This is a genomic window from Roseateles puraquae (assembly GCF_002205845.1).
GTDB lineage: Bacteria > Pseudomonadota > Gammaproteobacteria > Burkholderiales > Burkholderiaceae_C > Pelomonas > Pelomonas puraquae.
In genome coordinates this window covers 57,672-112,422 of record NZ_NISI01000004.1, presented here as the reverse complement: position 1 = coordinate 112,422, position 54,751 = coordinate 57,672, and the positions used below count along the sequence as shown (strand labels likewise).

Here is a 54,751-nt window from a genome sequence, read left to right as displayed (position 1 = left end):
ACGCTGAGACCGCTCCAGTCGCGCCATTTGTCCGGGTAGCCGATCTTGGGCAGGAAGGTCTGCCACTTGGCGATCGCCTTGGCCTTGGTCTCGGGGCTCATCCAGTCGAGGTTCTCGATGCGCGCCTTCAAGGCATTGCGCACGTTGTCCACCAGTTGCTGCGCGCGCACCTTGGCCTCGGGGGTGAAGTACTGCTTCACGTAGAGCTGGCCCAGCGCCTGGCCCATGCTGCCGTTGACAGCGGCGAGGGCGCGCTTCCAGCGCACTTCCTGCTCGGGCGTGCCGTTGAGGGTCTTGCCGTAGAAGGCGAAGTGCTCATCCTGGAAAGCCTTGGCCAGCGCGGGTGACGCGCCGTCGATGGCATGGAAGGCGAAGTAGGCCTGCCACTGCGCCACCGGGGCCTCGGCCAGCAGTTGGTCGAAGGCCGCGAAGAACTTGGGCTGCGACAGCGAGAAGCCGCCGGCGCTCTTGATGCCGGCGTCCACCTTCATGACCTTGAAGTACTCGGCCCAGTCCCAGTGCGGCGTGAGCTGGTTGGCTTCTTCCACGGTGACGAAGTGGTACTGGTTCTCGGGCTTGCGCAGCTCCACCCGCAGCAGCGAGGCGGCGGCGAGCTGGGTCTCCAGCGCCATCACGAGGTTGGCGCGCGCCTGGGCCTGCTCGGCGGGCGCGCCCGTCAGTTCAAAGAGCTTGGCGATATGGGCCACGTACGCGGTGCGCAGCTTGGCGTATTCGTCCTTGCTGTAGTACTCCGGGCCGGGCAGGCCCAGGCCGCCCTGGTTGGCGAAGGCGATCTGGCGCTTGGCGTTCTTGTAATCGGCACTGACGCCGAAGTTGAAGGTGCGGCCCTCGGCGCGGGCATGGGCCTGGCGCAGCCAGGTGACCACGTCGGCGTGCGTGGCCAGGGCGTCGATGGCGGCGAGGTCCTTCTTGATGGGGTCAAAGCCGGCGCGTTCGATGGCGGCTTCGTCCATGGCGGCGCGGTAGATCCAACCAATCTTCTGCTCGATGGAGCCAGGTGCCGCCTGGTCGGCCGTCCGCGCCGCGTTCTCGACGATGTCGTGCTGCGCGTTCAGGCTCTTCTCGGCCAGGGCGTCGAAGCTGCCCCAGCGGCTCTTGTCCGCCGGGATGGGGTTGGCCTGGATCCAGCGGCCGTTGGCCCAGGCGTTGAAGTCGGTGCAGGCCGACTGGGCCGGGTCGACGTCGGGCACGAAATCAGGAACAGCCGCGGCGCGGGCGAGGCCAGCGCAGCACAGGGCAGCGGCCAGGGTGATGGCGCGAAGGGTCACGCGAGTACTCCGTACGAGGGCAGAAAAGCGAAGCGCGCACCATAGCCGTGGGGCATCGGTGCAGGCCATGCTGAAAGTCACCGCGCTGTGCAAACCTCGGTAAACCTGGGCCGCGCTGCGTGTTGCTGACCCGGCGGTGCCTGCGTCGCGTCTCGGGTTTGCCTGCTGTCACTTCGGTCAGCGAGGGCGGCTCGCGCGACACTGCTGGCTTTTCATGCTTTCGCGGTCCAACTCATGAAGCACCTGCCCCTCTCTCGTGCCCTGGCCCTCAGCCTGGCCCTGGCCCTCGGCGGCCATGCCGCCGCGCAGACCCCATCGCTGCCCACCGTCTGGAACCTCAGCCCGCTGTATGCCAGCGATGCCGACTGGGACACCGCGCGCAAGGGCCTGCTCGCCGACCTGCCCCGGCTCTCGGCCCTGAAGGGCAGCCTGGGCAAGAGTGCGAAGAGCCTGCTCGCCGGGCTCGACGCCATCAGCGCCGCCAACCTGCGCTACGACCGGCTGCGCGTGTACGCCAGCATGAAGCAGAGCACCGACAACCGCGATGCCGCCAACCAGGAGCGCAGCAACCTGGCGGCACAGCTGGGCGGCCAGTTCAGCAGCGCCATCGCCTGGCTTGAGCCTGAGATCCAAGGGCTGGGCGAGGCCAAGGTCAATGCCTTCCTGAAGGCCGAGCCCGGCCTGAAGAAACATGCCGAGCACCTGCGCAACAGCCTGCGCCAGGCCCGCCACACGTTGAGCGCCGAGACCGAAGCGGCCATCGCCGCGCTCGCGCCCGTGCGCAGTGCCACAGGGGACGCACGCACGCTGCTCTTCAATGCCGACACGCGTTGGCCCGAGCTGACCATCCAGGGCAAGACGGAGCGCGTGGATGACACCCGCTACGGCCTGCTGCGCCAGCACCCCGACCGCGCGGTGCGCAAGCAGGTGTTCGATGCCTTCTTCGGTGCCATCGGCCAGTACGAGAACACCTACGGCGTGACCCTGGGCAACGTGGTGCAGGACGACACCACCATGGCCCGCCTGCGCCGCTACCCGAGCGCGGTGGCCATGAGCCTTGGCGCGGAGGACATTCCCGAGGCCGTCTACCGCACGCTGGTGGCCGAAGTGCACCAGGGCCTGCCCACGCTGCACCGCTACTTCAAACTGCGGCAGAAGATGCTGGGCCTGCCGGACCTGCACTACTACGACATCTACCCGGCCCTGGTCACCCAGACCAAGACCTACAGCCTGGATGAGGCCGCCGCCCTGACGCTGGCGGCCACCCAGCCGCTCGGCGAGGACTACCAGAACCTGCTGAAGACCACGTTCAAGGCCAACACCATGCATGCGCTGCCGGCGCCCGGCAAGAGTGGCGGCGCCTACCAGGATGGCGTCTATGGTGCGCCGCCCTTTGTCTTCCTGAACCACCAGGGTGAGTTCGAGTCGGTCAGCACCTTCGCGCATGAATGGGGCCACGCCATGCACACCGCGATGGCCAACCGCGCCCAGCCTTACGAGACGGCCAACTACTCGCTCTTCATCGCCGAGATCGCCTCCACCGCCAATGAAGTGCTGCTCAGCCACTACATGCAGGGCCAGGCGCGCAGCAAGGAAGAGAAGCTCTACCAGCTCGGCTACGCGCTGGAGCGGCTGCGTGCCACGTTCTTCCGCCAGGCGATGTTCGGCGAGTTCGAGCTGAACACGCATGACGCTGCGGCCAAGGGCGAGGCCCTGAACGGCAAGCGCTTCACCGAGATGTACTGCAAGCTGCTGAAGGAATACCACGGCGACGCGGCAGGCGTCATGAAGATCGACCCGCTGTACTGCCAGGAGTGGGCCTTCATCCCGCACTTCTACCGGCCGTTCTACGTCTACCAGTACGCCACCTCCATCACCGCGGCGCTGCACTTCGCGGAGGACGTGCTGGCCGCCAAGCCGGGCGCCCGTGACAACTACCTCAAGCTGCTCGCCAGCGGCGGCTCGATGCCGCCCTACGAGGCGCTCAAGAAGGCCGGCCTCGACATGGCCAGTCCCGCGCCCTACCGCGCCGTCATCCAGCGCATGGACCGGCTGATGGACGAGATGGAGGCGCTGCTCGCGGCCAAGTGAGCTGCAGCCCGCAAAAGCCGCGTCGGGGTCAGATCAGCCCGGCGGCCTTCAGCTCGGGCTTCCAGCGCTTGGCCAGTTGCCGAAACCCGGCTGGCGTCGGATGCAGTTCGTTGGCCCAGTCCGTCGGCGCGAGCGTGCCGCGCTGGTCGACCAGGCGAACCACACCGGCCGGGTAGCGTGCCTGCAGGGCCTTCAACGCGGTCCAGTAGGTGTCGATGCAGTGGTTCACGACGCTCTGCTGCAGCGGCCGGGGCACCTGGCACATGTCCATCGGCACCCGCAGCCACTGGCCGAAGCCCAGGAAGCCCAGGCCGTTCGGGTTGGCATAGTCGTACCCATGCAGGAACACCGGCTTGCCGGGCAGGTGCTGCTGCACGAGGTCGATGGTGCTGGCGTGGGCCGTCGTGACGGTCTTGAACAGCGCGTCGGGTTCACCCGGCTTGAAGCAGGCGGCCGCGGTGGTGGCGTTGCTGCAGTTGGGCAGCAGCAGCGGCACAAAGTCCTCCGGCCCAGCGAGGTCGTTGCCGCCGCCTGAGACCAGCACGGCCTCCAGGGTCTTGCCATAGCCCTTGACGGTGTTGAGATCCCACTCGAGCTGCTGGCGGATGGCACCGCTCGTGTACTCGGTCGCTTCTGCGCCATTGGCACCACGCACCAGGATGATGTGATTGCGGCCCTGGTTCATGAGCTTGTGCAGCCCGACCAGCAGGTTGCTCTTGAGGTACCAGAACCATGAGTCCCCCACCGCCAGCACCGTGGGAAACACGGCTTCCTGGCTGAGTTCCTGTTCATTCCAGACGGGTCCATTGATCATGGCGAGGTCTCCTTTGACGTGGCGTGAGCGGGGCGGAGACTCATTCTGGGCAGGCGGCGCGGCGGCCGCTTCCTCAAGCTTGTGGGCTGCATGACTGCGCGGTGCGCGCCATCACAATGCCGCCATGCAACTCCGCCACTTGCGCTACCTGGCGCTGACCCGCCGCCATCCGTCGGCCATCCTGCTGCTGGTGCAGCTCGCTGGCCTGCTGCTGTATCCGCTGCTGGACGGCACGCAGGCCGGGCGCCTCACGCTCAGCGCCTTCGGCGTGGCGGTGCTGGTGGTCACCACCCGCATGGTGCGGCGTACACCCGGCCTGACCTGGGTGAGCGCCTGTCTGGCGCTGCCGGCCATCGTGATGCTGGTGCTGCAGGCGGTGTTCGACCTGCCGGCCCTGCTGCCGTGGTCGGCAGCCCTGGAGGCGCTGTTCTACTTCTACGCGGCCGGCAGCCTGGTCGCCTACATGATGGAAGACGCCCGCGCCACCACGGACGAGCTCTTCGCGGCGGGTGCCACCTTCACCCTGCTGGCCTGGGCCTTCACCTACGCCTTTGTCGTTGTCCAGGTCATCGAGCCCGGCAGCTTCATGGCAGCCCTCAACCCCGAGCAGCCGCGCAGCTGGACGGAGCTGATGTTCCTGAGCTTTGCGCTGCTGTCCAGCACCGGCATCGGCGATGTCATCCCGGTGCGCCCGCTGGCCCGCGGCCTGGCCAGCCTGGAAATGCTGGTGGGCGTGATGTACCTGGCCGTGGTGGTGTCGCGCCTGGTAGGACTGACGCTGCTGCGGCGCTGAGCTTGCCGTGAGATCAGGCCACGGTCAGCCGCACGCGTGCGGATTCGAGGGCCGCGGCGGCAGGCAGTAGTGCCCGGGCGATGGCGTGAGCCGCAGCACCTCGCCGGGCCACCGCCACGCACAGGGCTGGCAGGCCCCGCACGACGATGCCGACCGTGGGGTCGTGCAGTTCCAGACGCGCCAGCTGCTTGTCGACATGCAGCTTCTGGCCGGTCATGGCCTGCAGCCAGCGCGCCGGCACCGAGGCCCCTGGGCCCTGCAGGTGCAGCGTGCGCCCCGCAGTCGCACGCAGCTGCCCTCGCAGCGCCGGCAGGTCCCGCCAGCCGCCCAGGCTGGAGTGGGCAGGCGCTGGCTGCGGGGTCAGGGCGCGCAACTCTGCCCGGGCGGGCAGGTCTTGCGGCAGGCGCAGGTCCCAGACGAGGCCTGCACGCCGCAGCGCCAGCAGCATCCACCAGCCAGGGTCCCACTCGCCGGCCTGCAAACCCAGACGCGCGGAGCCCGGGAAGGCGTGGTGGTTGTTGTGCCAGCTCTCCCCCATGGTGAGTAGCGAGGTCCAGCGGATGTTGCGACCCTGGACGGCAGCACCCTCCACGACGTGGTGCATGCCTCCTGCGTTGTGGGCAAAGTGGCCGATCAGCCAGTGCCCGATCACGCCAGCGCAGATGCGTGCGCAGACGCCCCAGCAGACCCAGCCCCAACCCCCCAGCGCGAGCAGCAGTACGGCCGGCGGCAGCTGCTGCCACATCCAGGTCCGGTCCAGCCAGGCATAGAAGCGGTCCTCAGCCAGCCGAGGCTCGATCGAGAGTCGCGGCGGTCGCGTGAGATGCAGCTCGCAGTGCAGTTGCCACCAGGCGTCGCGCCAGAACGTGGTGCCATGGCGCAGATAGGGGTGGCAATCGGGCAGGCGCTGGGCGTAGTCCCGCAGCTCATGCTGGCGCAGCAGCGACAGCGGCCCGGCCAGCCCGACCTGCACGCCAAGGTAGACCAGCACGCGCGCCAGCCAGCGAGGGCAGCGATAGCTGCCGTGGATCAACAAGCGGTGACTTCCCAGCGAATGGCCGAGCAGCAGCACGGCACCGGTCGCCAGCAGAAACACGGTGATCGACGACAGGCTGAAGTAGAACCACGCCCCCGCCACCGCACCCGCCGCATGGCCCAGCAGCCACAGCGACTTGGCGGGTGAGTAGCGCACTTGGCCCGCCAGCAGGTCCTGCGGCGACGCGGCCTGCACTCGATGAAAGTCCAGTGACGGCACAGGGGTGGGCGGCATGGTCGGCGTCCTTCAGGAACGTGTGGCCTTGGGTGGGGTGGGCGTGACCTTGCGGGTGCGCGCCGAGGCCTGCGCCTTGGCCTCCCGCTTCAGGGGCCGGCCCACCGGGCAGACCTCCATGGCGTAACCCGTGAGGCTGGTCACCAGGTTGTCGGCATTCAGCGCGTACAGCACGAACTGGCCCTGGCGCCGACTCGTCACGAGCTCCGCGGTCTCAAGGATGGAGAGATGGCGCGAAATCGCAGGAGCGCTCATCTCGAACCGTTCGGCCAACGCTGAGGTGCTCAGCTCGCCGCCTGCCAGGTAGGCCAGGATCTGCCGGCGGGGTGAAGACGCCAGTGCTTCAAAGACGCGGTCAAGTTGCATGAAACCAAGCTATTAACTCATTTGTTAATAGCTTAGTGCGTTGCCGCGTCACTGGCAAGCGCGCCTTTTCAATGTGCCGGCGGCGGATCGATGCGGCCCAGCACGGCGAGTTTCCCGTCACCGAAGCGCAGGGCGACACCCTCGCCTGACGACGGGAAGACGCCCGTCAGACCCGTGATGTTGACCTGGTGCGTCACGACCACCAGCACGCCCGGCCCCCGCCAGCCCGACAGCCGCTGACGAGCCTCGGCCAGGCTCTCGGCCTCGCGGTCGGCCTGCTCGAAGAAGGACGCGAAAGCGGCCTGCGGCTGCACCTGGGCTGAGGGGAAGGCGAGCCGCGCCGTCTCCAGCGTGCGGCACCAGGGGGACGACCAGACGGCGCCCACGGGCAGCCGGCCCAGGCGCTGGCGCAGGGCATCGCCGATCTGCCGCGCCTGCTGGCGGCCCTCGTCGCTGAGGTTGCGCTGGGTGCTGCAGTCGCCGAGCTTGAAGCCGGGTGGGTCGCCGCCGCCGGGCGCCAGCGCGTGGCGGTACAGCACGATGTCGCCATCGCGCAGGTCCAGCGCCCAAGCGGATGACGCAGGCAGGGCGAGCAGGGCCAGAGCGCCCAGGGCGCCTCGAAGGCCCACGAGTGCAGCGAGCAGGCTTTTCATGCGCCGCATTTTGTGAGTTGGCCGGGCAGGGCGCTGGTCTCTGCGGGATTGGCCCTGCCGCGGGGTCAGACGCCGTCCAGCCTCACCTGCACGCCGTCGTCCAGATAGATCACGGTGACCTTGCTGAAGCCGGCCACGCTGACCGACGCGAAGCGGCCCTTGCGCTGCGAGCCCTTGATGACGGTGAGGGTGTCGCCCACCTTCGGCGTGACGCCGGCAAAGCTGAGCTTGAGGTCGCCGCCGGCGACCGTCAGCGCGCCGGCCAGCTTCAGCCGGCCACCGTCGTTGGCGTTGAGCACCAGGCTCAGGCTGCCTGCGGTTTGCGTGTAGCCGCCGCCCACGGCCAGCGTGCCAGGGCTGGCGACCTCGAGCGTGCCACCCTTGACGAACACATCGCCCGTGCCGAAGGCGGCGTTGCTGTCCGCAGCCAAGGTGCCGGCAGCGAGCACCGTGCCGCCGCTGTAGGTGTTGGCGCCGCTCAGGCGCAGCATGCCGCTGCCCAGCTTGGTCAGGCGACCCTTGCCACCAATGTCGTTGCGCCAGCTGTCCCGCGCACTGAAGCCGCCCTGGGCCGCGTCCATGGTCACGCTGACGTCACCGTTGAAGGCGGCGTAGCCATCGGCCGCGGCGAACAGGTTCAGGCGCCCCCAGCCTTCGCCGTCGTTGCCCAGCGGCAGGCCCGAGTCCAGCGCCGTGGTCTTGAGCACCACGCGCCGCTGGTCGGCGCTGAGGTAGGGCAGGCGGGTCTCCAGCAGCACCTCGGCACCCTTGGGCACCGTGGCAGGCTGGCCCGCGGCGCCGGTGGTGCCCAGGCCATAGGTCAGGCGTTGCAGGTAGGCCTTGCGCCAGGCGGCGGTGTCGGCAAAGCGGTCGTAGTCGGTCGCGGCGGTGTCCGTCGTCTTGGCGGTGTGGGCGTAGCTGTTGAGTGCGACCGCATCGGCCACGCCGGCCTGGCCGATGAGGTAGTTCTGCGCCTGCGCGAACGCCGCCGCCTTGACGGTCGGCGTGTAGTAGGCGGCGCTGTTCAGGCTGTAGGCCACGACGGCCGTGGCTTGCACGCGGCCGCCCATCACGTCCAGCGGCGAATGCATGCCGGCCAGGATGCGGTTCTCGCCCATCTCCATCGCGCGGGCCACCAGCTCCTGGTAGCGCTGCGGCACCAGGTAGGCCATGGCCAGGGTGTTGCGCCAGGCTTCGGCGGTGTGGCCGCTGGGGAAGCCGCCATCAGTGGTCGGCGTGCTGCTCTTGGCTGATTCCAGCGCAGGCACGACCTTGACGTCGCTGCTCCAGCGCCAGGGGCGGGCGTACTTGTAGAAGCGCTTGGCAGGCTCGGTGGAACCGTCGGCGATGTTGCCGATGAAATCCACGGCCAGGCCCAGCCGGGCGTTGCTGGCCGAGCCGACGCCAAGGTTGTTGCCCGCGTCGTTGACAGCCGGCGTCACCGGCTGGTTGGCGTCGACCGCGGCGATGGTGGTCGTCTGGCCGGTGCCGGCGCGCCACACGCTGGTCAGCGGGCCCATGCCGTCGCTGACGCTGTAGCCCTTCTGGCGCCGGTCATCGAGGTAGGCCGCCAGGGCCTGCGCAGGCGTGCGCGCCTGGGTGACGGTCTTGACGTAGTTGATGTTGGCGGCGTGGATGGCCGCGTTCTTCACCGTCCCGTCGGTGGCATCGCCCGGGATGCCCGTCCAGGGCGAGGCGGTGACGGCTGGGCAGCCGTTGGCGGCAGCCAGCGTCACGCCGGCATCCACCTTCAGGCTGCTGGGCGTCCACACGTCCAGAAAGCCTTGCAGCACGCGCACGCCGGCATTGGTTTCGAGCGTGACCTGGCAGGGGTTGTTGCGCTGGTTGCTGGCGCCGTTGTCCACATAGGCCAACGTAGTGGGCACGGGGGCGGTGTCGGCACTGCCGACGCCGGCCGGCTCGGTCGGCAAGGTGGTGATGCTGTCGTCATAGCCGTCGTTGCCGTTGCAGGCGGCCAGCGCCAGGGCGGCGGCGAGCATCAGCACAAGCAGGCGAGGGCGGGGGGCGTGTTGGCGAGAAGGGCGGGCAGAAAAGGCAGGCGCGAGCATGAAGGGGTACGGGAAAGGTCGGAGGTGAAGGCGCGGCAGTCTGTCGATCCGGCATGACGGCGTCGTGACGAAGCTGCGTGCGGAGCTGCGGTTAGCAAATCTTCAAACTCGACCGGCTGGGGCCCGGTGTGTTGGCGTCTTGCTGATGCGCACTTCGCCGCCGGCCAACCCGGCTCGCGCAGATGCGCAGGACGCCGGCCGGCGGTCCGGCGCACACTGGCGCCATGACGCACGCCACTGCCTCCACCCCCGTCGCCAGCCCCGCCGCCCTGGCTGGCCTCAAGGTCATCGAGCTGGGCCAGCTCATCGCCGGGCCGTTCGCCGCCAAGACCTTGGCCGACTTCGGTGCCGAGGTCATCAAGATCGAGCCCCCCGGCGGCGGGGACCCGCTGCGCAAGTGGCGGCTGCTGCTGGACGGCACCTCGGTGTGGTGGCAGGTGCAGTCGCGCAACAAGCGTTCACTGGCCCTGGATCTGCGCACGCCCGAGGGGCAGGACGTGGTGCGGCGGCTGGCCGCCGAGGCCGATGTGCTGATCGAGAACTTCCGCCCGGGCGCGATGGAGGCCTGGGGCCTGGGCCCCGAGGTGCTGCAGGCCGCCAACCCGCGCCTCATCATGCTGCGCGTGAGTGGCTACGGGCAGACCGGCCCTTACCGCGACCGGCCGGGCTTCGGCGTGGTGGCGGAGGCGATGGGCGGCCTGCGGCATCTGACCGCCGAGCCGGGCCGCGTGCCGGTGCGGGTGGGCGTCAGCATCGGCGACACGCTGGCCGCGCTGCACGGCGTGATCGGCATCCTGCTGGCGCTGCAGCACCGCCATGCCAGTGGCCGAGGGCAGGTGATCGACGTGGCGCTGTACGAGGCGGTGTTCAACTGCATGGAGAGCCTGCTGCCCGAGTACAGCGCGTTCGGCGTGGTGCGCGAGGCCGCGGGCAGCGCCATGCCGGGCATCGCGCCCACCAACGCCTATCGCTGCGCGGATGGCGGGTATGCCTTGATTGCCGGCAATGGCGACAGCATCTTCCGCCGCCTGATGACCTTGATCGGCCGTGACGACCTGGGCCAGGACCCCGGCCTGTCCGACAACGCCGGGCGCGTGGCGCGCGTGGGCGAGATCGATGCCGCCATCAGCGACTGGGCCGCGCAGCGGCCGGTGGAGGCGGTGCTGCAGGCGCTGGCCGGGGCCGATGTACCGGCGGGCCGCATCTACACGGTGGCTGACATCGCCGCTGACCCGCATTACCAGGCGCGTGGCATGCTCCAGCAGGTGCAACTGCCCGATGGGCGCTCGCTGGCCGTGCCGGGCATCTGCCCCAAGCTGTCGGCCACGCCGGGCCAGCACCGCCGCAACGCGCCGTCACTCGGCCAGGACTCCGAGGCTGTGCTGATGGAGCTCGGGCTCAGCCGCGAGCAGGTGGCGCAGTTGCGCGCCCAAGGCATCGTCCATTGACCGCTTCATGATCGACCATCTCGACCACCTCGTCCTGACCACCGCGCGCCCCGAGGCCTGCGTGGATTTCTACACCCGCGTGCTCGGCATGCAGCTGGAGACTTTCATTGGCGGCACGCCGCCGGTGGAGCGGCGGGCGTTTCGCTTCGGCCACCAGAAGATCAACCTGCACGTGCAGGGGGCCGAGTTCGAGCCCAAGGCGCATCTGCCCGTACCGGGCGCGCTGGACCTGTGCTTCATGGCGGCCATCCCGCTGGAGGCTGTCATCCAGCAGCTGCAGTCGCACGGTTGGCCCATCATCGAAGGGCCGGTGCTGCGCACCGGCGCCACGCGCAAGATCCGGTCGGTCTATGTGCGCGACCCCGACTTCAACCTCATCGAGATTTCGGAGCCGGCCTGATCGCTCGCGTCAGCTGAAGGCCGCCGCCAGCGCATCCAGCCCCACCTTGGGGTCGTGCAGGCCCTGGTAGATCGCAGGGATGGGCTTGTCGATGCCGAACAGGCCGTACACCGCGTGCATGGCGCAGTGCACCGAGTACTCGACGGTGTAGACCGTGTCGTCCGGCAGCTCCACATGTTGGCCGAGGAAGGCAAAGTTGGCCGCGCCCACCGGCAGCACCCGCGGTCGGTCGGCCGGCTTGCGCGGCGCGAACATGGCTGAGGCATAGGGCAGCATCACCGGCGTGACGTCAGTGCTGGCCAGGGCTTCGTCGCGGATGTCGTCGAAGCGCAGGTGATGCAGCAGCTCCTGCAGCAGTTCGCGGCCACTGCACTGCGCCATGGGCTTGCGGACATGGTTGCCCGGCGCGTCGATGAACAGCCCGTAGCCCCAGGCCGTGAACGTGTCGGCGGGCATGTCCGGGAAATGCGGCTGGTAGGGCACCACCAGCGACATCAGCCAGTTGGAGTCGACGAAAGTCATCAGCGCGCCGGTGCCCGGCTCGTTGCCGCTGAACCGGGCAATGCGGTCCAGCAGCGTGCGGCCGTGCATGGTCAGCGTGAACGACTCCCATTTGTTGTCGTCGACGTTGAAGAAGGTGTGCGGGCGGCCGAAGTCGTCGGCCTTGCGCGCCAGCGTCTCCCACAGCGACCAGGCGCCATCACGCCGGTCGCGGATCAGCTCGGGCGCGTCGCTGTTGCTGCCGTAGGTGGCGTCGGCCGTGATCGAGCCCAGCGTCACGAGGCAGGCGTCGCCGTCCGCCAGCGCGATCGCCTGCGGGCCTTCACGGGTCAACAGATGCAGTCGGGTGGCGCGGCGCCGGGCCGGGTCGGACTGATCGAAGTCGATGTCGGTCACCCGGTGGCCGAAGCGCACGTCCACGCCCTGGTCCAGCAGCCAGCGCTGCAGCGGCACGGCGATGGAGTCGTATTGGTTGTAGGGCGTGCGGCGCACGCCGGCGAGGGTGTGCATGCGCGGGAACTCCTGCAGGAAGCGCAGGAAGTAGCGGCGCAGCTCGATCGCGCTGTGCCAGTTCTGGAAGGCGAAGGTGGTACGCCACATCTGCCAGAAGTGGCTCTCGAAGAAGTGCGCCGAAAACAGCTCGTCGATGCGCCGGGCGCCCAGCAGCGCCTCCGGGGTGGCCAGCAGGCGGGTGAGTTCGGCGCGGTCGCGGCCATCGAGCCCGTAGTGGCGGGCGTCGAGGATGCGGGCGCCATCGCCGATCAATCGGGCATGGGCCTCGGTGCGCACCTGGTCATTGAAGGCCACGATCTCCTGCCGCACCGACAGGCCTGGCCGCTCCAGCGACGGGATGCCGTCCAGCAGGTTCCACAGGCATTGGTAGACCTCTTCACACAGCATGCGCCCGCCGCGGGTCACATAGCCCGGCTGCGTCGGAGAGGTGCTGCCGTCCAGGCAGCCACCGGCCAGGCCGAGCTCTTCCAGGATGTGGATGCGCGCGCCGGGCATGCCGGCATCGCGGATGAGGAAGGTGGCGGCCGCCATTGAGGCGATGCCGCCGCCGACGAGCCAGACGTCGGCGTGCTTGGGGTCGAGCATGGTGTGAAGCAGCCAGGGCCGCCTGCAGTGAAGTTGCCTCACTCTAGGCAGCAGCTCGCGCGCCGGCTCTGACCTCCGTCAAGTCAAGGCGTCAGGGTTGCGGCCGCCAGGCCGCGGTGGCGAGGGCCTGCCGAGGGTCTCTAGAATCCGCCCCCTTTCGCCCTCCCGCTCCGCATTCGTCGCCCATGGACATCGTCGTCAACGAAGAACTCAAGGCCTACATCGAACCCTTGACGCCCGAGGAGCATGACGCGCTGGAGCGCAGCATCCTGGCCGAAGGCTGCCGCGACGCGCTGGTGCTGTGGGGCGATGTGCTGGTGGACGGTCACAACCGCTATGGCATCTGCCAGAAGCATGGGCTGCCGTTCCAGACGGTGCAGAACCCACGCTTCAAGTCCATGGAAGACGTGCACCTGTGGATGATCGACCAGCATCTGGGCCGGCGCAGCCTGTCGGACTACCAGCGGGGCGTGTTGGCCTTGCGCAAGCGCGAGATCGTGGCGGAGCGGCGGGCCCGGCGGGCCGCGGTGGAGTCAGGTGCCGTGGCGGCGCCCGAGGCACCGGCAGCGCCCGAAGTGGTCGCAGCCCCGGAGGCCGCGCCGGCGCCGCTGCCCCCGCAGGACAGCCTGGAGACCCGCGAGGCTCTGGCCCGCGCCGCCCGCCTGAGCAGCAGCCAGGTGGTGCTGATCGAGAAGATCCAGAAGCAGGGCGCGCCGGAGCTGGTGGCCGCGGTGAAGGCCGGGGTCGTGTCCATCAACGCGGCAGCGGCAGTGGCCACCTTGCCTGCTGAGGAGCAGGCGGCTGCGGCAGCGGCGGGCGCCGAGGAACTGAAGCAGGCAGCCAAGCGGGTGCGTGAGTCGCGCCGCAAGGCGCCTGCGCCTTCACCCGCCCCCGCCGCTGACGAGACGCCAGGGCGCACCGACGAGCCCGTCGCCGAGGCCAGCGTCACCGCCCTGCAGCAGCGCATTGCGGCGCTGGAAGCCGAAAACGCCGCACTGCGCGAGGAGCTGGCAGCCCTGAGAGCGGCGCAGACGTCGTCGCTCAGTTCCTGAAGGCTGGCGTGGCGCCCTTGCCAGCCATCATGGCCTTGCTGAGGTCTTCGCTCATCAGCATGGCGGCGTTCCAGGTGGCGATGTAGTTCAGTCCGTCGGCCACGGAATGGTCGCGAGCGTAGTTGAGCTGCTCCTTGGTGCCACGGATGCTCAACGGGGATTTGGCGGCGATGGTCGCGGCCAACTCATGCACACCGGCCTGCAGGGCCTCACGGCTGTCGTACACGCGGTTGACGAGGCCGATCTGCTGCGCCTCGGTCGCCTCGACCCGCCGTCCGGTGTAGGCCAACTCACGGACCAGGCCCTGGCTGCCAATCAGCTTGGGCAGGCGCTGCAGCGTGCCAACGTCCGCCACCATGCCGATGTCGATCTCCTTGATGGAGAAGTAGGCGTCGGCGCTGCAGTAGCGCATGTCGGCGCAGCAGATGAGGTCGATGCCGCCGCCCACGCAGGCCCCGTGGATGGCCGCCAGCACTGGCTTGCGGCAGCGCTCCAGGCTGGTCAGCGTGTCCTGCATGTCGAGGATGACGCGCCGCAGTGCCTCGCGCGTGCGGCCGTCGCACGGGTCCTGGATCTGAGGTGCCAGGCCCATCATCATGGCCAGGTCGATGCCGGCCGTGAAATGCCGGCCTTCGCCGTCCAGCACCGCTACGCGGGCGTCGACTTGGCCGTCGATCCAGTCAAACGCCAGCCGGATGTCCTGCCACATCGTGGCGTTCATGGCGTTGGCCTTGTCGGGCCGGTTCAGGCGGACGGTGGCGATGTGGTCCTGGACGGTGAGGGTGAGGGTTTCGAGTTGCATGGTTTCAGCAGGGTGAGGCGTGCTCGCGCAGCCATTGCGCGAGCGTGGGTTCATCGATGTCGCCGGCGGCAACGGCCAGCATCGTGAGCGTGGCACTCGCATCGTCGGCGGTCAGCTGGGTGCCATTGAGGATCAGGAAGAGTTCCATCGCCACATAGGCGGTGCGCTTGTTGCCGTCGACGAAGGGATGGTTCTTGGCCAGACCTACAGCGTAGGCGGCTGCAAGGTCGAAGACATCAGGGTTGCCGTAGTGAGCCAGGTTCTGGGGGCGCGCCAGTGCCGACTCGAACAGGGCCTGGTCTCGTGTACCCGCACCGCCGCCATGCTCGGCCAGTTGCTCCAAGTGCACGGCCTGCAGCACCTCGGCATTGAGCCATCGCCAGCTGCGCGGCGGCAGGCTCATTTGGCGAGCTCATGCAGGACGGCGCGCCGCTTCTTCATGATGTCGCGGGCGGCGTTCATCTGCTCTTCGAACTCGGGGCTGTAAGGCGTCAGGAGCACCCCGTTGACAGCCTCGGAGAGGAACAACACGTCGCCCTTCTCCACCTTGAGCCGTGCGAGGACCTCTTTGGGCAGGATGACGCCAACGGAATTCCCGATTTGAGTCAGTTTGAGCGCACTCATGAGTCACCTTGGTTATAACAAGCGTTATATCGATGCTAGTCCAGGCGGTGGTGATCGGGCAAGCCGCCTTGCTGGGTAACGGCCCGCCCCGGCCCGGTCACAATCACGCCATGCTGACCGTCGACAAACTCGTTTCCCAAGGCCGTGGACTGGCTTCCGTGCTGCTCAAGCGGGCGCACACCGTTGAACTGGACTGGGACGTGCGCCAGAAGAGCCGCTTTCAGGCCGAAGACTCCAGCGGTCGCACCTTGGGCGTGTTCCTGCCGCGCGGCACGGTGGTGCGCGGTGGCGATGTGCTGGTGGCTGCTGATGGCTCCTTGGTCGTCGTCAAGGCGGCGCCCCAGCCGGTGCTGCAGGTGCGGCACTGCACCGAACATGGGTCGCCCTTCGACCTGCTGCGGGCGGCCTACCACCTGGGCAACCGGCATGTGCCGCTGGAGTTGCAGCCCGAGTTGCTGCAGTTCGAACCCGACCCCGTGCTGGCCGACATGCTGCGCCGCCAGCACCTCATCGTGACCGAGGCAGAGGCGGCCTTTGAGCCCGAGGCCGGCGCGTATGGGGAGGGTGGCGGTCATGCGCATCATCACCACGACCACGACCACGACCACGACCACGGCCACGGCCACGGCCATGGCCACGCGCACGATCATGGTCATGATCACGCGCCAGCAGCGCCGGCCGTCGCCGGCAAGCCGCTGAGCATCCCGGTGAAGGTGCATGACGCCGGCCACGTGCACGGCCCGGGCTGCGGCCACGATCACTGAGCCTGAGAGCGCCTGGGCTGGCGGTCAATTGACGTGGGCCGGTTCGCCGCTTCATGGATGCGTTAGCATGACTGGCGTCCTTTGATCTGCCGGGAAGGCGGATCACGTGGCGACACGTCTTCACGCACAGGGAGCCTCATGGCAAGACTTTCTCTCATCGCGGCGGCGCTGATGGCCGCCTGCCTGCCCGCTTTTGGCCAATCCGCATCTCCCAACCTGGCGGGTGCCAACGACATCGAAGTCCAGGTCGGCACCGGCAAGGTCAGCCTGAGTTGCCCCGCCAACGTCACCTGCAGCCGGGTCGATGCCAGCGGGGTGGTGCGTTTCGGTCATCGGTTCGACCCCGCCTGGTCGTTCGAGGTCAGCTACAGCCGAATCGATGCGGACTGGGGCTTCCTGGTCTACAACTATTCGGCCGAGTACACGGGCTTTGGCGTGGGCGCGGCTTATCGCGTGCCGCTGGCTGACAGCGTCGCGCTCAAGTTGCGCGGTGGCATTGCGGCCAACGAACTCAAGCTGCAACCCGCGGTCGACCTGGGCAAGAACAACCCGGGCACCATCTCGACCAGGTCGGTGAAACCTTACGTGGGCCTGGGCCTGTCGTGGCAGTTTGCGCAGCACTGGCAGGCGAGTCTTGGCCTGGACTTGACGCGCGCCGACCTGCGTGACTCGCCGTCGTCGCCCAAGCAGTCCGTGACGGTGCAGACGGCAGGCGTGGGCATCGGCTTCAGTTTCTGACCCGGGCAGACCGGCTACGAGGCCGGTGTGCCCGATGGGTAGGCGGCGCCTGCCTATGATGGGCGGGATGACAGTTCATGCGCAGCATGGCCGGCCGGCCGTTGTTGCGCCTCGCCACCATGAGCCTTGACGCCACCCCGCTGCTGCACCTCCTCTGGCTCGCATCGCCCGCGCTGCCGGTGGGCGGTTTCAGTTATTCCGAAGGGCTGGAGGCGGCGGTGGATGCCGGGCTGGTGCATGACGAGGTCAGCGCCGGCAGCTGGCTGTTGAACCAGCTCGAACTCGTGCAGGCCCGCGCGGAGCTGCCGGTGGCCGCCGCCGCCCATGCCGCGACGCTGGCGCTCGATGGTGCCCGGCTTGCCGAGCTCAATGCCTGGGTGCTGCAGACCCGCGAGACCAGCGAAAGCCTGCAGCAGACCCAGCAGATGGGGCGCAGCCTGCTCGTGTGGATGCAAGGCCTGGTGCCCGACGCGCCCGTGTTGCCCTGCCTCCAGGGGCTCAAGCCCGCGCCGACCTGGCCCGTGGTGATGGGCGCCGCCGCGGCGTCGCGCGCCACGGCGCTGGAGCCCGCCTTGACGGCCATCGCCTTCGGCTGGGCCGAAAACCTGATGCAGGCCGCGGTGCGTTGTGTGCCCCTCGGTCAGACGGCGGGGCAGCGCCTGCTGGCACGGCTCGTGCAAGCCATTCCGACAGCCGTGGCGACCGCGCTGGCCACGCCCGAGCCGATGGCCTTCGCGCCGCTGCTCGGCGTGCATGGTGCCCGCCACGAAACCCAGTACTCACGCCTTTTCCGCTCATGAACGCTCCGCTGCATGCCATTCCCCGCCGCACCAAGAAACTGCCGCCATTGCGCGTCGGGGTGGGCGGTCCGGTCGGATCGGGCAAGACGACCCTGGTCGAGATGCTCTGCAAGACGATGCGCGACAAGTGGGACCTCGTCGTCGTCACCAACGACATCTACACCAAGGAAGACCAGCGCCTGCTGACCGTGGCCGGCGCGCTGGCGCCTGAGCGCATCATGGGGGTGGAGACCGGCGGCTGCCCGCACACGGCGATCCGCGAGGACTGCTCCATCAACCTGGAGGCGGTCGACCGCATGCTGGAGAAGTTCCCGGATGCGGACATCGTCTTCGTTGAAAGCGGTGGCGACAACCTCGCGGCGACCTTCAGCCCGGAGCTGTCCGACCTGACCATCTACGTGATCGACGTTGCCGCTGGCGAGAAGATTCCGCGCAAGGGTGGCCCCGGCATCACCAAGAGCGATCTTTTCGTCATCAACAAGACCGACCTGGCGCCGCACGTGGGTGCTGACCTGGACATCATGCGCAGCGACACCGCACGGATGCGGCCGGTCAAGCCCTGGGTCATGACCAACCTCAAGACCCGCGAGGGCCTGGCCGAGGTGGTGGACTTCATCGAGAAGAAGGGCCTGCTGGTTGGCTGACGCGGTCCGTTGGCCAGCCCGGCTGGCCCTGAGTGCCACGCGAGACGGCGAGGCCACCCGCGTGCACGCCCGCCACGACGGGCCGTTGCGCCTGCTCAAGACGCTCTACCCCGAGGGGCGGGGCGTGGCGCATGCGGTGCTGGTGCACCCGCCAGGCGGCTTGGTCGGGGGGGACCGGCTGGACATCGATATCGACGTCCAGCCCGGCGCTCATCTGCTGGTGACCACGCCAGCCGCCACACGCTTTTACCGATCGACCGCGGGCGCCGCCACGCAGGCGGTGCAGGCTCGCGTGGCGACGGGGGCGCGGCTGGAGTGGCTGCCGCAGGAGACCCTGGCCTACCCCGCCTGTGATGCCCGCAATGAGGTGCGCCTCACGCTGGCGGAAGGCGCCAGCCTGTTCGCGACGGAAGTCTTGGGCCTGGGGCTGCCGGCTGCCGGCGAGCCCTTCGACCGCGGTCGGCTGCTGCAGCACCTCGAAGTCACCGGCCAGTGGCTTGATCGCGGCTGGCTGGATGCTGCGGACCGTGCGCTGCTTGACGGCCCCTGCGGCCTGGCTGGGCACGGGGTGCTCGGGACCTTGGTCTACGCACAGACCGAGGCCCTCTCGATGGCGCCGCTCCTGCTGGACGAGGCGCGGGAACTGCTCGACGCCGTGCCGCGCTCCGGCGTCACGCATCTGCAAAGTCCCGGAGGTGCCTTGCTGCTCGCGCGGGTTGTGGGCGATGACGTCGAGAGCGTCACGCTGGCGCTGCGGCGCGTGCGGGCCTTGTGGCGAGATCGGCTCTGGCAGCTGAGCGCGGCAGACCCCCGCATTTGGGCGACCTGAGAGGTAGTCGCTGCCGGGCCGACACCGCGGCCGCGTGCTGGGCCTGTCAGTCGTCGCCGCCCGGGATCTGCTGGCGCAGCTTGACCTTGCTGTCGGAGTTCTTGCGCATCTTGATGTTCATCATCTCGACGCCCAGCGAGAAGGCCATGGCGAAGTAGATGTAGCCCTTGGGCACATGGTGGCCGAAGCCTTCGGCGACCAGCACCACGCCCACCACCACGAGAAAGCTCAGCGCGAGCATCTTGATGGTCGGGTGGTTGGACACGAAGCGGCCGATCGGGCCGGCGAACAGCATCATCAGGCCCACCGAGCAGACCACCGCGGCGATCATGATGCGCACGTCGTCGACCATGCCAACCGCCGTGATGATGGAGTCCAGCGAGAACACCAGGTCGATCACCATGATCTGCAGGATGATGGCCGCGAAAGCCGCCTTGGCCTTGGCGCCGGCGCTGCTGTGGTCTTCGTCCTCGCCTTCCAGCGACCCGTGAATCTCGCCGGTGCTCTTCCAGATCAGGAACAGGCCGCCGCCGATCAGGATGAGGTCACGCCCGGAGATGGGCCGGTCGAAGACGGGCAGCGTGAACAGCGGCTCGACCATGCCGACGATCCAGGCCAGCATCAGCAGCAGGCCGATGCGCATGAACATCGCGGCGAACAGGCCGAGCCGGCGGGCCACTTCCTGGCGGGCCTTGGGCAGCTTGTCCACCAGGATGCTGATGAAGATGATGTTGTCGATGCCCAGCACCAGTTCCAGCGCGGTGAGCGTCAGGAGGGCGATCCAGGTCTGCGGATTGGTCAGCAGTTCGAGCATGGCGGTGCTGGGTCTCGCGTGGAAAACCGCGCATTGTCGCGAGCGGCCTCTGGCTCTGGGTGAAGGCTGGAGCTGAAGGACGCTTCGGTTTTTCTTGTGGTGTGAGGCTTGTCAGCGCGCTGCCCGGCGAGCGGCAGACGGCGTGCCCGGCCAGCCTGCGGCGGCCCAGGCGCGGCGCAGCTGCAGCTCCGTGCTGAAGCCGGCTGTCTCGCTGGCCGCGGCAACGCTCGCGCCGGCCTCCAGGGCGCGCCGCGCCACGGCCAGCCGCACGCCGCGCACGTAGGCCTGCGGGCTCACACCACCATGTTGGGCGAACAGGCGGCTCAAGGTGCGCGGGGTGGTCGCGGCGAAGGCCGCCATGCGCTCGATGGACCAGTCCTGCGCCGGGGCCTCGCTGACGGCGTCCTGCACGCGGTGCAGCCGCGCGCTGAGGTGCTGCCGGTGAGCCAGCAGGGGTGAGAGTTCCGGGTCGGCGGGGCCGCGCCGCAGCGCCACGGCCATCTGCTCGGCCACGCGGGCGGCGACCAGTTCCCCGGCGTGCCGGGCAATCAGGTGCAGCGCCAAGTCGATGCCTGCCGTGACGCCGGCGCTCGTGAACACTTCGCCGTCTTCCACGAAAACGCGGTCCTGCAGCACGGTGCAGCCGGGCGCGAGCCGGGCCAGATCGTTCAGGTGTTGATGGTGCGTGGTGGCGCGGCGGCCGGCCAGCAGCCCGGCGCGTGCCGCCAGCAGGGCGCCCGAGCAGACGGTGACCAGGCGCAGCCCCTCGCGCCCGGGCGACAGCCGGGCCAGCCAGGCCATCAGGGCTTGCGGTGGCTGGGGCTGGCGCTGCTCGGCGGCCGAAGTGCGCCCCACCAGCACGACCCAACTGCCCAGGGGCAGGGTATCGGGCAAGGGCTCCAAGGCCTGCAGCTGCACGCCGACGGAGCCGGTCGCCTCGGCATGCGCGCTGACGAATCGCAACTCGAAGGGCTCGGCTGCCAGCTTCAGCGCGGTGATCTCCAGGCTCGCCAACCGCAGGGCTTCGGCCGGGCCGGCCCAGTCGAGCACCAGGCTGTGGTCCTGGAGGACGAAGACGACCTGTTTAGGCAAGGGCCGGTTCCTCACGCGCCACCGCCTGCAGGGCAGCTTCCACGCCGAGCACCCGCGCGAATCGGCCGGCCAGTACGGCGGCGGTGCGGGCGCGGAGCTGGGCCGGGGTCAGGGGCGAGCCGTCAGGGTGCTGCATCGTGAACGTGAGTGTCGCCTCGGGCACGTAGATCACGTCCCAGCCCAGGTCGCTCGCGTGGCGTGTGGTCGTCTCGCAGCACTGCTCGGTCCGGATGCCGCTGATGACGAGTCGGCCCACGCCCTGCTGCGTCAGCCACACGTCGAGCCCACTGCCGACGAGGGCGCTGTGGCGTGTCTTGTGGACGGTGAGGGCGGGTTGGAAGTCGCGCAGGCCGTCCAGCGGACGCACCAGGCCGCTGGACAGGCTGAAGGGATCCGCGCCGGTGGGATCGGTCTGCACATGGAACACGCGCACGATCGGCAGGCCGGCCGCCTCGAAGCCGTCGATCAGGCGGTTCTGGGCTGCCAGGTAGGCGGGAACCTCGGCAGGCTCGAAATAGGGGCGGTGGGCGAAGGACTGCTGGACGTCGATGACGAGGAGGGCGGTGGTCATGGAGAACCTCGGGGAGTTGAGAGGTCCTCAGTGTTCCGCTGCCGTGCATGGCGCGCCACGCAGCGGCAGACGTTCATCGATCAATTCAGGACATGCCAAGCGCGCGCAGCAGTTCCCGCGGCGAGTAGGGCTGGCGGCGGCTGGGCCAGCCTTGCACCAGGGCGAGCATCCGCTCGTTGAGTGGCGCCTGACGGCCCAGGCTGTGCGCCAGTCTCACGATTTCGCCGCACAGCGCGTCGATCTCCGTCACGCGGCCGGCCGCCAGGTCGTCAGCCATGCTGGAACGGGCCTTGGCATCGATGCGCAGCATGCGCGCCGCGGCGAGGCGTAAGACGAGCGTGGGCATGCGCAGCAGCAGGATCAAGCGCCGCGGTGGCAGTGGGGTCATCTGCGCGATGGAGCGTTGCGCGGCGTCCAGCAGATCAAGTGCCTCCTCCTGAAGCGCCGCAAACACGCGCCGGTAGCCCCGCTGCAGGAGCTCCTCGCGCAGCGGCAGGCCGGACAGCGCGTTGACCGGGTTGTTCAGGTTGATCAAGAGCTTGCCCCATTGCACCGGGCGCAGGTCCGCATGCAGCTTGACCCGCATCTGCACCCGCGACAGCGCCGTCTGCCAGGCCACCAGCGCGGTGTCGTGCGACTCTCCCTGCACGGCCAGTGCACCCGCAGTGCCGCGGTGATAGTGGCCGGGCGACAGCTCCGCGATGTTGTAGGGCACCATGCCGGCGTGCCAGCGCAGTTGCGGCGCCACCGCCTGAGCGGCGTCCGCATTGCCGATGCCGTTCTGCAGGCTCACGACCGGTGTGCCCAGCGGCAGGGTTAGTCCGAGCGCCGTGGCGGCCTCCACCGTGGCGCCGGACTTCACGCACAGCAGCACCAGGTCGGGCTTGAGCTCGGGCGGCAGGGCTTCATGCAGCCGCAGGTCCAGCGCGGGGATGTGCCGGTCCCGCCCGTCCTGGTCGGTCAGGCGCAGGCCGTGCTTGCGCAGGCCCGCCAACACGCGCGGCCGGCCCACGAAGTGCACCGGCACGCCGGCCAGTTGCGTCAGCCCACCGACGAAGCAGCCGACCGAGCCGGCACCCATCACCAGAATGCCGGTCATGCCCGGCGCGTTCAGATCGGATGCGCCAGGTCGCGCAGATGGGTCGGGCCGACGCGCTTTTCGATCTCGTCGAGCAGCCCGCGGCCCCAGCCCAGCATGAACAGCGCTTCACCGACGACGAACATGGGGCCGACCAGCAGGCCGACGAGGTCGTCCACGAAGGCCGGCTTGCGGCCCTCGTAGTAGTGGCCGATGAACTGGAACACCCAGCCGATCACGAAGCTGCCAAGGCCGATGATGAGCCAGCCTGCGGTGGTGGCGGTGTGCACCAGCGTCATGGCCAACGCCGTCAGCACGCCATTGACCACGGCGGTGGCCAGGCCCAGCGCCAGGTTGCCGCGTGTGAGGTACCACAGCGTGCTCAGCGCCCACAGCACGATGGCCGCGTTCATCGGGGCACCGGCGGCCGTGAACTCGGCGCGCGCCAGCAGGGCGCTGATGGCGAAGACGATCAGCGGGATGCCGATGAAATGGGTCGCGATGTTGCGGCGGTCGCGGTGGTAGGCGGCGTACTGGGCCATCAGGTCGAGTGCGGAGCGGAACAGGCTGGCCATGGCAAGACATCCCTGGAATCAGATGAGGGCTATGCTAGTCCAGCCCGGCCGGGCCGCGCTGTGCGCCAGCCGTCAAAACCCACCGTCTTCCCCTGATTTGAGCGTGCAAACGACACCGAAGCGCCCCGATCGACGCAGCCTGCTGGCTGCGAGCCTCGCCTTGGCGGCCTTCGCCGCGCTGTCGGCCGGCTGCGCCAGCGACCCGCCGGTTGGCGCTGATTGCCCGGCCATCATGGCGAGTGCGGCTGACGAGTTGCGGGTGCTGGTGTTCCGCGGCGGCTCGGCCGCGCGGCTGGGGCACAACCACGTGTTGCGCGCGGGCGACCTGCGCGTGTCCTGGCCGGCGGCCGGGCCGGTGTTGCGCTTTCGGCTGGACGCACTGGCGATTGACCCGCCAGCCCTGCGCGCGGCGCTGGGGCCGGCCTTCGCGTCGGCGGTCGACGACAGTGCCCGCGAAGGCACGCGCGCCAATCTGCTGAGGGCGTTGGAGGCAGCCGCCCACCCCGAGGTGGTGGTGACGACGCTGCAGCAGGTCGGCGAAGGCCCGCGCCGGGCGGTGGAGGCCGAGATCAGCCTGCATGGCGTGAAGCGGCGCCAGTGGTTCGTGGCCGAGGTGCAGGATCGTCGCGCCCGGGGCGAGGTGGTGATTCGTCAGAGCGATTTCGGCATCCAGCCCTTTACCGTGCTTGGCGGGCTGTTGGCGGTGCAGGACGCGCTGGTGGTTCAGTTCGAGCTAGTCCAGCCGTAGTCGCATCAGGTCCTTGGTCAGGCAGCGCCCGTCGGGCAGCCGAATGGCGTCGCTGAGGCTGCCGTAGCGTTCGAAGCCGGCGCGGGTGTAGAGCCCCACGGCAGGGCGGTTGCTGGCCGTGACGCTCAGCGTGACCTGGCTCAGCCCCGGCGTGGCCCTGAGCCGCGCGAGGGTTTCGGCCAGCAGCGCGCGGCCGATGCCGCGCCCGGCGTGGGTGTCAGACACCATCATGCCGATCAGGTGGGCGAGGTGGTGGACGTTGCGGCGCGGCTCGCGCTCGCAGGTCAGCGCGCCGACGAGCTTCGGGCCGTCCAACGCCACCAGCGTGAACAGCGTGCTGCCATTGCCCGCGAGGCGATTGCGGTAGCTGGCCAGGTCGCGCCGGCTCTCGGTCTCGGCGTCGGACGTGAAGGCCTCCGGATGGCTGGTCAGCATGGCGTCGCGCAGCGCCTTGTAGGCCAGCAGGTCGGGTTCCGCCATCGGGCGGATGAGGACGTCGGTCACCGCGGTCATGAGGTCAGGTCGGCGAGATGGTTGAAGTTGGCGAAGGCGGCCTCATTGCTGAAGCGGGCCACGCCATGCGGCTGCTCGCGCATCCAGCGCAGCACGGCGCGGCCACCGCTGGCGAGGTAGTTCGCGAGTGGCTCGCGCAGCCGGGCGTGGAGCAGGGCGTGGGTGGGGTGCTCGCGCTGTGCCTGCGCGAAGGCGAGCGGCAGTGGCTCATCGCAGCCGGGCGGCTGCGTCGCGGCAAGCAGGCGCGCCGCCAGGTCGGCCGGGGGCTGAGGGCTGTCGCAGGGGGCGGTCAGCAGCCAGGCGTCGTCAGGAATGGCCTGCAGGCCGGCGAGCATGCCCGCCAGCGGCCCGGCGAAGGCCAGGCCGCTTGGGTCGGCCAACACGGGGTGGCCGAAGCTCGCATAGGTCTCGCCGTGCCGGTTGGCGCTGACCAGCAACTGGCTGACCTGCGGCTGCAGGGCCCGCAGCACGTGGCAGGCGAGCGGTTCGCCCCGCCAGGGCTGCAGCCCTTTGTCGACACCGCCCATCCGCCGCCCCGCGCCCCCGGCCAGCACGAGGCCGATGATGAGGCTCATGGGGGCGGCTCACCCGGTGCGCCGGGGAAGCCATCCGCCTGATGTCGCGGGCCCTTCATGACGCCGGTGACCCAGCAGCCGATCAACCAGGTGGCCACCATCGTCAGCGCGAACACGATCGCGCCGATCACGATGAAGTCGATCAGCAGTTGGTGCCGCAGGGCGTCGTTGTCCAGCCCCGGCTGGTGAAACCCCTTCGCGAACTGCCCGGTCGCCCAGGGCAGCAACAGGGCCGCGCCCACCGCCAGTGCAGCTCGGCGGCGCAGGCGGGGCGTGAACCAGGCCGCCATGGTCAGCCGCCGATGTAGTGCATCTCGACGCGGCGCTCGCCGGTGGGCGCCTGGCCGCTGCCGCGCAACTGGGAGTAGCGGTCGGCCCGGCCCCCCCAGACCTCCGCGATGGCGCCGGCGATCTGTGCGTCGCTGACCGCTTCGGCGCCACGCAGCAGCCCACGCAGGTCGTGCCCGCGGGTCGCGAAGAGGCAGGTGTAGAGCCGTCCTTCGGTCGACAGTCGGGCGCGGTTGCAGTCGCCGCAGAACGCCTGGGTCACCGACGAGATGAAGCCCACCTCGCCACCACCGTCGGCATAGGCCCAGCGCTCGGCGGTCTCGCCGGGGGCGCTGGCTGAGAGAGGTGTCAGGGGGAACTCGGCTGCAATGCGCTGCATCACGTCCCGCGAAGGCAGCACCTGGTCCATGCGCCAGCCATTGGTGGCGCCGACGTCCATGTATTCGATGAAGCGCAGCACCACGCCGCTGTGTCGGAAGTGGCGCGCCATGGGCAGGATCTGGTCATCGTTCACGCCGCGTTGCACGACCATGTTGACCTTGATCGGGCCGAGCCCGGCGGCCTGGGCTGCGGCGATGCCGTCCAGCACATCGGCTACCGGAAAGCCGACATCGTTCATGCGCTGGAACACCGCGTCGTCCAGGCCATCGAGGCTCACGGTGAGGCGCTTGAGGCCGGCAGCGCGCAGGGCACCGGCCTTCTTCACCAGCGTGGAGCCGTTGGTGGTGAGTGTCAGGTCGAGCTCGCGCCCATCGGGCGTGCGCAGCACCGCGAGCATCTCGATCAGCGACTCCAGCCCGCGGCGCAGCGTGGGCTCGCCGCCGGTGATGCGCAGCTTCTCCACTCCCAGGGCCACGAAGACCCGTGTCAGCCGCGTGATCTCCTCGAAGCTCAGCAAGTCGGCATGCGGGAGGAACTGGTGGTGCTTGTCGAACACCTGCTTGGGCATGCAATAGCCGCAGCGGAAGTTGCAGCGGTCGGTCACCGAGATACGCAGGTCGTGCAGCGGGCGGCCGAGCGTGTCGCCCAGCGGGCCGCGCGGCATCGGCGCGTCTGCCGGCACCACCAACCGGCGGGCCGGCGGGGTGTAGACGAGAGGAACTTCGCGGGCGCTCATGGCCGCATTCTCACCGCGACCCGGCAACCTTGCGTCCGCCCGGCCATCGGCGCCATCCCTATCGTCTGATGGCGGGATGCGGCTGGCTTTCGGGACTTGTCAGGCTTGCGCCCGCCCGCTTGAATGGGCGAATGAGTGCAGTACTTCATGCGGACCTTCCCCGCTTCGTCGCCTTCGGCGAGGCCCTGACCGACCTGATCCGCATCGGCCCCGACCAATGGCGCAGCGCCTGTGGTGGCTCGCCGTGGAATGTGGCCGTGGCGATGTCGACCCTGGGCCAGCTGAGCGCCTTTGCCGGTGCGATCAGCCAAGACCTTTTCGGCGCCGAGATCTGGCGGGCCAGCCAGGAGGCTCACCTGGACATGCGGTTCATTCAGCAGTTGCCGCGGCCACCATTGCTGGCGGTGGTGCACGAGGTCGACCCGCCCCACTACTTCTTCATCGGGCAGGACAGCGCAGATCTGCACTTCCGGCCCGAGGGCCTGCCAGCGGGCTGGACGCGCTCGCTGCGCTGGGCGCATTTCGGCAGCCTGGGCCTGGTGCGGGAGCCGCTGGCCGGGCGGCTGCTGGCGCTGGCCCAGGCGCTGAAGGCCGAGGGTCGGCTGATCAGCTACGACCCCAACTTCCGCGCCCCGCCGATGGACTCGCGCTACGACGACACCCTGGAGCAGATGTGCCGCCTGGCGGATGTGATCAAGGTGTCCGACGAAGACCTGCGCGGCCTGTTCCGGGTGCCGGACCACCGCTCTGGCCTGGCCCAGATTGCGGCATGGAACCCCGGCGCGTGGCTGCTGCTGACCCGGGGCGCGGCGGGGGCGACGCTCTATCACGGCGTGGAGGAGGTGTCGGGCCAGCCGCCGCCGGTGGAGGTGGTGGACACCGTTGGGGCCGGCGATACGGCCCTGGCCGGGCTGCTGGACAGCCTGATGCGCGATGCCGCCGCGCCGGCGCAGCAGCATTTGCGTTGGGCACTGGCGGCCGGGGCGGCGGCCTGCACGTCCGCCGGCTTTGTGCCGCCGCGCCCGGCGCAGCTGGAGGCCCTGGCCGAGGCGGTGCGCATCGTGCCGGCTTGAGTCGCGCAGGGGCGGGGCATCGACCACAAGGCGGGCCTCACCCCGGCCCTGCTGGGGTTTTCCCGCCCGACCCTTGATCCGGGTCAAGCGTCGCCCTACGATTAACCGACCGGTCGGTAGAGAAATTCCATGTCCGAACAGACGATCCTCATCGAGCAGCATGGCGCCGTGCGCCTGCTGCGCCTGAACCGCCCCGAGGCGCTGAACGCCTTCACGACCGGCATGCTTGGCCAGTTGCGCCAGGCGCTGGAGGCGGCGGCGACCGACGTTGACACCCGTTGCGTGCTGATCACCGGCGCCGGCCGGGCCTTCAGCGCGGGGCAGGATCTCGCCGATCCGCATGTCGCGCCCAGCCGCGAGGCGGGGGCGCCGCCCAAGGACATCGGCCACCTGCTCGACCATTTCTACATTCCGCTCGCGCTGCGTCTGCGCAGCATGCCGGTGCCGGTGGTGGCCGCGGTCAATGGCGTTGCGGCGGGTGCCGGTGCCAGCGTGGCCCTGGGATGTGACCTCGTGCTGGCCGGCGAGAGTGCGAGCTTCATCCAGGCCTTCTCCAAGATTGGCCTCATTCCCGACTGCGGCGGCACCTGGCTGCTGCCCCGGCTGGTGGGGCGCGCCAAGGCGCTGGAGCTGGCGCTGCTGGGCGACAAGCTGAAGGCCGCCGATGCCGAGCGCCTGGGCCTGATCTCGCGGGTGCTGCCCGATGCCGAGCTGATGGAAGCCGCGCTGGCGACGGCGCAGAAGCTCGCCGCCATGCCCACCCGGGCGCTGGTCGAGACCCGCATCGCGATGGACGAGGCGCTGAAGTTCGATTTCGAGACGGCCCTCAAACGCGAGGCGGTGCTGCAGAGCCAGATGGGCTTTGCCTACGACTACCTGGAAGGCGCCGTGGCCTTCCTGGACAAGCGCAAGCCGCAGTTCCGGGACCGCTGATGGATGCGCAGGCCACCGCCGAGAAGGTCCGTGACGTGATGCTTGCGGACGACGCCGCGAGCCGCATGCTCGGCCTGCAGATCACCGAGGTCGCCCCGGGCCGTGCGGTCGCGACGATGACGGTGCGGCCGGACATGCTCAACGGCTTCGCCATCTGCCACGGCGGCCTGATCGCCACGCTGGCCGACTCTGCGTTCGCTTTTGCCTGCAACAGCCGCAATGCGTTGACCGTGGCGTCGGGATTCGGCATCGACATCCTGAAAAGCGCCCGCCTGGGCGATGTGCTCACCGCGACGGCGGCCGAGACCTCGCTGGCCGGCCGCACGGGCCTGTACGACATCACGGTGACCAACCAGCGGGGCGAGCTCGTCGCCGTGTTCCGCGGTCGCTCGCACCGGCTGGGTGAGCGCAAGGTCTACGACGAAGGAAACCCATGAGCAGCAAAGCCCCCATCCGCGTGCCCAAGGCCGGCGAGCTCGACCCGATCGAGACTGCCAGCCGCGACGAGCTGCAGGCCTTGCAGCTGCAGCGCCTGCGCTGGAGCCTGCAGCATGCCTACGACCATGTGCCGCACTACAAGGCCAGCTTCGATGCCAAGGGCGTGCACCCGTCCGACCTGAAGACCCTGGCAGACCTCGCCAAGTTCCCGTTCACGACCAAGCACGACCTGCGCGCGAACTACCCCTTCGGCCTGTTCGCCGTGCCGCGCGAGCAGCTCGCGCGCATCCATGCGTCGTCCGGCACCACGGGCAAGCCGACCGTGGTGGGCTACACGCTGAAGGACATCGACCACTGGGCCAACCTGGTGGCCCGATCCATTCGCGCTTCGGGCGGTCGGGCGGGCGACTTGGTGCACGTCGCCTACGGTTATGGCCTCTTTACCGGCGGGCTGGGCGCGCACTACGGCGCCGAGCGGCTGGGGTGCACGGTCATCCCGATGAGCGGTGGCCAGACCGAGAAGCAGGTGCAGCTCATCACCGACTTCAAGCCCGACATCATCATGGTCACGCCCAGCTACATGCAGGTGCTGATCGAAGAGTTCCGCCGCCAGGGTCTGGATGCGCGCGAGTCGTCGCTGAAGATCGGCATCTTTGGCGCCGAGCCCTGGACGGAGGCCATGCGCCGCGACATCGAGCAGGGCGCGGGCATCGATGCGGTGGACATCTACGGCCTGTCGGAAGTGATGGGCCCGGGTGTGGCCAACGAGTGCATCGAGAGCAAGGACGGCCCGGTGATCTGGGAAGACCACTTCTACCCCGAGATCATCGACCCCGAGACGGGCGAGGTGCTGCCCGATGGCAGCGAGGGCGAGCTGGTGTTCACCTCGCTCACGAAGGAGGCGATGCCCGTCATCCGCTACCGCACGCGCGACCTCACCCGGCTGCTGCCGCCCACCGCGCGCAGCATGCGCCGCATGGGCAAGATCGTGGGCCGCAGTGACGACATGCTCATCATCCGTGGCGTCAACCTCTTCCCCACGCAGGTGGAGGAGCTGGTGCTGCAGGAGCCGGGGCTGGGTGGGCAGTACCAGTTGGTCGTCACGCGCGACGGCCATCTGGATGAACTCGTCATCCGCTGCGAGATGGCCCTGGGCGCGACTGACGACGGCATCGGCTGGCGCCTGGCCGAGCGCATCAAGAACCTGATCGGCGTGAGCGCAAAGGTGAGCGTCGAGCAGCCCGAATCCATCGAACGCACGCTCGTGGGCAAGGCCCGCCGCGTGGTCGATCAACGCAAGAAGCCATGAATACCCAACACAGCCACAGAGGCACAGAGACACAGAGGCGCTCGAACGTCTCTGTGCCGCTGTGGCTGTGTTCATCCGCCTGAGCAAAGGAGCCGCTGATGTACACACAAGCCATGGACCTGATGGCGCGCGAGGCCAAGCCCAAGGTCGTCAAGAGCGCCGAGGAGCTGGCCCGCGAGGAGGCCTTCGAAGCCCGCATCGATGCGGGAGACTTCATCGAGGCCAAGGACTGGATGCCTGACCACTACCGCAAGACGCTGGTGCGGCAGATCAGCCAGCATGCGCACAGCGAGATCGTCGGCATGCTGCCCGAGGGCAACTGGATCACCCGCGCCCCGACGCTCAAGCGCAAGGCCATTCTGCTGGCCAAGGTGCAGGACGAGGGCGGCCATGGCCTGTACCTCTACGCCGCCGCCGAGACCCTGGGCACCAGCCGCGACGAGATGACCGAGGCGCTGCTGTCGGGCAAGGCCAAGTACAGCTCCATCTTCAACTACCCCACGCTGACCTGGGCCGACATCGGCGTCATCGGCTGGCTGGTGGACGGGGCGGCCATCATGAACCAGGTGCCGCTGTGCCGCTGCTCCTACGCGCCCTATGCGCGGGCCATGATCCGCGTCTGCCGCGAGGAGAGCTTCCACCAGCGCCAGGGCTACGAGAGCCTGCTGGTGATGATGCAAAAGGGCACCGCCGCCCAGAAGGCCATGGTGCAGGACGCCGTGAACCGCTGGTGGTGGCCGGCGCTGATGATGTTCGGCCCGGCGGACAAGGATTCGCCGAACAGCGAGCAGAGCATGCGCTGGGGTATCAAGCGCGTCTCCAACGACACGCTGCGCCAGAAGTTCGTCGACGCGACCATTCCGCAGGCCGAGATCCTGGGCGTGACCGTGCCCGACCCTGACCTGAAGTGGAACGCCGAGCGAGAGAGCTACGACTTCGGCGCCATCGACTGGTCCGAGTTCTGGCGCGTGGTGGGTGGCGAGGGCCCCTGCAACCGCGAACGCCTGGCTGCGCGCAACAAGGCCTGGGACGATGGCGCCTGGGTGCGTGAGGCCGCGATGGTCCATGCGAAGAAGCAGGCCACCCAGGCCCAAGCCGCCTAAGGACGCACGACATGAGCAACACGAAGAACGAATGGCCGCTGTGGGAAGTCTTCGTCCGCAGCAAGGCGGGCCTGGACCACAAGCACTGCGGCAGCCTGCATGCCGCCGATTCGGCGATGGCCATCCAGATGGCGCGCGACGTCTACACGCGCCGCCAGGAGGGCACGAGCATCTGGGTCGTGCGCTCGGAGCAGATCGTTGCCAGTGACCCGGTCGAGAAGGGCAGCCTCTTCGAGCCGGCCGACGACAAGGTCTACCGCCATCCCACCTTTTATGAGTTGCCCGAGCAACTCAATCACATGTGATGGACGCCAAGCTCACCTATGTCCTGCAACTGGCGGACACCTGCCTCATCCACGCCCAGCGCCTGGGCGAGTGGTGCGGCCATGCGCCGGTGCTGGAGGAAGACCTGGCGCTGTCCAACATGGCGCTGGACCTGCTGGGCCAGGCGCGCGCCTTGCTGACCTACGCCGGTCAGCTCGAAGGCGCCGGTCGCGATGAAGACCAGCTCGCCTTCCTGCGGGAGGAGCGCGACTACCGCAACCTCGTGCTGGTGGAGTTGCCCAATGCCGCCGCCAGCCCCAGCGACGGCTCGGGTGGCCGTGACTTCGCGCTCACCACCTTGCGCAATGCCGCCGTGTCGATCTGGCTGGAGCTGCTGTACGAACGCCTGCAGGCCAGCAACGACGCCGAGTTGGCCGGCATCGCCGCCAAGTCGCTGAAGGAAGTGCGCTACCACCGCCAGCACAGCAGCGACTGGGTGGTGCGCCTGGGAGACGGCACCGCCGAGTCGCAGGCCCGCATGCAGACCGCCCTGGTGGTGCTGACGCCCTATTTCAACGAGCTCTTCGCGGCGGCCGGCGTGGCAGGCGTGGGCCCGGCGTGGGGCGAGATCGAGGCCGATTGGCGTGCCCGCTGGGCCACCTTGCTGGCGGAGGCCACGCTCACGCTGCCGCGCGACAGCGCCATGCAGCCCCAGGGCCACCTCGGCATCCACAGCGAGCACATGGGCCACCTGCTGGGCACGATGCAGCACCTGCAGCGCGCCTACCCGGGAGGCGTGTGGTGAACCTGGCCGCGGCACGCGAGCGCCTGGCGGCCGTGCCGGACCCCGAGATCCCGGCGGTCAGCCTCGTGGAGCTGGGCATTGTGCGCGACCTGCGCGCGACCGACGCGGGCCTGGAGGTGGTGCTCACGCCTACCTACAGCGGCTGCCCGGCGACCGAGCTGATCGCCGACGACGTGCGCGCCGCGCTGGCCGAGTTTGGCCCCGTCACGGTGACGCTGCAGCGCGCCCCGGCCTGGACAACCGACTGGATCACGCCCACCGGCCGCGAGAAGCTGCAGCAGTACGGCATCGTGCCGCCACAGTGCGGCTCGGCACAGGCCATTTCGGTGGTGCCGCGCCTGCGCTGTCCGCGCTGCAGCGGTGCGCAGACCGAGCAGCTGTCGCGCTTCGGTTCCACGCCGTGCAAGTCCACGTGGCGCTGCATCGACTGCGGCGAGCCCTTCGAATACTTCAAACCGATCTGACCTTGAGCCGAAAAAATGCGCCACAGAGGCACAGAGACGCAGAGGCTGCGGGATGACAGCCCCTCTGTGTCTCTGTGCCTCTGTGGCCGTGTTCCCTCGGCGCCCTTCGCCTTGATCTGATATGGCACTCCACTTCCATCCCCTGCGCGTGACCTCGGTCGAGCGCGACACCGATGACGCCATGGTCGTCGGCTTCGAGGCGCCGGCCGAAGGCTTCGGGTTCGAGCCCGGGCAGTACCTCACATTGCGCACCACGCTTGGCGGGCAGGAGCTGCGCCGCAGCTACTCCATCTGCTCGGACCGGGCCTTGAAGGTCGGCATCCGGCGCGTGGACGGCGGCGCCTTTTCCACCTGGGTGCACGAGCAGCTCAAGCCCGGTGACCTGATCGAGTCCTACCCGCCGCAAGGGCGCTTCATCATGCCCCCGGCCCGTCGCGAAGGGCGGCATGTGCTCTTCATCGCGGGCGGGTCGGGCATCACGCCCATCTTGAGCCTGGTGTCGGCCCTGCTGACCAGCGAGCCCGGGTCCCGGGCGACGCTGATCTATGCGAACCGCCGCACCGCGTCGACGATGTTCAAGGAAGAGCTCGAAGACCTGAAGAACCGCTTCATGACCCGGCTGTCGCTGCACCTGGTCTTCAGCCGCGAGGCGGTGGATGCACCGCTGTACGGTGGCCGTTTGGACGCTGGCAAGTTGAGCGCCTTCCTTGCCGGCCCGGTGCCGGCGGCGAGTGTGGATGAGGTCTTCGTCTGCGGTCCCTTCGAGATGAACGACCAGGCCGAGGCCGCGCTGCGCGGCGCGGGCATCCCGGCCGAGCGCATCCACATCGAGCGCTTCGGGACGCCGCAGTCCATGAGCGGCCAGCCGGCGCCGCATGAGGTCAAGGCGGGCGATGCGGCCCAGGCTCGGGTGACGGTGGTCCGCGATGGCATCGCCCGGGAGATCGAGTTTCTGGCCACCGACCCCAGCCTGCTCGACGCCGCTGCGCGCGAAGGCATGGACGTGCCCTTCTCGTGCAAGAGCGGCGTGTGCTCCACCTGCCGCTGCAAGGTGCTGGAGGGCCGGGTGCGCATGGACCGCAACTTTGCGCTCGACAAGGACGAAGTGGCCGCCGGGTTCATCCTGAGCTGCCAGGCGCATCCGTTGACGGAGCATGTCGTCATCTCCTTCGACGAACGCTGAACGAATGGCCCGCAAACGCGCCCCCGGTTTCGAAGCCCAACGCGAGGACATGCTCGCGGAGGCTGCGCGGCTGTTCGCCCAGCAGGGCTTCAGCGCCACCTCCATGAACCAGGTCGCCGAGGCCTGCGGAGTGGCCAAGCCCACGCTCTATCACTACTTCCAGGACAAGAACGACCTGCTCGCCCAGATCTGCGACAGCCATGTGCATGCGCTCCTGGCGCTGGTGGAGGAGGTCAAGGCCAAGGGGCTGGCGCCGGATGCCGAGCTGCGCGCGCTGATTGAGCGCTTCACCAGCGTTTACGCCGATGCGCAGGACCAGCACCGCGTGCTGACCAGCGAAATCAAGTTCCTGGCCGACGCCGAGCGCCAGCGCCTGCTGGATGTGGAGCGGCGCGTGGTGGCCGAGTTCGCGGCCGCGCTGACCCGCGTGCGGCCCGAGCTGCAAGATGCGCAGTTGCACAAGCCCCTGACCATGCTGCTCTTTGGCATGATCAACTGGACGTTCACCTGGCTGCGGCCCGACGGCGACCTCTCGCCCGAAGCGCTGGCGTCCGTCGTCAGTGATCTGTTCTTCGGCGGCCTGGGTGCCGTGCAACTGCGCCAGCCCGCCGTTCATTCATAACCACGAGGAGACAACCCATGAAGCCCTTCCAGCAACTCGCGCTCGCCCTGGCCGCCTCACTGAGCCTCGCGGCCCAGGCCGACATCAACGTCGGCGTGACCGTGTCGGCCACCGGCCCCGCCGCCTCGCTCGGCCTCCCCGAGAAGAACACCATCGCGCTGATGCCCACCACGCTGGGCGGCCAGAAGGTGAACTACATCGTGCTGGATGACGCGTCCGACACGACCACGGCGGTCGCCAACACCCGCAAGTTCATCACCGAGAACAAGGTTGACCTCATCATCGGCTCCACCGTGACGCCGAACTCGCTGGCGATGATCGACGCCGTGGCGGAGTCGGGCACGCCGATGATCTCGATGGCGGCCTCGGCCCGCATCGTCGAGCCCATCGACGCCAAGAAGCGCTGGGTCTTCAAGACGCCGCAGAACGACATCATGATGGCCCTGGCCATCGTGACGCACATGGTGGACAGCGGCGTGAAGACCGCCGCCTTCATCGGTTTCGCGGACGCCTACGGCGAGGGCTGGTGGGGCGAGTTCAACAAGATCGCCGCCACCAAGAAGCTCAACATCGTGGCCAGCGAGCGCTACAACCGCACCGACACCTCGGTCACCGGCCAGGTGCTCAAGCTGGTGGCCGCGCGGCCCGATGCCATCCTGATCGCCGGCTCCGGAACGCCCGCCGCGCTGCCGCAGAAGGCCCTGAAGGAGCGCGGCTACGCCGGCAAGATCTACCAGACGCATGGCGTGGCGAACAACGACTTCCTGCGCGTGGGCGGCAAGGACGTGGAAGGGACGCTGCTGCCCTCGGGCCCGGTGCTGGTGGCAGCGCAACTGCCGGCCGACCACCCGGTCAAGAAGAGCGCGATGGACTACATCGCCAAGTACGAGGCAGCGCACGGCAAGGGCTCGGTCTCGACCTTTGGCGGCCATGCCTGGGATGCCGGCCTGCTGCTGGCCGCCGCGGCCCCCGAGGCGCTGAAGAAGGCCCAGCCGGGCACGCCAGCCTTCCGCGCAGCGCTGCGTGATGCGCTGGAGAACGTCAAGAACCTGGCCGGCGCGCACGGCGTGTTCAACATGTCGCCGCAAGACCACCTGGGGCTGGATCAGCGCGCCCGCGTGATGGTGCAGATCGAGAACGGAACCTGGAAGCTGTTGAAGTGAGCACCCTCCAGAGCTTTATCGCCGGCCGCTGGGTCGGCGAGCGCGCGGCCAAGCCGCTGCACAGCGCGATCAATGGTCGCGTCGTTGCCCACACCCATGAAGAAGGTCTGGACTTTGCCGAGGCCATGGCCTACGCGCGCGCCACCGCGCTGCCTGGCCTGCTTCGCAGCCACTTCCAGGACCGCGCGCGGGTGCTGAAGGCTTTGGCCAACTACCTGATCGAGCGCAAGGAGCAGCTCTACGCCATCAGCGCCCACACAGGCGCGACCCGGTCTGACTCCTGGATCGACATCGAGGGTGGCATCGGCACCTTGTTCGCCTATGCCTCCATCGGCGGCAAGGACCTGCCCAGCAGCAACGTGCTGCATGAAGGCCCGCCGATGCGCCTGGGCGCCAACAACCACTTCATCGGCAGCCACGTGCTGGTGCCCAAGCGCGGGGTGGCGCTGCACATCAATGCGTTCAATTTCCCGATGTGGGGCATGCTGGAGAAGTTCGCGCCCAGCTTCCTGGCCGGCATGCCTTGCCTGGTGAAACCCGCGACGGCGACCAGCTACGTGGCCGAGGCTTGCGTGCGGCTGATCGTCGACTCGGGCCTGGTGCCCGCCGGCGCGCTGCAGCTGATCATCGGTGGCACGGGTGACCTGTTCGAACGACTGGACGAGGCCGATGTCGTCACCTTCACCGGCAGCGCCGACACCGCGCTGATGCTCAAGGCCCACCCGAACCTGCTCAAGAAGAGCATCCCGTTCAACGCCGAGGCCGACAGCCTGAACTGCGCCATCCTCGCGCCCGATGTGACGCCGGACGATCCCGAGTTCGACCTCTTCATCAAGGAAGTCGCCCGCGAAATGACGGCCAAGGCCGGCCAGAAGTGCACGGCCATCCGCCGCACGCTGGTGCCCCGTCCGCTCGTGGATGCAGTGGCCACGGCGCTGAAGGCGCGCCTGGCCAAGACGGTGGTCGGCGATCCGGCCGTCGAGGGCGTGCGCATGGGGGCGCTCGCCAGCAAGGCGCAGCAGGCGGACGTGGCTGAACGTGTGGCGCAACTGGCGCAGCAGTGCGAGCTCTTGCTGTCCGAGCGCAATGGCTTTGCGCCCAAGGGCGAGGGCGTGGCAGACGGCGCCTTCTTCGCACCGACCCTGCTGCTGGCCCGCGATTCAGCCGCCAGCGATGCCCACCACCTGGAAGCCTTCGGCCCCGTGACCACGCTGCTGCCCTATGGCGACTTCGACGAGGCCCTGTACCTGGCCACGCTCGGCCGCGGCAGTCTGGTCGGCACGGTCTGCACCAAGACGCCGGCGCTCGCCGCCGAGGCGGTGCCAACCTTCGCCGCCTGGCACGGCCGCATGCTGGTGCTCGACCGCGAGGCGGCTCTGGAGAACACCGGCCACGGCTCGCCGCTGCCGAAGCTCAAGCACGGCGGTCCGGGGCGAGCCGGCGGCGGTGAGGAGCTGGGCGGCTTGCGCGCGGTCAAGCACTACCTGCAGCGCTGCGCGGTGCAGGGCTCGCCGACGATGATCTCGGCCGTGACCGGCGAGTACCAGCGCGGCGGGGCGGTCACCGAGAGCGAGATCCACCCCTTCCGCCGCTACTTCGAGGATGTGGAAGTGGGCATGAGCCTGCTGACGCACCGCCGCACCGTGGGCGAGGCCGACATCGTCGCCTTCGGTGGCCTGTCGGGCGACTATTTCTACATGCACTTCGACGAGGTTGCGGCCGCGCAGTCGCCCTTCGGCAAGCGCATCGCGCATGGCTACTTCGTGCTGTCGGCGGCGGCGGGTCTGTTCGTGAGTCCCGCACCGGGCCCGGTGCTGGCGAACTACGGTCTGGAGAACCTGCGCTTCGTGACGCCCGTGGCCATCGGCGACACCATCCAGGCGCGGCTGACCGCCAAGCGCAAGATCGACCGCCCGCCGCGCGACGACCAACCCGCGCAGGGCGTCATCGGCTGGGATGTGGCCGTGACCAACCAGCGGGGGGAGCTCTGCGCGAGCTACGAAATCCTCACACTGGTCGCCAAGCGAGTGGCTGGATGACGCCCGCGCAGGCCCGCCAACTTGCGCTGGGCCTGCCAGGTGCGGTCGAGAAGCCGCACCACGACCTCACGTCGTTCCGCCTGCCCGGCGTCAAGGGCAGGATCTTCGCGACCATGACCCCCGATGGCGCCGAGCTGCGCGCCTTCATCAAAGACGACGATGCCCGCGATGCGTGGATCGCTCGCGAGCCTGGCGCGGTCCAGCCGCTCTACTGGGGTGGCAAGCGCTGCGGCGTGAAAGTGCTGCTCGCCCACGCAAAGCCGGCCTGGGTGCAGCCCTTGCTGGCACAAGCCTGGCGCGACAACGGCGGCCCCCGCGCCGACGTGGCAACCCTCGGTTAGCCAACCACAAGCCGCCCACCCGCTGCGGGCGTAAGCCAGCGTTTCGGCTGTGCGTCTGCAGTGCGGACCATGGGATGGCCTGCCGGGATCCCTGGACTCGAACAAGCCGACTCATGTAGCGCGTGCGTCGTCCATCTCTCACGCATCCCGAGCCAACCTTTCGGCGGCCTTGGGCATCGATTCGCACCGCCTTCAAGGCCACTCGTCAGAAAGCCGCCCGGGCGTGTCCGTCATCCTCATGATGGCGACCGCTTGCAGCAGCAGCACCCTTAGCCGGCTTGCGGACGAGGCTCAGCCTGCAGGCGATTGCAGTGTCTGCAAAGGCGTTTCCAACGGCCAGAGCGCCTGACGCTGATTCCCATCGCAACGAGGTTCCTCTCAAGGAGTAGATAGGCATGTTCAAGAAAATTTCGGCGCTGGCCGTGCTCGCGATTTCCGCTTCCGGTGCTTACGCAGTCGACGGCACGGTCACCGTCAGCGGCAACGTCTCTAGTGCCACATGTACCGTGACCGCGTCTGCCACCACGGTCACGCTCCCCACTGTCTCCAAGACCTCGCTCGCCACCGCCGGCAGCACCGCAGGCACCACGCCGTGGTCCGTGTCGGTCTCGTCTTGCTCCGCCGCCACGATGAACACCTTCTTCGAGGCCGGGACCACCGTCAACAGCAATGGCCGCCTCATCAACAGCGGCACGGCTGGCAACGTGGACGGTCAGATCGTCACGAGCACCTTCGGCGTGGTCAACATCGGCGCCGCGAACGGCAGCCAAGGCACCACGGCGGTCTCCGTGAGCAGCAATGCGGCCACGCAGCAGTTCTACGTCCGCTACTACGCCACCGGCGCAGCCACGGCGGGTACGTTCACGTCGAGCTTCACCTACACGCTGGTTTACTCCTGAGCGCATGCAGGACCTCCGTCGCATCAGCGCACATTTCAGGGGTTTGACCATGTTCAGGAAGTTCCTAGCACCCTCGCTGCTCGCGCTGTGCGCGTGTAGTGCCTTCGCGGTCGACGGGACCGTCAGCCTTGGCGGTACCGTCACTGCGGTCACCTGCACCGTCACACCGTCCAGCACCACGGTCTCGTTGCCAACGGTTTCCAAGACGTCACTGGCGTCCAATGGCGCCACAGCGGGCACCACGCCGTGGTCCGTGTCTGTCTCGGCCTGCTCGGCGGCCACGATGAATACTCTCTTCGAGGGCGGTTCGACGATCAACGCCAGTGGTCGGCTGATCAACAGTGGCTCGGCGACCAATGTTGATGGGCAGATTCTCACGAGCACATTCGCCGTGGTGAACATGCTGGCCGCGTCTGGTAGCCAGGGTCCGTCGGCCGTGACGCTGTCCAGCAGTGCAGCGACTCAGCGCTTCTACGTCCGTTACTACGCGACCGGGGCAGCCACCGCAGGCACCTTCACCTCCAGCTTCACCTACACGCTGATCTACACGTGATGGGAGTCTTGGCTGGCAAGAGGTGCACGCCGCTCACGAGCTTGCTTCGAGCACTCGCCTCGGCCACTGTCATGGTGGCGGTGGCGATGTTCGTTGTGGCGCCTGTCGCCCGCGCGTCGGTGGTCATCACCGGCACGCGGGTGATCTACCCCGCAGGCAATCGTGATGTCACCATCCGAGTGACGAACAACGGCGAGACGCCCGCCCTCGTGCAGAGCTGGGTCGATGCCGGCAATCCACAAGCTGCGCCTGAGCAGCTGGACGTGCCCTTCTCGGTCACTCCGTCCATCTTCCGGCTTGATCCACCGCAGACACAGGTGATGCGGTTGGTTTTCCTGGGTGCCGACCTGCCGAAGGACCGTGAGTCGGTCTATTGGCTCAACGTGCTCGAGATCCCGCCCAAGCCCAAGGACATGGTGTCGGAGAACTACCTGCAGTTCGCCATCAAGACACGGATCAAGATCTTCTATCGGCCTGCCATGCTGCCAGGTGGGCCGGAGAAATCGGCCAGCCAGCTCAGGTGGGCCCGCGCGGCGGGCGAGGGCAACGAGGTTGTGGTGACCGTGCGGAACCCGAGCGCCTTCTACGTCTCGTTCGCCGAGGTGCGTGCCAAGCTGGCCGACGGCACCGAGCTGCCCGCGCTCAGCGGCATGGTCGCCCCCTTCGATGTCTTGACCTTGAAGTTCGTTGCGGCCCAGCCGGTGTCCAGCCCTGTGATGCGGGTGATCTTCAAAACCGTCGACGACTACGGCTCGTTCGTCGATGGCACCGTGGAACTCCCCTGAAGTGCGCTGCCGGTCTCCTTCACGCCGTACTGCGGCGGCGCTGAGCGTTGCCGCTTGTTGGGCGGTCTTGCATCCCGGGTTCTTGTTGGCGGCACCTCCAACGTCCGACGGTTCGGCGGCCGAACCAGAGAAGATGGCATCTGCCCAGGTCGATGGCTTTGAGTTCAGCCGTGACTTGCTCGCGCTCGGCACTGGGTCGCGCGTGGACGTATCGCGGTTCTCTCGAGGCAACCCTCAACTCGCCGGGGTCTACCGAGCCGACGTGTTCGTCAATGACCGCTGGCTCATGCGCCGCGACATTCGCTTGGCGGGCAACCCAGCCATTCCTTGCATTGACAGCGACTTGCTGCAGTTGCTCAGGCTGCGGCCCGAGTCGATGCTGCCCTCGAGCGCCGCGCCGCAGTCCGGCCAGCCCGCCATCGCGAGCGGGGATTCAGGGTGCCAGCCCATTGAGCAATTCACGCGTGGCGTCAGCGTGCGGTTCGATAGCGGTGAGCAGCGCCTGGACTTCTATGTGGCCCAAGCCAGTCAGGCGCGCCAGCCCCGAGGTTATGTGCCGCCCGAGTCCCTGGACCGAGGGATCAACGCCTCCGTTCTGGACTACACCCTCAACGGCTTTCGAACAGACAACGAAGGCGTGCGCGTGGTGACCGCCTTCGCCGGCCTCAGCGCTCGCGTGAACTACGGTGACTGGCGCCTGCGCAAGCGCATCAACTACAACCTGACGCCCAGTGGCCACTGGCAGCACGATGACCTGGGCACCAGCCTGAGCACGGACATCCCCGCATGGCGGTCGGCGTTGTCGATCGGCGATGCCTACACCGGCGGGCAGCTGTTTTCCAGCGTGCGCATGCGTGGTGTATCGCTGGCAGCCGATAGCCGCATGCTGCCGGAGTCGCAGCGGGGTTTTGCGCCCGTCATTCGCGGTGTGGCGGTGGGCAACGCCAAAGTCGAGATCCTGCAGAACAACGTGGTGGTCTACAGCACCACCGTACCGCCAGGCCCATTTGAGATCAACGATCTCTACCCCACCGGTTATGGCGGTGAGTTGAAGATCGTGGTCACGGAGGCCAATGGCAAGCAGACGGTCACCACCATGCCCTTCTCGGTGCTGCCGCAACTGCTGCGCGAGGGCGTGTTCGACTATGCCGTCGATGTGGGCCAAGTGCTCGGTTACGCGCGCACCCGCAAGCTGCTGCAGGGGACCGCTCTTTATGGGTTGAACAACACGCTCACCCTTGCCGGTGGCGTGCTGGCTTCCGATGACTACGCGGCCGTGCTGCTGGGCAGCGCCTGGAACACACCGATCGGCGCCTTCCAAGTCAACGGCATCCAGGCCAGCTTCAAGCGCAACAGCCTCCAGCGCTACAAGGGCTGGAGCGTGGAGACCAGTTGGGCTGAATCCATCGCGCCTACGCGCACACATTTCAGCTTCATCGCCTATCGCTACTCCTCGCGTGGCTTCTACAGCCTCGAAGAAGGTTTGCGGCAGCAGGACACCGACGAGGCCGCCATCACCATGGCACCTTCCCGGGCCCGCAATCGGATGGTGTTGAGCGTGAGCCAGATGGTGGGCCAAAGCACCTCGTTCTTCATCGCAGCCAATACCGCGAGTTTTTGGGACAGCACGAACAAGCAGTTCTCCTACCAGGCGGGGGTGAGCCAGCAGTGGGGCCCGGTTCAGCTGTCGCTGAGTGCCGGCCGTTCACGAACGCTCGGCAGTGCCAACACCCAGAACACCTACAGCCTCGCGATGTCCATCCCCTTGAGTACCGGCCCCGAGTCCCGCACAGGGGCTGTCGCCTCATACACGCATGCCTCCTCCACCGGGGACACGCGGCAGGTGGGCTTGTCGGGCGCCTATGGCTCGCGCGGCCAGTTCAGCTATGGCCTGAATCAGCTGAACTCGCAGAGCAATGGCAACACGCTGTCGGTCAACGCGGGCTACCAGGCTCGCACGGCCACAGTGGGTGTGACCGCCTTGACTTCCCGCGGTATCAGCCAGCAGTCGCTGACCCTGAGCGGTGGCATCGTCGCGGCGGATGGCCAAGTAGTCTTTGCTCCCTTCGTTGGCGACACCATGGGCCTGGTGCACGTGGCCGATGCGAAGGGCATGAACCTCGCCACCAGCGAGGCCGTCCAACTCAATGACGACGGCTACGCGCTGATGCCTTACCTGACGCCCTATGCGAGCAATTCGGTGGAGTTGGACGTGTCTCGGGCGCCGCTCAGCGCCCGGTTCGACAGCACCAGCGCCATGGTCGCACCGCGGGCCGGCGCCATCGTGCTGAGGCGTTTCAAGCGCTTGCCGGGCTACACCCTGATGCTGCAGGGCCGCCGAGCCGACGGCAAGCCCTTGCCCTTCGGCGCCAGCGTGTATGACGCTTCGGGCATGCAGGTCGGCAACGTCGGCCAAGTGGGTCGGATTGAAGTGCCGAGCCGCGAATTGGCTGGTCGGTTGCGCGTGGCCTGGGGCGGTGAGGCGCAGGACCAGTGCCTGATCCGCTACGACCTGCCGAACCCGACTGGCGGGGACGATGCCCTGGTGCTGGCCGGCGTGACCTGCGAGCCCGCCAGCGCAAGCTCGCCGCGCGATCTGGCGCAAGCGCCTCCTGGCGCCGATGCCCAGCCCGTGCTCGCGCAGAAGGGCACCACCGCCTGCCAGGTCGCTGCCTGCAGCCACTCCGAGAAGAAGCCATGAAACGCGGTCTCTGCATCCTCCCTTGGGCTCGCGGGCTTGTCGCTTGGCTGCTGGGCCTGGTGTGGCTCGGCGCGCAGGCGGCCCCCACGTGCACCTTCTCCTCGTTCAGCATGAGCCCGACGGCACCGTCTCGGATCGTGGTGACGGCGTCCGTGCCCGCCGGGAAGATCATCTTCTCGACCGTCATCTCGGCCAATTTCAGCTGCAGCGGCGGCGTGGATGGCGACGTCTTCCTGCTGACGTCCCAGAGTATTGGCAATGAGTACGTCGTCAGCGGGGTGACCAACGTCTCCGTCACCTCCAACGTCACCCAGTCGCCACCAGGGGCCACCTATGGGTTCACATCCGGGGTCACGGGGCCTTGCAGTCAGACGGGCACTCGTCCCGCCAGTCGGCCCATCATGATCTTCAATGGCTCGGGCACCTGCAGCGGCCGTGTCAGCCTGGGCCTGACGTTCTTTGCCACGAACACGGGCGCCGTCAGTGGAACCATCCCGGCTGCGCTGAGTGGCGCCATGGCATCGGTCGGGGACGGTTGGCTGTTGGCGGTGACGTGCAGTGGTCCCAAATGCGCCTTTCAGTCAGGTTTGCTTGGCTCCATCAACGGCCCGTCGATTCCCATCACGACGTTGAGCAGCACCTGCACGCTTGCGACGCCAGCAGATCAGACGGTGGTCTTGCCCACCGTCGGCAGGTCCGCCTTCAAGGGTGTGGGGAGTACTGCGGCTGGCACGCCGTTGACCATTCGATACACCTGCTCTACCGGCGGTGGCGCCATGTCGCTGAGCATGGCCTGGATGTTTGACGTGGACAGCCAAGACGCCACCGGCGTTTCTGTGATCAGCAACACCGGCACGGCCACGGGCGTGGGCGTTCAGATCGTGGATTCGGCCAACAGGGCCATCATCTCGGGCGCGCAAACTCGACAGATCAATTCGGTCAGCAGCGGGTCGAACACGATCAGCTACCGGGTGCGCTATTACCAGACGGCGGCAACGGTCACCGCAGGCACGGTGAACGCCGTGGCCTATTACACGGCCACCTACAACTGAGCGGCAGCCCGCTGCCGCGCAGCGATGATCACCGTGCGGTGATCAAGAGGTCGCTCATCGTCGGCGCGCCGCCGAAATCGAGGCCATGCCGATGGCGAAACTGCGGTCTGCGGTCAGCAGTTTCTCAGCGCGTGACGGTGTTGCTCTCGGCCGCCGCCTTGAGGTCGGCGCGGCGGGCGCCGGTGAAGCGCTTGGCCCAGTAGGAATCGCGCATGTCTTCCACCCGAACGGCGCTGCCGGTGCGCGGGGCGTGGATGAACTTGCCTTCGCCGACGTAGATGCCCACGTGGCTGAAGGTGCGTTTCATGGTGTTGAAGAAGACCAGGTCGCCGGGCTTGAGTTCATCCTTGCGGATAGACAGCAGGCTGCTGTCCTTGGCTTGCTCGTCGGCACGGCGCGGAAGCACGAGGCCCACGCTCATTTCGAAGATGTGGCGGGTGAAGCCGCTGCAGTCAAAGCCGTTCTCGACCGAGTTGCCACCACGGGTGTAGCGCACGCCCAGGAAGTTCATCGCCGACAGCACCAAGTCAGAGGCGGTGTCGCGCACACTGGCCAACAGGCGAGATGACCCGGCTTGCTCGACGCTGTTGAGCAGGCCGCGTTCGCTCAGGAATCGGGTCACGGCATCTTGCGCCGGCGCCTTGGCCTGGGCCGGCTGGGTGGCCGTGCTCGGCTTCTCGGGGGCCGCGGCCTGCTGCTGCAGGCTCTGGCCATAGGCGCCGGTCATGGTGCCCGGGGGCGGGGTGACCGTTGCAGCCTGGGCGGTGCCCTGCGCGTGCGCCGCACCGCCGGCTGCCAGGAGGCATGCCAGTGCAAGGCGGGTCAGCAGACGACGGGAAACCAGGGACATGCAGGACGGGAACCGGAACCAGGGGCGGGCCGCGAGCGGTCGCAGTAGCGGGCGGGAGACAGCGGGGCGCAGGTTAGGGATGGCGCCGGGCAGCGTCAACCCAATCGGGACGTAAAGCTTGTAATTTTCAGGGCAAACCCGGTCTTCGTCTTTGACGAGATGGGTAGAAACCCGAGATTTTGTCACGCGCGCCACGGGGTCAGACTGACGTCAGTGCCCCGAGCCCACACTGATCGGCATGAATACCTATGCCGACTTCCACCGCCGCTCGATCACCGACCGTGATGCCTTCTGGGCCGAGCAGGCCCGGCGCATCGACTGGCAGACACTGCCCGAGCAGGTCTGCGACACCAGCCGACCGCCGTTTGCGCGCTGGTTCGTCGGCGGCACGACCAATCTCTGCCACAACGCGGTTGACCGCCATGCGGCCACACGGCCGGATGACGCCGCGCTGATCTGGGTGTCCACCGAGGTCGGCCGGGAGGTCGTCTACAGCTTCGCGCAGTTGCAGGCCGAAGTGCAGACCCTGGCGGCCATCCTGCAGGCCCAGGGCGTGGGTGAGGGCGACCGGGTGCTGATCTACATGCCCATGATCCCTGAGGCTGCCTTTGCGATGCTGGCCTGCGCGCGGATTGGAGCCATCCATTCGGTGGTGTTCGGTGGCTTCGCGTCGGTCAGCCTGGCCAGCCGCATCGACGACGCGGCGCCCAAGCTCATCATCAGTGCGGACGCCGGCAGCCGGGGTGGCAAGGTGGTGCCCTACAAACCCCTGCTCGACGAAGCCATCACCCTGGCGGCGCACAAGCCGCACAAGGTGTTGATGGTGGACCGCGGTCTGGCCGCGTTCACGGTAGTGTCCGGGCGTGACCTCGACTACGCCGCACTCCGGGCCCAGCATGCCGGCGCCCAGGTGCCTGTCGTCTGGCTGGAGTCCAATCGCATCAGCTACACGCTCTACACCAGCGGCACGACCGGCAAACCCAAGGGCGTGCAGCGCGACGTGGGCGGTTATGCGGTGGCCTTGGCCACCAGCATGGACTACATCTTCGGCGGCAAGCCCGGCGAGACCTATTTCTCCACCAGCGACATCGGCTGGGTGGTGGGCCACAGCTACATCATCTACGGGCCCTTGATCGCCGGCATGGCCACGCTGATGTACGAAGGCCTGCCGGTGAGCCCGGACGCTGCCATCTGGTGGAGCCTCGTCGAAAAGTACAAGGTGACGGTCATGTTCAGCGCGCCAACGGCGGTTCGGGTGCTCAAGAAGCACGACCCCGCGCTGCTCAAGCGGCATGACCTGTCCAGCCTGCGGGCACTCTTCCTGGCCGGCGAGCCGCTGGACGAGCCCACCGGCCGCTGGATCGCCGAGGCGCTGGGCGTGCCCATCATCGACAACTACTGGCAGACCGAGACCGGCTGGCCGCTGCTGACGGTGGCGCATCACATTCCTGGCGTCGAGACGGTGCCCACACGCTTCGGCTCGCCGGGCGTGCCGATGTACGGGTATGACGTGCAACTGCTCGACGAGCAGACCGGACAGCCGTTGACCGAGCCGAACCAGAAGGGCGTGCTGACCATCGCGCATCCGCTGCCACCGGGCTGCCTGCAGACGGTCTGGGGCGACGACGATCGATTCGTGCGCACCTACTGGAGCAGCGTGCCCGGGCAGCAGGTGTATTCCACCTTCGACTGGGGCCTGCGTGACGCGGACGGCTACACCTTCATCCTCGGCCGCACCGACGACGTCATCAACGTGGCCGGCCATCGCCTGGGCACGCGGGAGATCGAGGAGAGCATCTCCAGCCATCCGGCGATTGCCGAGGTGGCGGTGGTGGGCGTGGCCGATCAGCTCAAGGGCCAGGTGGCGATCGCCTTCGCCGTGCTGCGCGACCCGGCTCAGGCCGGCATGGCGCTGGAGGGCGAGGTCATGAAGCATGTCGATGGCCAGCTCGGTGCGGTGGCGCGGCCGGCCCGGGTGCATTTCGTGAGCCTGCTGCCCAAGACACGCTCCGGCAAGCTGCTGCGCCGCGCGCTGCAGGCCGTGGCGGAGGGGCGCGACCCCGGCGACCTCACCACCCTGGACGACCCGAGCGCGCTGGCGCAGGTCAAGGAACTGCTCGGCCGCTGATCGAGGTGGCTATGCTGGCGGCAACTGCTGCCGGCCATGCTGACCTACCGCCAGACCCCGCCCATCCCCGCCCTCGGCGGCATCGTGGCGCGCTTCTCGCAGCGGCGCTGCCGCGAGGCTCAGCGCCATGTGCCGGCCTTCGACCTGCCGGCGCGCCTGGACCGGTTCATCGAGTTCTACCTGGGCGAGCCGGTGCGAGTCGGCACGGGAGCCGAGTCGCCGCGCGCCGTGCCTGAGGTGGTCCTCGTGGCGCCGCACACCCGCCCGGGCAAGCGTCTGCAGATGCTCGGTGATGTGGACACCTTCACCATCCACTTCGAGCCCACGGGGCCGCACCGGCTGTTCGGCCTGCCGCTGCAGGGGCTGGCTGACCACGCGCTGGCGGCCCCGGATGCGCTCGGCACCGCGGTGCTGCGCCTGCGCGATCGCTTGGCACGGGCACCGGACTTCGACGCCCGCGTGGCCTGTGCCACCGCCTGGCTTGGCGAGCGGCTGGCAGCCGCACGGCCGGCGGACGGGCTGGATGCCTTGGTGGCCGCCCGGATCACGCCGGGCATGGGGCCGGCCGCTGCCACGGACAACGGCCGCGTGGCGCTGTGGGCGCGCCAACTGGGCTGGAGCGAGCGCCACCTGCACCGGCGCTTCATCGAGCGCACCGGCCTCCCGCCCTCGCTGCACGGCCGCCTGCTGCGCTTCCAGTCGCTGATGCAGGCCCATGCCCGCGCACCGGCGTCGCCGCTCACGCAACTGGCGCTGGAGGCGGGCTATTTCGACCAGTCGCACTGCATCCGGGACTGCCGCGCCTTCACCGGCCAGCCGCCAGGAGCCTTCTTGGCCGCTTGGCCCGACCTGGGTCGCCCTTGATCGCGTTCATGTCCGATCCGTGCAATCGCTCGGGGGCTGGGCTGCCTAGAGTGGAGCGATGTTCCACCGCCGCCACCTGCCGCCATGCCCTCATCCCATCGCCGTCACTGGATGCAGCGCTGCTTGAGCGCCGCGGTATTGCCTCTGCTCGGAGCCAGCCCCATGCCCACCTCATCGTCACCCCTTGCCACCCCGACGCCCATCGAGCCTGCCGTGGCCGCGCTGCTGCGCGTGATGGAAGACACCTGGAACGCCTCCGACATGGATGCCATGTTCGCGGTGGCCACGCCCGACATCCACTGGGTCAACGTCGTGGGCATGCACTGGCAGGGTCATGCGGCCGTGAAGCAGGCCCATGTGGTGTTCTTCGACCTCATGTTCCGCGGGGTGCCGCTGAAGCTGGAAGCCGTCGAGCATGTGAAGACCTTGCCCGGCGGCCTGCGGCTGCTGGTGGTGCGCTGGCTGCTGGGGGCCTACAAGACGCCGTCAGGTGAACCCCGGCCGCCGTCGCAGAACCGCATGTCCATCCTGGCGGTGCCCGGGCCGGACGGGCTGTTGATCAGCCACGTGGCCAACATCGAGGTCAATCCGCATGCGGCGCGTCACAACCCGGTCTGACCGGGGCGCCAGCCCGGCGGTGTCGTCAGTGGCCGCAGCTGCTGCCGCCGCAGCCTGAGCCACTCTCACCGGCGGCCACCGCCTCGCGGCGCTCGCCCGTGAGCGGGTCGAAGCCCAGCTGCTCCATCGTGAAGACCAGAGCCGCGTCCATCATCTCCGCATGTTGGGGGAACCAACCGGCCAACTCGGTGCGCAGGATGTTCAGCGGCTCGCGGTCCTTCAGCTCGGTGGCGTAGCGCAGCGCCTCGCGCATCACGTTGAGCACCATCTTGTGCTGGCTCGCGTGGCAGTTCACCGGCTCGAAGCCGCAGCGCGCCATCCAGTCCTCCTCCATCGCGAAGTGGGCCTCGGTGTGCGCCAGCAGCGCGTGATAGGCGGGAAGGGCGTCGTCGCCTGCGTCGAGCGCGGCGCCAAAGGCATTGAGCAGCCCCACGAACTCTTCGTGGGTGTGGTCGAGCTGGGGCTGGTTCAGGACCAGCTTGTCGGTCCAGGCGAGGGTCGTCATCGTCGAATGCTAGGTCGGGTGTCGATCAGCCGTGTTGCGCCAGCTCAAGCCAGCCGGGCGCGGTGGCGCTCGACTTGCGCGCGCACCTGGGCGGGTGCGGTGGCGCCCAGCACATTGCGCGCATTGAGCGACCCTTCGAGGGACAGCACTTCGAACACATCCGCCTCCACGCGGGCATCGAAGGCCTGCAGCTGCGCCAGCGTCAGCGCGGCGAGGTCCACGCCTTGCTGCGAGGCCGTCTTGACCGCATGGGCCACCACCTCGTGCGCGTCACGGAAGGGCAGGCCCTTCTTGACGAGGTAGTCGGCCAGATCGGTGGCCGTGGCATGGCCCTTCAGGGCCGCGGCACGCATGGCCTCGGGCTTGACGGTCAGGCCGGCCAGCATGTCGGCAAAGATGCGCAGGGTGTCCTTCAACGTGTCGACGGTGTCGAACAGCGGCTCCTTGTCTTCCTGGTTGTCCTTGTTGTAGGCCAGGGGTTGGCCCTTCATCAGGGTCACCAGGCCGACCAGGTGGCCGACCACGCGGCCCGTCTTGCCGCGGGCGAGCTCCGGCACGTCCGGGTTCTTCTTCTGCGGCATGATCGACGAGCCCGTGCAGAAGGCATCCGGCAGGGCGATGAAGCCGAAGTTCTGGCTCATCCACAGGATGAGCTCCTCCGACAGCCGCGAGATGTGGATCATGACGAGCGCTGCGGCCGATGAGAACTCGATGGCGAAGTCGCGGTCGCTCACCGCGTCCAGGCTGTTCTGGCAGACGCCGTCCATGCCGAGCGTGCGCGCCACGCGCTCACGATCCAGCGGGTAGCTGGTGCCGGCCAGGGCGGCGGCACCCAGCGGCAGGCGGTTGACGCGCTTGCGTGCGTCGGCCAGGCGCTCGGCGTCACGGGCGAACATCTCCACATAGGCCAGCAGGTGGTGGCCGAAGCTCACCGGCTGGGCCACCTGCAGGTGCGTGAAGCCGGGCAGGATGACGTCGGCATGCTCGGCGGCCTTTTCCACCAGGACGCTCTGCAGCGCGCGCAGCAGGCTGCTGATCTCGTCGATCTCGCCACGCAACCACAGCCGCACATCGGTGGCGACCTGGTCGTTGCGGCTGCGGCCCGTGTGCAGCCGCTTGCCGGCAATGCCCACGCGCTCGGTCAGGCGGGCCTCGATGTTGAGGTGCACGTCTTCGAGGTCGAGCTTCCATTCGAACTGGCCGGCCTCGATCTCGGCGGCGATCTCGTTCAGGCCCCGCTGGATGGCGGCGTGATCTTCCGTGCTCAGGATGCCCTGGGCTGCCAGCATCTCCGCATGCGCGAGGCTGCCCGTGATGTCGGCGCGCCACAGGCGCTGGTCGAAGCCCACGCTGGCCGTGTAGCGCTTGACCAGGTCGCTCATGGGTTCGGAGAACAGCGCAGACCAGGCTTGGGATTTGTTGGCGAGTTGGTTGTCGGACATGGGGCAGCGTGGGGAAATCAGCGCGCACAATGCGGCGCAGCCCGGGATTATCGAACGCCAACAAAACAACCCGCTTCGTGGGCCCCTGTCATGTTCTTCTTCAAGCGCCGCGCCCCCATGCGCCACAGCGTCTGGCATGAGTCCATGCAGCTCAGCCAGTGGCTCGGCTTTTCGGCGACCGAACTGCCCGACCTGCCGGAGCTGAGGACGCCGCCGCTGCTGGATGCCACCCGGGCCTTCGACGTCTGCCACGTCGGCCTGGTGCTGCGGGCCGTGCTTGGCGTGCAGCTGCTGCTGGCCCTGGGCGCAGCGTTGGTGGCACGAGACCTGTTCCAGTGGTTCACGCTGACCGCCAACGGCACCGTCGTGACCATGTTTGCCGTGCTGTCGTGGCTGCTGATCGTGTGCGCGGCCAAGAAGCTCTGGCCGCGGCTGCCCGAGCCGTTGCAGTGGCTGGTGCTGATGAGTTTGGGCAGCGCCTGCGCGCTGATGGGCTTCGGGCTGCTGAGCTTCACCTGGATCGAGCCCGCCACCGCCTGGCGCGTGGGCAGCGTGGCCGCGGCCGGCGCGAGTGGCGCGGGCTTGCTCCTGGCCTGGCTCAAGCTGCGCGAACACACCCAGCGGCCTGCGGATGCGCTGGCTCAGTTGGTGGAGCTGCAATCGCGCATTCGCCCCCACTTCCTGTTCAACACGCTCAACAGCGCGATTGCGCTGGTGCAGGTCGACCCGGCGCGAGCCGAAAGCGTGCTGGAGGACCTGGCCGAACTCTTCCGTGTGGCCTTGGCCGATGCCAGCGCCTCGGTCACGCTGGAAGAAGAGATCGACCTGGCCCGCCGCTACCTTGCCATCGAGCAGATCCGCTTCGGCAAGCGCCTGCGCATCGTCTGGCATCTTGACCCCGAAGCCAACGCTGCCCGAGTGCCGCCGCTGCTGCTGCAGCCGTTGGTGGAGAACGCGGTCCGCCATGGCGTGGAGCCCAACGACGACGGCGGCGAGCTGGAGGTGCGTACACGCCGCCACGGCGCGGAGGTCGAGATCTGCATCGTGAACACCGTCGGCGCGCCATCGCGCACGGCCGGCCACGGCCTGGCGCTGCGCAATGTGCGCCAGCGCTTGAAGCTGATGCATGACGTCGCGGCCCAGTTTGACATCGAGCAGACCGAAGACCGCTTCACCTTGCGCATACTCGTGCCGCTATGACGACACCCCTGCGAATCCTCATCGTTGACGACGAGCCGCTGGCCCGGCTGCGCCTGCGCGGGCTGGTCGACGCCATCACCGAGCCACGCTGTGAAGTGCTGGCCGAGGCGGCCACCGCCTCGCAAGCGGCGAGCTGGCTGCGCGAACATGGTTGCGACGTGGTGCTGCTGGATGTGCAGATGCCGGGTGCCGACGGCCTGCAGTTCGCCGACGGCCTGGCCCAGCGGCTGCCAGGGGTGCCGGTGCCCTTGATCATCTTCGTGACCGCGCACGCGGTGCATGCGTTGCGCGCCTTCGAGCTGGAGGCGCTGGACTACCTCACCAAGCCCGTGCGCCGTGAACGGCTGCAGGCGGCCTTGGCCCGCGCGGCCCAGCGCCTGGCCGAGCGGGCCGCGGCCCAAGCCGGCCCGGGCGGTGAGGGCGACCGGGCGGCGACCCCCGAGCCCAACGACTTCATCACGCTGACCGACCGGGGCCGGCTGCTGCGCATCCCGGTGTCGGACGTCCTGTACTTCAAGGCCGAGCTCAAGTACCTCACCCTGCGTACTGCCAGCGAGAGCCTCGTGATGGACGGCGCGCTGTCGGAGCTGGAGCAGCGCCTGGGCGACCGCTTCCTGCGGGTGCACCGCAATGCGCTGGTGGCGCGATGGGCGGTGCGGGAGCTGGAGCGGCATGCGCCGACCGACTTCGGTGAGCTGGACGGTGGCGGCGCCCCGGAGGCCGCCGACAGCTGGGCGGTGCGCATCGTGCACGTGGATGAATGGCTGTCGGTGTCGCGCCGGCAGGTGGCGGCGGTGCGGGAGGCGCTGGCGGGGTTGAAGGGCTGATGGGCGACGGCGGCCGCAAGCTGCTTGCCGCGCTGGTGCTGGTCGGCCTGGTCGCCGGGTTGGGCTGGCATGCCGTGCACGATTCGGCGCCCAGCCCGGCGCCGTCGGCCCCAGACGTCGTGCCCGGCAGAGCTGGCCGCCCGGCAAACTGGCCAACCCCTGCAGCGCGACCACGACCGGGCTCGGCGGCGAGCGGAGCGTCCGCACGCGCGGCCAGCGAGCCCGGCGGCCAGCGCCGGGCACAGGGTGCACAGGCCTCCGCGCAAGACGAGGTACCGCCGGAGGGGATCGAACTGTGCGGTGTCGGCCGATGGACAGCCGAGGAGATCCGGCAGCGGGGGCTGCCCTGGTTGAAGGCGCAGATGGACCGCTCGATGCAGCAAGGCGATCTGGCGCTGAGCCGCATGGCCAGCCGGCTGGCGGCGGGCACGATCCGGCAGCAGGTGGCGGCTCGTCTCGTCATGAGCGATGTCGAAGGTGCGGCGCTGCTGGCGGCCGGCAGCCAAGACGCCACGGCGTACCAGATGGCACTGACCTCGTGCGGTTCGCCGGTGCACGGCCCTCCGGGGCCTCAGTGCCAGCAGCTCAGCATCGAACGTTGGGCGGCGCTTGATCCGGGGGATGCGCGGCCGTGGCTGCGGCTGCTGGTGCGGGCGGTTTCGCAACGTGATGAGGCCGCGGCGGATGCTGCGCTCGCCCAGGTGGCTTCGCGCACGCAGTTGTCAGCCGGCTCGTTCCTGCTGGAGTCGCAGGTGGCGCCCATCGCTTCGATGGAGCCCGATGGCCTCGCGCGTGAGCACGCCTTGGTCAAGGTGATCGGCATCGATGCAGCGATGCCGGGGGTGGACATGGTGGGCCTGACGCGCGCCTGCGCTGTGCAGCATCCCGCGCATTCGCGCCGCCTGCCGCGCTGCCGGGCCGCAGCGGCTCAGTTGCTGTCGGCCTCGCGAGACCTCGTGGATGCCAGGATCGCGCAGTCAGTGGCCGCTCGTGTGGGCGTGCCGGCGTCGGCCCAATCCCATGACGCGGCGACGCTCAAGGCGGCCATGGACGTGTTTGCAGAGGAGGCCGGCGGGTCGGTCGGGTTCGATTGCCAATCGGCCGGGCGCATGCATCGTTTTTCCGAGCGGCGCGCGGCGGAAGGAGAACTCGGGTTGGCGCTGAGTCTGCTGCGGGATCGGCAGGCGCGCGAAGCCAAGCCCTGACGATTCAAGCGGCGGCGGCCTGCTACTTGCGCGGTTTCAGCTGCTCGTACCGCCGGCGCAACACGGACTCCGGCGACAAGGCCGCCGCCGCCGGCGCCAGTTCGGCCAGCAAAGCCTCCGCCCGGGCGCGGTCACCTGCCTGCAGCAGCAGGGCGTGCCGGCGCAGGCCGGGGGCGATGCGGCCTGGGTGGCCGGCAGGCAGGATGGCTGTGGTGGCCGCCCAGGCAGCGTCGTTCAAGGGCAGGGCGTCGGCAGGCCGTTGTTCGCCCATGGCTTGAGCGGCGCGCAGCTGCAGCCAATGGGCACGGTTGGCGCCGTACAGAGCCTGCTCGGCTGCGCCCACCTCCTCCAGCAGTCGTGCCGCGTCGGCCCACTGGCCCAGGGCTTGCGCGTTCTCTGCCCGTAGCAGCTGGGCCGTGAGGCGGTCGGTGTCCGTGGCTTCGCGCGGCTTGCGCTCCTCCCACAGCAGGCTCAGCTCGGCCGCGGCTTCGGCAAAGCGGCCCTGGCGTTGCAGCCAGCGCACATAGGCCGTGCGGGTCAGTTGCGTGCCGGTGGCCTGCACTCGGCCGTGGAGCTTGATTCGCTCAGCCAGCGTGGACCTGAGCCAGGGGCCGGCCCGTGGATCGTCCTGCGCCAGCCACAGGCGGCCGATTTGCAGCTTGGCGGTGGCCAGTGGCATCGTGACCTGGCCGCCGGCCCGGTCCAGCTGGTCGCGCAGCGCAGCCTCCATCAGCGGCCGGGCTTCCTGCACTTGGCCCGCGTCCAGCAGCAGGGTGCCCAGCTCGCCCCGCATCTCGGGCAGGAAGGCACTGCGCGGCCCGTAGATCCGCTCGTACGAGGCCAGCACCTCGCGTGCCAGTTGGAGGCCCTCGTCGAACCGACCTTGCTCGACCAGCAGACGAGCCAGCTGGCGCTGCGAGGTGAGGACGGATTCATCGCCCGACTTGATCTCGCGCTTGATGTCCAGCG

At 68.5% G+C, this 54,751-nt stretch carries 58 protein-coding genes (2 of these 58 only partly in view); 35 read left to right on the top strand and 23 right to left on the bottom strand.

The annotated features are described in order from the left end of the window. Positions 1–1,289 carry the 5' portion of a M13 family metallopeptidase gene (locus CDO81_RS12000; protein ID WP_206602099.1) on the bottom strand. Its footprint begins 748 nt before the window's first position, so only the first 1,289 of its 2,037 coding nucleotides appear in the window; it begins with the start codon at positions 1,287–1,289; its stop codon lies beyond the left edge, outside the window. A 234-nt stretch (positions 1,290–1,523) separates the two neighbouring features. On the opposite strand from CDO81_RS12000, the gene pepF reads away from it, so the two are divergent. Further along, positions 1,524–3,380, top strand: coding sequence for an oligoendopeptidase F (pepF, locus tag CDO81_RS11995; protein WP_088483456.1), 1,857 nt, complete (start codon positions 1,524–1,526; stop codon positions 3,378–3,380). A gap of 28 nt (positions 3,381–3,408) precedes the next feature. Here the strand turns inward: pepF and CDO81_RS11990 are convergent, their stop codons facing one another. Beyond that, on the bottom strand, positions 3,409–4,194 hold the full coding sequence (locus CDO81_RS11990) for a GDSL-type esterase/lipase family protein (RefSeq protein WP_088483455.1): 786 nt from the start codon (positions 4,192–4,194) through the stop codon (positions 3,409–3,411). A 124-nt stretch (positions 4,195–4,318) separates the two neighbouring features. Here CDO81_RS11990 and CDO81_RS11985 point away from each other — a divergent pair, with 124 nt between their 5' ends. Further along, entirely contained in the window at positions 4,319–4,987 is a 669-nt protein-coding gene (locus tag CDO81_RS11985) for an ion channel (RefSeq protein WP_088483454.1), read from the top strand. A 13-nt stretch (positions 4,988–5,000) separates the two neighbouring features. On the opposite strand, the gene CDO81_RS11980 is transcribed toward CDO81_RS11985, so the two are convergent. From CDO81_RS11980 to CDO81_RS11965, 4 genes are all read right to left on the bottom strand, one after another. Continuing rightward, complete coding sequence (locus tag CDO81_RS11980) at positions 5,001–6,257, bottom strand: acyl-CoA desaturase (protein WP_088483453.1); 1,257 nt, start codon at positions 6,255–6,257, stop codon at positions 5,001–5,003. Between the two features lie 12 nt (positions 6,258–6,269). Further along, positions 6,270–6,623 (bottom strand): metalloregulator ArsR/SmtB family transcription factor, encoded by a 354-nt coding sequence (locus tag CDO81_RS11975; RefSeq protein WP_088483452.1) that lies wholly within the window; start codon positions 6,621–6,623, stop codon positions 6,270–6,272. Positions 6,624–6,691: 68 nt separating this feature from the next. Then, positions 6,692–7,276, bottom strand: coding sequence for a histidine phosphatase family protein (locus CDO81_RS11970; RefSeq protein ID WP_241516969.1), 585 nt, complete (start codon positions 7,274–7,276; stop codon positions 6,692–6,694). 65 nt (positions 7,277–7,341) lie between these two features. Continuing rightward, positions 7,342–9,276 (bottom strand): acid phosphatase, encoded by a 1,935-nt coding sequence (locus CDO81_RS11965; RefSeq protein WP_241516968.1) that lies wholly within the window; start codon positions 9,274–9,276, stop codon positions 7,342–7,344. A 293-nt stretch (positions 9,277–9,569) separates the two neighbouring features. Here CDO81_RS11965 and CDO81_RS11960 point away from each other — a divergent pair, with 293 nt between their 5' ends. Further along, positions 9,570–10,793 carry a CaiB/BaiF CoA transferase family protein gene (locus CDO81_RS11960; protein WP_088483449.1) on the top strand — a complete coding sequence of 408 codons (1,224 nt, stop codon included), beginning with the start codon at positions 9,570–9,572 and terminating at the stop codon, positions 10,791–10,793. A 7-nt stretch (positions 10,794–10,800) separates the two neighbouring features. Next, the gene (locus CDO81_RS11955) at positions 10,801–11,193 is read left to right on the top strand and encodes a VOC family protein (protein WP_088483448.1); all 393 of its coding nucleotides are present in this window, start codon (positions 10,801–10,803) and stop codon (positions 11,191–11,193) included. A gap of 9 nt (positions 11,194–11,202) precedes the next feature. Here CDO81_RS11955 and CDO81_RS11950 read toward each other — a convergent pair whose 3' ends face one another. Then, positions 11,203–12,792 carry an oleate hydratase gene (locus CDO81_RS11950; protein ID WP_088483447.1) on the bottom strand — a complete coding sequence of 530 codons (1,590 nt, stop codon included), beginning with the start codon at positions 12,790–12,792 and terminating at the stop codon, positions 11,203–11,205. Between the two features lie 185 nt (positions 12,793–12,977). Here CDO81_RS11950 and CDO81_RS11945 point away from each other — a divergent pair, with 185 nt between their 5' ends. Further along, positions 12,978–13,844, top strand: a complete 867-nt coding sequence (locus tag CDO81_RS11945) for a ParB N-terminal domain-containing protein (protein WP_088483446.1) — start codon at positions 12,978–12,980, stop codon at positions 13,842–13,844. Here the strand turns inward: CDO81_RS11945 and CDO81_RS11940 are convergent. The 3 genes from CDO81_RS11940 to CDO81_RS11930 are packed head-to-tail and all read right to left on the bottom strand — an operon-like array spanning position 13,834 to position 15,270. Next, on the bottom strand, positions 13,834–14,646 hold the full coding sequence (locus CDO81_RS11940) for a crotonase/enoyl-CoA hydratase family protein (RefSeq protein WP_088483445.1): 813 nt from the start codon (positions 14,644–14,646) through the stop codon (positions 13,834–13,836). The genes CDO81_RS11945 and CDO81_RS11940 overlap by 11 nt on opposite strands. 4 nt (positions 14,647–14,650) lie before the next feature. After that, the gene (locus tag CDO81_RS11935; protein ID WP_088483444.1) at positions 14,651–15,049 is read right to left on the bottom strand and encodes a type II toxin-antitoxin system death-on-curing family toxin; all 399 of its coding nucleotides are present in this window, start codon (positions 15,047–15,049) and stop codon (positions 14,651–14,653) included. Continuing rightward, entirely contained in the window at positions 15,046–15,270 is a 225-nt protein-coding gene (locus CDO81_RS11930) for an AbrB/MazE/SpoVT family DNA-binding domain-containing protein (protein WP_088483443.1), read from the bottom strand. The genes CDO81_RS11935 and CDO81_RS11930 overlap by 4 nt, the downstream gene beginning before the upstream one ends. 110 nt (positions 15,271–15,380) lie before the next feature. On the opposite strand from CDO81_RS11930, the gene ureE reads away from it, so the two are divergent. The 5 genes from ureE (at position 15,381) to CDO81_RS11905 (ending at position 19,045) form a co-directional block, all read left to right on the top strand. Beyond that, positions 15,381–16,034 (top strand): urease accessory protein UreE, encoded by a 654-nt coding sequence (ureE, locus tag CDO81_RS11925; RefSeq protein WP_088483442.1) that lies wholly within the window; start codon positions 15,381–15,383, stop codon positions 16,032–16,034. Positions 16,035–16,172: 138 nt separating this feature from the next. Then, the gene (locus CDO81_RS11920) at positions 16,173–16,772 is read left to right on the top strand and encodes an outer membrane beta-barrel protein (protein ID WP_088483441.1); all 600 of its coding nucleotides are present in this window, start codon (positions 16,173–16,175) and stop codon (positions 16,770–16,772) included. A gap of 77 nt (positions 16,773–16,849) precedes the next feature. Continuing rightward, positions 16,850–17,572: an urease accessory protein UreF gene (locus tag CDO81_RS11915; RefSeq protein WP_338153598.1), complete on the top strand. Its 723-nt coding sequence runs from the start codon at positions 16,850–16,852 to the stop codon at positions 17,570–17,572. Continuing rightward, positions 17,569–18,216, top strand: a complete 648-nt coding sequence (ureG, locus tag CDO81_RS11910) for an urease accessory protein UreG (protein WP_088483440.1) — start codon at positions 17,569–17,571, stop codon at positions 18,214–18,216. The genes CDO81_RS11915 and ureG overlap by 4 nt, the downstream gene beginning before the upstream one ends. Further along, the gene (locus CDO81_RS11905; protein WP_088483439.1) at positions 18,209–19,045 is read left to right on the top strand and encodes an urease accessory protein UreD; all 837 of its coding nucleotides are present in this window, start codon (positions 18,209–18,211) and stop codon (positions 19,043–19,045) included. The genes ureG and CDO81_RS11905 overlap by 8 nt, the downstream gene beginning before the upstream one ends. 46 nt (positions 19,046–19,091) lie before the next feature. On the opposite strand, the gene CDO81_RS11900 is transcribed toward CDO81_RS11905, so the two are convergent. From CDO81_RS11900 to CDO81_RS11880, 5 genes are all read right to left on the bottom strand, one after another. Further along, a complete protein-coding gene (locus CDO81_RS11900) occupies positions 19,092–19,859 on the bottom strand; it encodes a TerC family protein (RefSeq protein WP_088483438.1) in 768 nt (255 codons plus the stop codon). 111 nt (positions 19,860–19,970) lie between these two features. Further along, positions 19,971–20,951, bottom strand: coding sequence for a GlxA family transcriptional regulator (locus CDO81_RS11895; RefSeq protein WP_241516967.1), 981 nt, complete (start codon positions 20,949–20,951; stop codon positions 19,971–19,973). After that, the gene (locus CDO81_RS11890; protein WP_088483436.1) at positions 20,944–21,522 is read right to left on the bottom strand and encodes a cysteine hydrolase family protein; all 579 of its coding nucleotides are present in this window, start codon (positions 21,520–21,522) and stop codon (positions 20,944–20,946) included. The genes CDO81_RS11895 and CDO81_RS11890 overlap by 8 nt, the downstream gene beginning before the upstream one ends. 85 nt (positions 21,523–21,607) lie before the next feature. Further along, entirely contained in the window at positions 21,608–22,621 is a 1,014-nt protein-coding gene (locus CDO81_RS11885) for a 2-dehydropantoate 2-reductase (protein ID WP_088483435.1), read from the bottom strand. Between the two features lie 11 nt (positions 22,622–22,632). After that, a complete protein-coding gene (locus CDO81_RS11880) occupies positions 22,633–23,175 on the bottom strand; it encodes an Mpo1 family 2-hydroxy fatty acid dioxygenase (RefSeq protein WP_088483434.1) in 543 nt (180 codons plus the stop codon). 103 nt (positions 23,176–23,278) lie between these two features. Between CDO81_RS11880 and CDO81_RS11875 the strand changes: the two genes are divergently transcribed. Next, positions 23,279–23,923: a YceI family protein gene (locus tag CDO81_RS11875; protein WP_144397219.1), complete on the top strand. Its 645-nt coding sequence runs from the start codon at positions 23,279–23,281 to the stop codon at positions 23,921–23,923. Here the strand turns inward: CDO81_RS11875 and CDO81_RS11870 are convergent. Genes CDO81_RS11870 through moaA form a run of 4 tightly spaced genes read right to left on the bottom strand, consistent with a single transcriptional unit; the run spans position 23,909 to position 26,416 of the window. After that, the gene (locus CDO81_RS11870) at positions 23,909–24,436 is read right to left on the bottom strand and encodes a GNAT family N-acetyltransferase (RefSeq protein WP_088483432.1); all 528 of its coding nucleotides are present in this window, start codon (positions 24,434–24,436) and stop codon (positions 23,909–23,911) included. The two genes, CDO81_RS11875 and CDO81_RS11870, sit on opposite strands and share 15 nt — an antisense overlap. After that, entirely contained in the window at positions 24,433–25,011 is a 579-nt protein-coding gene (gene mobA / locus CDO81_RS11865; protein ID WP_088483431.1) for a molybdenum cofactor guanylyltransferase MobA, read from the bottom strand. The genes CDO81_RS11870 and mobA overlap by 4 nt, the downstream gene beginning before the upstream one ends. Then, positions 25,008–25,301: a hypothetical protein gene (locus CDO81_RS11860; protein ID WP_088483430.1), complete on the bottom strand. Its 294-nt coding sequence runs from the start codon at positions 25,299–25,301 to the stop codon at positions 25,008–25,010. The genes mobA and CDO81_RS11860 overlap by 4 nt, the downstream gene beginning before the upstream one ends. A 2-nt stretch (positions 25,302–25,303) precedes the next feature. Next, positions 25,304–26,416 (bottom strand): GTP 3',8-cyclase MoaA, encoded by a 1,113-nt coding sequence (moaA, locus tag CDO81_RS11855; protein ID WP_088483429.1) that lies wholly within the window; start codon positions 26,414–26,416, stop codon positions 25,304–25,306. Positions 26,417–26,547: 131 nt separating this feature from the next. Between moaA and CDO81_RS11850 the strand changes: the two genes are divergently transcribed. From CDO81_RS11850 to CDO81_RS11765, 18 genes are all read left to right on the top strand, one after another. Then, positions 26,548–27,489: a carbohydrate kinase family protein gene (locus tag CDO81_RS11850; protein ID WP_088483428.1), complete on the top strand. Its 942-nt coding sequence runs from the start codon at positions 26,548–26,550 to the stop codon at positions 27,487–27,489. A gap of 129 nt (positions 27,490–27,618) precedes the next feature. Next, entirely contained in the window at positions 27,619–28,422 is an 804-nt protein-coding gene (locus CDO81_RS11845) for an enoyl-CoA hydratase-related protein (RefSeq protein ID WP_088483427.1), read from the top strand. Next, positions 28,422–28,859 (top strand): hydroxyphenylacetyl-CoA thioesterase PaaI, encoded by a 438-nt coding sequence (gene paaI, locus CDO81_RS11840; protein ID WP_088483426.1) that lies wholly within the window; start codon positions 28,422–28,424, stop codon positions 28,857–28,859. The genes CDO81_RS11845 and paaI overlap by 1 nt, the downstream gene beginning before the upstream one ends. Further along, positions 28,856–30,169: a phenylacetate--CoA ligase PaaK gene (gene paaK / locus CDO81_RS11835; RefSeq protein WP_088483425.1), complete on the top strand. Its 1,314-nt coding sequence runs from the start codon at positions 28,856–28,858 to the stop codon at positions 30,167–30,169. The genes paaI and paaK overlap by 4 nt, the downstream gene beginning before the upstream one ends. A gap of 98 nt (positions 30,170–30,267) precedes the next feature. Next, complete coding sequence (gene paaA / locus CDO81_RS11830) at positions 30,268–31,272, top strand: 1,2-phenylacetyl-CoA epoxidase subunit PaaA (RefSeq protein ID WP_088483424.1); 1,005 nt, start codon at positions 30,268–30,270, stop codon at positions 31,270–31,272. Positions 31,273–31,283: 11 nt separating this feature from the next. Next, entirely contained in the window at positions 31,284–31,577 is a 294-nt protein-coding gene (paaB, locus tag CDO81_RS11825; protein WP_088483423.1) for a 1,2-phenylacetyl-CoA epoxidase subunit PaaB, read from the top strand. Beyond that, positions 31,577–32,341, top strand: a complete 765-nt coding sequence (gene paaC / locus CDO81_RS11820) for a 1,2-phenylacetyl-CoA epoxidase subunit PaaC (RefSeq protein ID WP_088483422.1) — start codon at positions 31,577–31,579, stop codon at positions 32,339–32,341. Before paaB ends, paaC begins: the two co-directional genes overlap by 1 nt. After that, positions 32,338–32,805 (top strand): 1,2-phenylacetyl-CoA epoxidase subunit PaaD, encoded by a 468-nt coding sequence (gene paaD, locus CDO81_RS11815; protein ID WP_420893065.1) that lies wholly within the window; start codon positions 32,338–32,340, stop codon positions 32,803–32,805. Before paaC ends, paaD begins: the two co-directional genes overlap by 4 nt. A 121-nt stretch (positions 32,806–32,926) precedes the next feature. Then, a complete protein-coding gene (gene paaE / locus CDO81_RS11810) occupies positions 32,927–33,988 on the top strand; it encodes a 1,2-phenylacetyl-CoA epoxidase subunit PaaE (protein ID WP_088483420.1) in 1,062 nt (353 codons plus the stop codon). 4 nt (positions 33,989–33,992) lie between these two features. Continuing rightward, positions 33,993–34,610, top strand: a complete 618-nt coding sequence (locus tag CDO81_RS11805) for a TetR/AcrR family transcriptional regulator (RefSeq protein WP_088483419.1) — start codon at positions 33,993–33,995, stop codon at positions 34,608–34,610. A gap of 17 nt (positions 34,611–34,627) precedes the next feature. Then, positions 34,628–35,773 (top strand): ABC transporter substrate-binding protein, encoded by a 1,146-nt coding sequence (locus CDO81_RS11800; protein WP_088483418.1) that lies wholly within the window; start codon positions 34,628–34,630, stop codon positions 35,771–35,773. Further along, entirely contained in the window at positions 35,770–37,812 is a 2,043-nt protein-coding gene (paaZ, locus tag CDO81_RS11795; protein ID WP_088483417.1) for a phenylacetic acid degradation bifunctional protein PaaZ, read from the top strand. Before CDO81_RS11800 ends, paaZ begins: the two co-directional genes overlap by 4 nt. Continuing rightward, positions 37,809–38,153, top strand: a complete 345-nt coding sequence (locus tag CDO81_RS11790) for an MmcQ/YjbR family DNA-binding protein (protein WP_088483416.1) — start codon at positions 37,809–37,811, stop codon at positions 38,151–38,153. Before paaZ ends, CDO81_RS11790 begins: the two co-directional genes overlap by 4 nt. A 395-nt stretch (positions 38,154–38,548) precedes the next feature. After that, the gene (locus CDO81_RS11785) at positions 38,549–39,052 is read left to right on the top strand and encodes a fimbrial protein (RefSeq protein ID WP_088483415.1); all 504 of its coding nucleotides are present in this window, start codon (positions 38,549–38,551) and stop codon (positions 39,050–39,052) included. A 4-nt stretch (positions 39,053–39,056) separates the two neighbouring features. Next, positions 39,057–39,605: a fimbrial protein gene (locus CDO81_RS11780; protein ID WP_158218255.1), complete on the top strand. Its 549-nt coding sequence runs from the start codon at positions 39,057–39,059 to the stop codon at positions 39,603–39,605. A 41-nt stretch (positions 39,606–39,646) separates the two neighbouring features. Further along, on the top strand, positions 39,647–40,390 hold the full coding sequence (locus CDO81_RS11775) for a fimbrial biogenesis chaperone (RefSeq protein ID WP_158218254.1): 744 nt from the start codon (positions 39,647–39,649) through the stop codon (positions 40,388–40,390). 133 nt (positions 40,391–40,523) lie between these two features. Next, the gene (locus CDO81_RS11770; protein WP_158218253.1) at positions 40,524–43,091 is read left to right on the top strand and encodes a fimbria/pilus outer membrane usher protein; all 2,568 of its coding nucleotides are present in this window, start codon (positions 40,524–40,526) and stop codon (positions 43,089–43,091) included. Then, positions 43,088–44,143, top strand: coding sequence for a fimbrial protein (locus tag CDO81_RS11765; RefSeq protein ID WP_088483411.1), 1,056 nt, complete (start codon positions 43,088–43,090; stop codon positions 44,141–44,143). The genes CDO81_RS11770 and CDO81_RS11765 overlap by 4 nt, the downstream gene beginning before the upstream one ends. A gap of 124 nt (positions 44,144–44,267) precedes the next feature. Here the strand turns inward: CDO81_RS11765 and CDO81_RS29120 are convergent, their stop codons facing one another. Continuing rightward, a complete protein-coding gene (locus CDO81_RS29120; RefSeq protein WP_158218252.1) occupies positions 44,268–44,993 on the bottom strand; it encodes a C40 family peptidase in 726 nt (241 codons plus the stop codon). A gap of 238 nt (positions 44,994–45,231) precedes the next feature. On the opposite strand from CDO81_RS29120, the gene CDO81_RS11755 reads away from it, so the two are divergent. From CDO81_RS11755 to CDO81_RS11745, 3 genes are all read left to right on the top strand, one after another. Next, on the top strand, positions 45,232–47,121 hold the full coding sequence (locus CDO81_RS11755) for a propionate--CoA ligase (protein ID WP_088483409.1): 1,890 nt from the start codon (positions 45,232–45,234) through the stop codon (positions 47,119–47,121). 36 nt (positions 47,122–47,157) lie between these two features. Then, positions 47,158–47,985, top strand: coding sequence for an AraC family transcriptional regulator (locus CDO81_RS11750; protein ID WP_088483408.1), 828 nt, complete (start codon positions 47,158–47,160; stop codon positions 47,983–47,985). Between the two features lie 162 nt (positions 47,986–48,147). Next, positions 48,148–48,603, top strand: a complete 456-nt coding sequence (locus CDO81_RS11745; protein WP_158218251.1) for an SgcJ/EcaC family oxidoreductase — start codon at positions 48,148–48,150, stop codon at positions 48,601–48,603. A gap of 25 nt (positions 48,604–48,628) precedes the next feature. Here the strand turns inward: CDO81_RS11745 and CDO81_RS11740 are convergent, their stop codons facing one another. Further along, complete coding sequence (locus CDO81_RS11740; protein WP_088483406.1) at positions 48,629–49,108, bottom strand: hemerythrin domain-containing protein; 480 nt, start codon at positions 49,106–49,108, stop codon at positions 48,629–48,631. A gap of 44 nt (positions 49,109–49,152) precedes the next feature. Continuing rightward, the gene (gene argH / locus CDO81_RS11735; RefSeq protein ID WP_088483405.1) at positions 49,153–50,550 is read right to left on the bottom strand and encodes an argininosuccinate lyase; all 1,398 of its coding nucleotides are present in this window, start codon (positions 50,548–50,550) and stop codon (positions 49,153–49,155) included. 90 nt (positions 50,551–50,640) lie between these two features. Between argH and CDO81_RS11730 the strand changes: the two genes are divergently transcribed. The 3 genes from CDO81_RS11730 to CDO81_RS11720 are packed head-to-tail and all read left to right on the top strand — an operon-like array spanning position 50,641 to position 53,782. Then, the gene (locus tag CDO81_RS11730; protein WP_241516965.1) at positions 50,641–51,750 is read left to right on the top strand and encodes a sensor histidine kinase; all 1,110 of its coding nucleotides are present in this window, start codon (positions 50,641–50,643) and stop codon (positions 51,748–51,750) included. Next, positions 51,747–52,577, top strand: a complete 831-nt coding sequence (locus tag CDO81_RS11725; RefSeq protein ID WP_088483404.1) for a LytR/AlgR family response regulator transcription factor — start codon at positions 51,747–51,749, stop codon at positions 52,575–52,577. Before CDO81_RS11730 ends, CDO81_RS11725 begins: the two co-directional genes overlap by 4 nt. Then, positions 52,577–53,782, top strand: a complete 1,206-nt coding sequence (locus CDO81_RS11720; protein WP_088483403.1) for a hypothetical protein — start codon at positions 52,577–52,579, stop codon at positions 53,780–53,782. The genes CDO81_RS11725 and CDO81_RS11720 overlap by 1 nt, the downstream gene beginning before the upstream one ends. Before the next feature lie 22 nt (positions 53,783–53,804). Here the strand turns inward: CDO81_RS11720 and CDO81_RS11715 are convergent, their stop codons facing one another. Beyond that, a protein-coding gene (locus CDO81_RS11715) for a serine/threonine-protein kinase (protein WP_088483402.1) crosses the window boundary here: on the bottom strand, positions 53,805–54,751 show its 3' portion. The gene runs 1,741 nt beyond the window's last position; the window shows 947 of its 2,688 coding nt (coding positions 1,742–2,688); the start codon falls outside the window, past its right edge — the gene reads right to left on this strand; it ends in the stop codon at positions 53,805–53,807.

Coding starts and splice junctions, on each gene's coding strand:
- CDO81_RS11790 (WP_088483416.1), top strand. CDS start 37,809: ATGACGCCCGCGCAGGCCCGCCAACTTGCGCTGGGCCTGCCAGGTGCG.
- paaA (WP_088483424.1), top strand. CDS start 30,268: ATGTACACACAAGCCATGGACCTGATGGCGCGCGAGGCCAAGCCCAAG.
- CDO81_RS11720 (WP_088483403.1), top strand. CDS start 52,577: ATGGGCGACGGCGGCCGCAAGCTGCTTGCCGCGCTGGTGCTGGTCGGC.
- CDO81_RS11900 (WP_088483438.1), bottom strand. CDS start 19,859: ATGCTCGAACTGCTGACCAATCCGCAGACCTGGATCGCCCTCCTGACG.
- CDO81_RS11950 (WP_088483447.1), bottom strand. CDS start 12,792: ATGCTCGACCCCAAGCACGCCGACGTCTGGCTCGTCGGCGGCGGCATC.
- paaI (WP_088483426.1), top strand. CDS start 28,422: ATGGATGCGCAGGCCACCGCCGAGAAGGTCCGTGACGTGATGCTTGCG.
- CDO81_RS11920 (WP_088483441.1), top strand. CDS start 16,173: ATGGCAAGACTTTCTCTCATCGCGGCGGCGCTGATGGCCGCCTGCCTG.
- argH (WP_088483405.1), bottom strand. CDS start 50,550: ATGTCCGACAACCAACTCGCCAACAAATCCCAAGCCTGGTCTGCGCTG.
- CDO81_RS11940 (WP_088483445.1), bottom strand. CDS start 14,646: ATGCAACTCGAAACCCTCACCCTCACCGTCCAGGACCACATCGCCACC.
- CDO81_RS11765 (WP_088483411.1), top strand. CDS start 43,088: ATGAAACGCGGTCTCTGCATCCTCCCTTGGGCTCGCGGGCTTGTCGCT.
- CDO81_RS11800 (WP_088483418.1), top strand. CDS start 34,628: ATGAAGCCCTTCCAGCAACTCGCGCTCGCCCTGGCCGCCTCACTGAGC.
- CDO81_RS11770 (WP_158218253.1), top strand. CDS start 40,524: ATGGCATCTGCCCAGGTCGATGGCTTTGAGTTCAGCCGTGACTTGCTC.
- CDO81_RS11850 (WP_088483428.1), top strand. CDS start 26,548: ATGAGTGCAGTACTTCATGCGGACCTTCCCCGCTTCGTCGCCTTCGGC.
- CDO81_RS11980 (WP_088483453.1), bottom strand. CDS start 6,257: ATGCCGCCCACCCCTGTGCCGTCACTGGACTTTCATCGAGTGCAGGCC.
- CDO81_RS11785 (WP_088483415.1), top strand. CDS start 38,549: ATGTTCAAGAAAATTTCGGCGCTGGCCGTGCTCGCGATTTCCGCTTCC.
- paaB (WP_088483423.1), top strand. CDS start 31,284: ATGAGCAACACGAAGAACGAATGGCCGCTGTGGGAAGTCTTCGTCCGC.
- paaK (WP_088483425.1), top strand. CDS start 28,856: ATGAGCAGCAAAGCCCCCATCCGCGTGCCCAAGGCCGGCGAGCTCGAC.
- CDO81_RS11870 (WP_088483432.1), bottom strand. CDS start 24,436: ATGACCGCGGTGACCGACGTCCTCATCCGCCCGATGGCGGAACCCGAC.
- CDO81_RS11755 (WP_088483409.1), top strand. CDS start 45,232: ATGAATACCTATGCCGACTTCCACCGCCGCTCGATCACCGACCGTGAT.
- CDO81_RS11730 (WP_241516965.1), top strand. CDS start 50,641: ATGTTCTTCTTCAAGCGCCGCGCCCCCATGCGCCACAGCGTCTGGCAT.
- CDO81_RS11745 (WP_158218251.1), top strand. CDS start 48,148: ATGCCCACCTCATCGTCACCCCTTGCCACCCCGACGCCCATCGAGCCT.
- CDO81_RS11970 (WP_241516969.1), bottom strand. CDS start 7,276: ATGAAAAGCCTGCTCGCTGCACTCGTGGGCCTTCGAGGCGCCCTGGGC.
- CDO81_RS29120 (WP_158218252.1), bottom strand. CDS start 44,993: ATGTCCCTGGTTTCCCGTCGTCTGCTGACCCGCCTTGCACTGGCATGC.
- mobA (WP_088483431.1), bottom strand. CDS start 25,011: ATGAGCCTCATCATCGGCCTCGTGCTGGCCGGGGGCGCGGGGCGGCGG.
- paaC (WP_088483422.1), top strand. CDS start 31,577: ATGGACGCCAAGCTCACCTATGTCCTGCAACTGGCGGACACCTGCCTC.
- pepF (WP_088483456.1), top strand. CDS start 1,524: ATGAAGCACCTGCCCCTCTCTCGTGCCCTGGCCCTCAGCCTGGCCCTG.
- CDO81_RS11860 (WP_088483430.1), bottom strand. CDS start 25,301: ATGGCGGCCTGGTTCACGCCCCGCCTGCGCCGCCGAGCTGCACTGGCG.
- CDO81_RS11965 (WP_241516968.1), bottom strand. CDS start 9,276: ATGCTCGCCGCCGCCCTGGCGCTGGCCGCCTGCAACGGCAACGACGGC.
- CDO81_RS11935 (WP_088483444.1), bottom strand. CDS start 15,049: ATGAGCCTGCCGCCGCGCAGCTGGCGATGGCTCAATGCCGAGGTGCTG.
- CDO81_RS11975 (WP_088483452.1), bottom strand. CDS start 6,623: ATGCAACTTGACCGCGTCTTTGAAGCACTGGCGTCTTCACCCCGCCGG.
- ureE (WP_088483442.1), top strand. CDS start 15,381: ATGCTGACCGTCGACAAACTCGTTTCCCAAGGCCGTGGACTGGCTTCC.
- CDO81_RS11805 (WP_088483419.1), top strand. CDS start 33,993: ATGGCCCGCAAACGCGCCCCCGGTTTCGAAGCCCAACGCGAGGACATG.
- moaA (WP_088483429.1), bottom strand. CDS start 26,416: ATGAGCGCCCGCGAAGTTCCTCTCGTCTACACCCCGCCGGCCCGCCGG.
- CDO81_RS11945 (WP_088483446.1), top strand. CDS start 12,978: ATGGACATCGTCGTCAACGAAGAACTCAAGGCCTACATCGAACCCTTG.
- CDO81_RS11780 (WP_158218255.1), top strand. CDS start 39,057: ATGCAGGACCTCCGTCGCATCAGCGCACATTTCAGGGGTTTGACCATG.
- paaE (WP_088483420.1), top strand. CDS start 32,927: ATGGCACTCCACTTCCATCCCCTGCGCGTGACCTCGGTCGAGCGCGAC.
- CDO81_RS11915 (WP_338153598.1), top strand. CDS start 16,850: ATGCGCAGCATGGCCGGCCGGCCGTTGTTGCGCCTCGCCACCATGAGC.
- CDO81_RS11890 (WP_088483436.1), bottom strand. CDS start 21,522: ATGACCACCGCCCTCCTCGTCATCGACGTCCAGCAGTCCTTCGCCCAC.
- CDO81_RS11930 (WP_088483443.1), bottom strand. CDS start 15,270: ATGAGTGCGCTCAAACTGACTCAAATCGGGAATTCCGTTGGCGTCATC.
- CDO81_RS11955 (WP_088483448.1), top strand. CDS start 10,801: ATGATCGACCATCTCGACCACCTCGTCCTGACCACCGCGCGCCCCGAG.
- CDO81_RS11750 (WP_088483408.1), top strand. CDS start 47,158: ATGCTGACCTACCGCCAGACCCCGCCCATCCCCGCCCTCGGCGGCATC.
- CDO81_RS11885 (WP_088483435.1), bottom strand. CDS start 22,621: ATGACCGGCATTCTGGTGATGGGTGCCGGCTCGGTCGGCTGCTTCGTC.
- CDO81_RS11845 (WP_088483427.1), top strand. CDS start 27,619: ATGTCCGAACAGACGATCCTCATCGAGCAGCATGGCGCCGTGCGCCTG.
- CDO81_RS11990 (WP_088483455.1), bottom strand. CDS start 4,194: ATGATCAATGGACCCGTCTGGAATGAACAGGAACTCAGCCAGGAAGCC.
- CDO81_RS11725 (WP_088483404.1), top strand. CDS start 51,747: ATGACGACACCCCTGCGAATCCTCATCGTTGACGACGAGCCGCTGGCC.
- CDO81_RS11960 (WP_088483449.1), top strand. CDS start 9,570: ATGACGCACGCCACTGCCTCCACCCCCGTCGCCAGCCCCGCCGCCCTG.
- CDO81_RS11880 (WP_088483434.1), bottom strand. CDS start 23,175: ATGGCCAGCCTGTTCCGCTCCGCACTCGACCTGATGGCCCAGTACGCC.
- CDO81_RS11985 (WP_088483454.1), top strand. CDS start 4,319: ATGCAACTCCGCCACTTGCGCTACCTGGCGCTGACCCGCCGCCATCCG.
- CDO81_RS11740 (WP_088483406.1), bottom strand. CDS start 49,108: ATGACGACCCTCGCCTGGACCGACAAGCTGGTCCTGAACCAGCCCCAG.
- ureG (WP_088483440.1), top strand. CDS start 17,569: ATGAACGCTCCGCTGCATGCCATTCCCCGCCGCACCAAGAAACTGCCG.